Below are 57,399 nucleotides of genomic sequence, written 5' to 3' on the forward strand. Positions count from 1 at the left end.
ACTCTCCATGAATGTTTTCCCCGTAATCGGGACGACACCACGAAAGAGCGGAACAGGTCGGGCCGGAATATGGCCCGCTGTTCTCAGCGTCCTCGCTGTGTTTGCCTGGACTGTCACTAGGACAGCCAGGTCTTTTCAAAGGAACCACCAACCCACCGAAGTGGGCCGGGGTATCAACATATCTGGCGTTGACTTTTGGCACGCTGTTGAGTTCTCAAGGAACGGACGCTTCCTTTGTACTCACCCTCGCGGGCTTTCCTCCGGGCTTTCGTTCGGTATTTCGTGTTTCCGACTCTATCAGACTCTTTCGTGTCCGACTTCCTCGGTGCTTTCCAGTTCTTCGCTTTCGCGTTTCCCTTTCCGGCGGTTCCGACTCTATCAGATCCTTTTCCGTCTCCCTGACCATCGTTCCGCGCACATGCGGAAACTCAGATTAGGGATAGGGTCTAGACCTGTCAGAAGCTACCGAGCCACTGGCCCCACGACGAGGTGGGCCTGGTCTCAAGCAGGACTACGAATATACATCGCTCCGGCAGACGAGGCAAACCATTGCCGGTGCACCCCTAGGTCCGCCAAGCGGCAGCTCTCGTGCGGAACCGGGACTTCTAGTGACTTACCCTTCTGAAAAGTACGCCACTCTCCACCCCCTGGGAGGCCCCCATGACCAGCGTGACGTCCCCTGTTGCTGGACGCGCCATCGGACTGGCCGCAGTCCCCGACCCGGTGTTCTCCGGCGCGATGGTCGGTCCCGGCACCGCTATCGACCCCGTGCGTGAGCCGTCGGAGGCTGTCGCACCCGTTGACGGTGTCATCGTCTCCCTCCACCCGCACGCGTATGTGGTCGTCGACGGCGACGGGCACGGAGTTCTGACGCACCTGGGCATCGACACCGTGCAGCTCAATGGTGAAGGCTTCGAGCTGCTCTTGAACAAGGGGGACACGGTGACGCGCGGCCAGGCGATCGTGCGGTGGAACCCGGCAGCCGTCGAAGAAGCCGGCAAGTCGCCGGTGTGCCCGATCGTGGCGCTCGAGGCCACGGCCGACTCCCTGGCCGGCCTCGTTGAGGACGGCGACATGAAGGCCGGCGACGCGCTCTTCAGCTGGCAGTGACGCCGGCGCCGTAAGGGCGACCGCGGGTACGACATCCATCGCGGGGGGACTGGACAGGGTCTCGCCGCAACTATCGGAGACGGTGAAATGGAGACAACGCTGCGAGGCGTCGGCGTGAGCCACGGTGTGGCGATCGGCGAGGTTCGGCACATGGGCACGGCGGTTCTCGAGCCGCCGGCCAAGCAGATTCCCGCAGAGGAGGCGGAGCGCGAACAGGGGCGTGCCCGCCAGGCCGTGGAAGCTGTGGCAGCCGACCTGATTGCGCGCGGCAACCTGGCCGGCGGCGAGGCACAGCATGTGCTCGAGGCGCAGGCCATGATGGCGCAGGATCCCGAGCTCATGGCGGATGTGGATCGGCGCATTGCCGTCGGCAGCACGGCCGAGCGTGGGGTGTATGACGCTTTTGCCGCGTACCGGGCTCTGCTGGCCAATGCCGGCGAGTACCTGGCCGGTCGTGTCGCGGACCTGGATGACGTGCGGAATCGTATCGTCGCCCGTCTGCTGGGCGTGCCGATGCCGGGTGTGCCGGACAGTGACGAGCCGTATGTACTGATCGCGCGGGATCTCGCTCCCGCCGACACGGCGCTGCTCGACCCCACGCTGGTGCTGGGCTTCGTTACCGAAGAGGGCGGGCCGACCAGCCACAGCGCGATTCTGGCGCGGGCTCTTGGTGTGCCCGCGGTGGTGGCTCTTCCGGGTGCGGGCGAACTGGCCGAGGGCACGGTGATCGCGGTGGACGGCAGTACGGGCGAGATCTTTGTCGAGCCCACCGCGGACAAGCGTGCTGAGCTTGAGGCCGCTGCCGCCGCACGCAGGGCCGCGCTGTCGGCGTCGACAGGTCCCGGTGCGACGTCCGACGGTCACAAGGTGCCGCTGCTCGCCAACATCGGCGGTCCCGCCGATGTGCCGGCCGCGGTCGAGGCCGGTGCTGAGGGTGTCGGTCTGTTCCGTACGGAGTTCCTCTTCCTCGACGACAGCAAGCAGGCGCCGTCGGAGGAGAAGCAGATCGAGGCCTACCGCAAGGTTCTCGAGGCGTTCCCCGAGGGCCGAGTGGTCGTGCGGGTGCTGGACGCGGGTGCGGACAAGCCGCTCGACTTCCTGACGCCGGCCGAGGAGCCGAACCCGGCGCTCGGTGTGCGGGGGCTGCGGTCGCTGCTCGAGCACCCGGATGTGCTGCGTACGCAGCTGACCGCGCTGGCCAAGGCCGTCAAGGGCCTGCCGGTGTACCTCGAGGTCATGGCTCCGATGGTCGCGGACCGTACGGACGCCAAGGCGTTCGCGGACGCGTGCCGTGCGGCCGGGCTGCAGGCGAAGTTCGGCGCGATGGTCGAGATCCCGTCCGCCGCGCTGCGGGCGCGTTCGATTCTGCAGGAGGTCGAGTTCCTTTCGCTGGGGACGAACGACCTGGCTCAGTACACGTTCGCCGCGGACCGGCAGGTCGGTGCGGTGTCGCGGCTCCAGGATCCGTGGCAGCCCGCGCTGCTCGACCTGGTAGCGGCGTCGGCCGACGCCGCCAAGGCCGAGGGCAAGAGCTGTGGCGTGTGTGGTGAGGCCGCGGCCGATCCGCTGCTCGCCTGTGTCCTGACGGGGCTGGGTGTCACCTCCCTGTCGATGGGCGCGAAGGCCATTCCTTATGTCCGCGCGACGCTGGCGAAGCACACGCTCGCCCAGTGCGAGCGCGCTGCCGCGGCGGCGCGTGCCACGGACACCGCCGACGAGGCGCGGGCTGCCGCGCAGGCGGTGCTGTCCGGCGAGTAGTTTCGGACGATTTTCGTGTGGGTTGGAGGGGTCCCCGGCCGTGTGGCCGGGGACCCCTCGGGCGTTCAGTGGTGGATGTCGGGTTCTTCGACGTGGAAGCCCGGGCAGTACTCGACATCGGGCTCCGGGGATACGGGATCGCCGGTGTCCGCGTCCGTGCAGTAGGCGCTGAATACCTCGCCGGCGGTGAGTGCGACCAGGCGGCCCCGGTGGAGCCGCCAGCCGTGGAGCCGGTCCGGGGCTCCGGGCTCGGTGGTCCTCAGTACTACTCCCCCGGTGCTTTCCACGGCGATGCCGGCTGCGAGGACCGTCACGAATTCGGCGCCTTCGGCCTGCGTCAGGCGGACCGGCTCGCTCGCGGTGCGCTCCACGTGGAGCACGGCGAGGAGTTGTTCCTCCTCCGCCGGGACGCTGCAGACGAGGTGATGGCTGCCCGGGCCGGCCTGTTCGAGCAGGCGCGTGACGAGTCGCGACGCCCTGCCGAGAGCCTCACGGCCGATGTCCTCGCCGCACTCGGCGCAGTTGCCGAGCCGGGCCAGCAGCAGCGTCGCGTACTCCCAAGTGGCCTGGCGGACCGCTTCGTTGATCACCATGGGCACGAGGCTGTCGATGGGCTGGCCGGTGTACGGAACGCAGGCGCCGCAGGCCGCGACTTCCGCGGTGAAGCGGGTGCGGCTCTCCGCCGTGTCCGGGTCGATTCCGGTGGTGCGGCAGAACTCCAGGAAGTCCTCGGGGTCGAAGAGCGCGACGGTGGTGTGCACGCCCTGGGCCGCAAGGGCCCGGAGCAGCCCGTCGACCTCCTGCAGGTAGGCCGTGTGGTCGTCGAAGGCGAAGGTGCCGTAGGCCGTCATGGAGGCGAAGTCGTGCTCGTCGGCCAGCAGGCCTACGGTGCTGGGTACTTCGCGGCGGAGCGTACGGCGCATGGCCTTGTTCTTGTGGTGCTTCGTGGACTTGGTGCGCGCCATGATTCCCCCTGAGCGCAGTCGGTCAGTGCTCACTCACCGTAACCGACTGCACTGACAACGCACTCAGCGTGAGTGCCTCAGCGGCGGGTGCGGGCGAGGGACTCGTAGAAGCTCAGGAGGTCGAGGTTGTCCACCGAGCCCGGGTTGACTGCCTTGGTGAGGGGTGTTCCCTGGAGGAGTCGCTTTACGGGCACCTCGATGCGCTTTCCGGTGAGGGTGTGCGGGATGCCGGGGACCTCGATGATCTCGTCGGGGACGTGGCGCGGGGACAGCTCGGTGCGGATGGCCTGCTTGATGCGGGTGCGCAGGGCGTCATCGAGGGTGGCGCCCTCGGCGAGGTGGACGAAGAGCGGCATCCAGTAGCCGCCGTCGGGCTCTTCGAGACCGATGACGAGGGACTCCCTGATCTCGGGGAGGCGCTCGACCACCTCGTAGATGTCGGCCGAGCCCATCCGAACGCCCTGGCGGTTGAGGGTGGAGTCGGATCGGCCATGGATGACCACCGAGCCGTGATCGGTGATGGTGATCCAGTCGCCGTGCCGCCATACGCCGGGGTACGTGTCGAAGTAGCTGTCGTGGTAGCGGCTGCCGTCGGGGTCGTTCCAGAAGTGGACCGGCATGGACGGCATGGGGTTGGTGACCACCAGTTCGCCCACCTCGTTGGTGAGCGGCTTGCCCTGGGGGTCCCACGCCTGGAGGTCGGTGCCGAGGCAGGCGCCCTGGAGCTCTCCGATGTGGACGGGAAGGGTGGGGACCGCGCCGGCGAAGCAGCTGCAGACGTCCGTGCCGCCGCTGACGGATGCGATCCACAGATCGGACGCGACCTCGTCGTGGAGCCACCGGAAGCCGTCGGGGGGAAGCGGGGATCCGGTGGTGGCTACGCATTTGATGCGGGAGAGGTCGTAGTCGCGGGCGGGGTGGACCTCTGCCTTGGCGCATGCCATGACGTACGCGGCCGAGGTGCCGAAGAGGGTGGCCCCGGTGAGTTCGGCGACGCGCCACTGGGCGCCGGTCTCGGGATAGCCGGGGCTTCCGTCGTACAGGACGACCGTGGTGCCTGTGAGGAGGCCGGAGACGAGGAAGTTCCACATCATCCAGCCGGTGGAGGTGTACCAGAAGAAGCGGTCCTGGGGACCGAGGTCGCAGTGCAGGCCGATCTGCTTGAAGTGCTCCAGGAGAATGCCGCCCTGGGACTGCACGATGGCCTTGGGGAGGCCGGTCGTGCCGGAGGAGTACAGGACCCACAGGGGGTGTTCGAAGGGCACCTGCTCGAAGACTGGTTCCGTGTCCGCGGATGTGAGGGCGGACCAGTCGAGGGCGCCTTCGGGGGCCTCGGTACCGAGGAGCGGGATGTGGACCACGGCGCGGAGGGTGGGCAGCTCGCGGCGGAGCTCGGCGACGGTGTCCGTGCGGTTGTGTTCCTTGCCGCCGTAGCGGTAGCCGTCGACGGCGAACAGGACGACGGGCTCGACCTGCTGGAAGCGGTCGAGGACGCTGCGGGCGCCGAAGTCGGGGGCGCAGGAGGTCCAGACTCCGCCGACGGCGGCGGTGGCGAGCAGGGCGATGGTGGCCTGGGGGATGTTGGGGAGGTAGCCGCTGACGCGGTCTCCGGGGCGTACGCCGAGGGCGCGCAGCTCGGCGGCGAGTGAGCCCACCTGGCGGCGCAGGTCCGACCAGCTCACCGGGGTGGGCTGATGGGTCTCGTCGACGTACAGGAGGGCAGGGTCGTCCGCGCGGGACGGGTCCTCGGCCGTTCGCAGGGCGTGTTCGGCGTAGTTGAGGGTGGCTCCCGGGAACCACCGGGCGCCCGGCATGGAACGGTCGGCGAGGACCGTTTCGTACGGCGTGGAGAAGCGCACGTCGAACCAGTCGGCGACGGCCTTCCAGAAGGTGTCGAGCTCGTCGACCGACCAGCGGTGCAGCGCCGCGTAACCGCCCTCGGCGGGTGCTCCGTACCGCTCGGCCGCCCAGCTCTGGAAGCGGGTGACAGTGGCGGCGGCGATGCGGTCCGCGTCCGGCTGCCAGAGGGGCGCGGTGTTCGCTGCTGAGGACATGGGGCGGCTCCCGGGCTGTACGCGGTGGTGTGCGTGTGTCGCGCGCACGTGCGGTGGGTGTGCGCACGAGGCGGCTGACAGGGACGATGCCACGTGATCGTCCCGCGCACCAGGGCGGGCCCCCCACAGTCGGGTATCCGGTCATGTGCGCACACCACGGGTGAACGGAAGTTGAACGGCCCCCGTGCGGGTCCGGCGGGGTGGCAGGGTGAGCCGCATGGACGGTCGTGACCTGGTGCGCTCGGTGAAACTGGTCGGCACGGTGCAGGGACTGCGCTTCGCGCGCTCCGCTTGGCGACGGCGTCGTACGGATGCCGGGGGGCTGCGGCAGCGGGGGGCGGAGCGGGCCAGGGTGCCGGGTGCGGTGACGGGCGCGGAGCCGCAGCCGGGCGGCGGGGTGATGCGCTTCGCCCGTTCCGAGCTGCGGGTGATGGTGGCGGTGGGCGGGGCGGTGTTCTGGGGCTGGGACGGCGCGGATCCGGAGCCTTCGTACGCGCTCGTCGGCGCGTGCCCGGAGCCCGATCCCAGGGCGGAGCTGGAGCCCGACAAGGACGGCGGCTGGCAGGTGGTGTCGGAGCGGCTCACTGTCGCCGTGTCGCGGCACGGCGGTGTCGAGGTCCGTACGCCGGGCGGCGTGGTGCTCCGCCGGGATTTGCCGCCGCGCTGGTGGGAGCCTGTCGCGGGAGGGCGTGCGCGCTGGCTGCAGCGCAGCGAGGTGCCGGCGGACGCGCGGTTCTTCGGTCTGGGCGGGCGGTATTCGGGGTTCCGGCTGCGGAGCGGCACGTACCCCCTGTGGAACAGCGATCCGGGCGGGAGTTTCGCGCCCGGCGACGAGCCGCTCTCCGTCACCATGCCGGTGCAGCTGATCGTGTCGGACGCCGGCGCACATCTCGTCTTCCACGACAACACGTGGGAGGGGCGGGTGACGCTGCGGGAGGGCGAGGAGGGAGCCGGGTCGGGCCATGACCGGCCGGGCACGAGTGAGCTGCGCATGGATGGCGGGCCGCTGCGGTGCTGGGTGGTGGCCGGGACGCCGGCGCGTGTGCTGCGGGGCTGGACCGCGCTCACGGGTGCGCCCGCGCTTCCTCCGTCCTGGGCGCTCGGGCCACAGCACGCACCGCGGGGGCCCGGCGGCGAAGAGGATGTGCGGCAGGTCGTCGCCGGCTATGAGGAGCGGGGGTTGCCTCTGGCCGCGTTGCATCTCGACATGGGAGGCCGCGAGAGGTTTCCGGGGCTTCCCCGGCTTGCCACGGATCTGAGGGAGTCGGGGGTGCGGCTGGTTTCGGTCCTCGGTCCCGCCGTCAGGGCTGAGTCCGGGAACGCGCTGTACGAGAGCGGAACGGCCGTGGGGGCGTTCGTACGGGACGTACGGGGGAACGAGGTGCGCGGAGTTCTCCGGTCCGGGGAGAGCGTGTATCCGGACTTCACCGATCCGGGTGTGCGGGCCTGGTGGGGAGCGCTGTACGAAGAGCGTCTCGCTCAGGGCTTTTCCGGGGTCTGGCACGAAGTGAACGAGTCGGCGGTGTTCGCTCCCTTCGGTGATGCGACGTTGCCGCGCTCCGCACGGCACGACCTGGAGGGCCGGGGTGGCGATCACCGGGAGGCGCGCAATATCTACGGCTTGGGGATGGCGCGTTCCGGTTTCGAGGGACTGCAAAAGGCGCGCTCCCGGGAACGGCCGTTTCTGTTCTCGCGTTCCGGCTGGGCCGGCGTGCAGAGGTACGGCGGCACTTGTTCCGGGGATGTTCCGGCGGGCTGGCCGGGGCTGCGTGCCTCGCTCTCTCTGGTGCTCGGTCTCGGGTTGTGCGGGGTGCCGTACTCGGGAACCGATGTCGCAGGGTTCATCGGCACGCTCTCACCTGAGCTGTATCTGCGCTGGTTTCAACTTGGCGCCCATCTGCCGCTGTTCCGGACGCAGGGAGCTGTCACTGCGGGCCCCAGGGAGCCGTGGGAGTTCGGCCCGCAGGTGCTCGGACACGCGAGGGCCGCTCTCGCCGAGCGTGAACGGCTGCGGCCGTATTTCGTGACGCTGTCCCATCTGGCGCGCCTCACCGGTGCGCCTTATGTGCGTCCCGTGTGGTGGGGTGCGCCTGAGGACCGGGCGCTGCGGGACTGCGAGGACGCTTTCCTGCTCGGAGACTGCCTGTTGGTCGCTCCCGTTCTGGAGCGCGGCGCTGACCGCAGAGCGGTTCGTCTGCCGCGCGGACGGTGGTACGACACGGCGACCGGCGAGGCGTACGAAGGCCCGGGCCAGGTTCTGCTTGAGGCACCCCTGTCGCGGATCCCTGTGCTGGCTCGGGCGGGCTCCGTGATTCCCGTTCGCGGTGACGACGGTGGGCCGGCGCTCGAGGTGTGGGCGCCGGCTGCCGGTCGCAGCGGAGGAGGGCTGGTGGTGAGGGACGCGGGTGACGGCTGGGAGAGGGCGGAGATCGAGCGGTTCACTACGCGGGTGAGCGGTGGCCGGGTGCTCGTGGAGCGGGAGGGCGGCGGGGAGGTCGGGCTCCCGGTGCGTGTGCGGGGTTGTTGAGCGAGTGCGGGGCTGCCCACGCGACGTACCCGGGAACGCTCGTTACGTGTGGCTGTAGCTTCCCGAGAACCATCGGCGTACCACTTCGGTGTGGAGGGGGAAGGCCAGCTCGGCGGGCTCTCGCAGGAGGTGCCAGCCGGTCGTTTCGGTGGTGGGGGCGGACGGCGGGAGGTCGGTGGCGGCGCGTTCGGGGAGCAGTCCGAAGAGAAGAAGGTGACCGGCCGGGGAGCTGAGCGCGTCGGCAAGGCGTACCTGGCCCGCCGCGGCTTCGATGCCCGTCTCCTCGCTCAGTTCGCGTACGACCGCGTGCCGCCAGTCCTCGCCGTGGTCGATGAACCCGCCGGGCAGCGCGCTCTCGCCGAGCCGCGGTTCGATGGCACGGGTGATGACGACGAGTCCGCCGCCCTGTACGTCACGTACGGGCAGCAGGGCCACGGCGACGGGCAGCGGATTTCGATAGGCCGTTGCACCGCAGACGGGGCAGGTGCGGGGCCAGTCTCCGGCGGGCCGGTACGGCGCTCCACAGCTGGAGCAGTGGGAGTCCTTGACGGGCTTCTTCGAGGGTGCGGACACGCGCGGACTGTATCCGATGGCCCTTCCCCCACGGGCCGTTGACCTGATAGACGGAGGACCCATGACACGACTTGCCTCCGCAGTGCGCGCCCTTGCCACCGCCGCCGTCACCCTGCTCGCCGTAACAGCCGCCTCGCCCACGGCGCAGGCGAAGCCAGAGCCGAAGGCCCCGAGGGAGTTCGTGTCCCTGCGGTCCGTCGACCCGACGATCATTCAGGAGATGCGCTATACCACCGCGCACAATTTCGTGGGCGTACCCGTGGACGGCTATCGCCAGCCGCTCTGCATCCTCACCAGGCCTGCGGCGAACGCCCTGCATGAAGCTCAGACGAAGCTGCTGCGGCGCGGATATTCGCTCAAGGTGTACGACTGCTACCGGCCGCAGCGGGCCGTCGACCACTTCGTACGGTGGGCGAAGGATCTCGACGACGAGGCGATGAAGGCGGAGTTCTATCCCGATGTCGACAAGTCGCGGCTGTTCGCGGACGGTTACATCGCGGAGAAGTCCGGGCACAGCAGGGGCAGCACCGTTGACCTGACGATCGTGAAGCTTCCCGCGAAGGCCACGAGACCGTACGTCCCCGGGGAACGGCTCGTACCCTGCTACGCGCCCAAGGATGAGCGGTTCCCTGACAATTCAGTCGACATGGGGACCGGTTATGACTGCTTCGACACGCTGTCCCACACGGAAGACCCGCGCATCCAGGGCGCCCAGCGCGCCAACAGGCAGCTGCTGAAGGGGCTGCTCAGTGAGCTCGGTTTCGTGAATCTCGCCGAGGAGTGGTGGCACTTCACGTACAAGCCGGAGCCCTTCCCGAACACCTACTTCGACTTCCCCGTCGCCCGCCGGTCGGTCGCCGGGCACTGACGCGGCCGTATCCGGTTCTCCGCCGAGCCATTACCGTGCGCGTATGGAGCAGCGGACTTTCGATTCGTACGAAGAATTCTGGCCCTACTACGTCGCCATGCACTCCAGGGCCGCGACCCGGTGGGTGCATCTCACGGGAACTCTCACCGGCCTCGCGGTCAGCGTGTACGGCCTGGCGCGCGGCCGGAAGCGGTACGCCGCCGCGCTGCCGCTCATCGGGTACGGCGCCGCCTGGCCGGCGCATTTCCTGATCGAGAAGAACAACCCGGCCACCTTCGGGCACCCTGCCTGGTCGCTGCGCGGCGACGTACAGATGATCCGGATGATGCTCGCCGGCCGCGACCGGGAACTCGCGGAGACCGCCGCGAAGTGGCTCGCGGAGAACAACGGCTGACCCCGGTTCCTACCGTGGTGCTCCGGCCAGCGGTTGCTGTCCCCGGCCTTGACGCTCCATCACCACCGGTGAACCATGCTCGTCACGTACGCCGGGTGGGGAACTGGGACACCCTGCCTCCGGCTCAGCAGCCATGGGAAACGCACTCTGCACTTCAGAACCGGGGCTCCGGCCCCGGGCGAGGGCCTAGGAGCCGCCATGAGCAACGGGGACATCTTTGTCGGTGAGGTCATCGGCACCGCGATCCTGATTCTCTTCGGCGCCGGTGTGTGCGCCGCAGTCACGCTCAACCACTCGAAGGCGAAGGCCTCGGGGTGGATCGTCATCTCGTTCGGATGGGGCATGGCCGTGCTGGCCGGGGCGTACACCGCCGCCCCGCTGTCGGGCGGGCACCTCAATCCGGCGGTGACCGTGGGCATCGCCGTGGACACCGGCGAGTGGGGCAAGGTCTGGATCTACGTTCTCGGGCAGATGGTTGGTGCGATGCTCGGGGCGGTTCTCGCATATCTCGTCTATTACGCCCAGTTCACGGCCAACAGAGACAAGGAAACGGCGCTGCCGACACTGGGGATCTTCTCCACCATTCCGGAAATCCGCAGCCCTGTCGCCAATCTCCTCACCGAGATCATCGCGACGGTCGGCCTGGTGCTGCCCGTCCTGGCGTTCGGGATGACCAAGGGACTCGGCGAGTCCGGCACCCAGGTGCTGATCGTGGCCCTCCTGGTCGTCGGCATCGGTCTCTCGCTCGGCGGCCCCACGGGGTACGCGATCAATCCGGCCCGCGACCTGGGGCCGCGCATCGTCCACGCCGCCCTGCCGATCCCGAACAAAGGGACGTCCGACTGGGGTTACGCCTGGGTGCCGGTGGCGGGCCCGCTGATCGGCGGGGCCTTGTCGGGCCTGATCTACAACGCAGCCTTCTGAACGCAGACGAGGGGACGTCATGACGGAACAAGCCGAGAAGTACGTAGCCGCCATCGACCAGGGCACCACCTCCAGCCGCTGCATCATCTTCGATCACTCCGGATCGATCGTCGCCGTCGACCAGCGTGAGCACCGCCAGATCTTCCCCAAGCCGGGGTGGGTCGAGCACGACGCGACAGAAATCTGGTCAAAGGTGCAGGCGGTGGTCGCGGGCGCGCTCGCCAAGGCCGGTCTGCGCGCCGGGCAGCTCAGCGCTCTGGGCATCACCAACCAGCGCGAGACGACGGTGCTGTGGGACCGGGCGACGGGCAAGCCGGTGCACAACGCGATCGTCTGGCAGGACACGCGTACCGCCGCCCTGTGCAACGAGCTGGGCGGCGCGGACGGCCAGGACCGGTTCAGGGAAGCGACCGGTCTGCCGCTCGCCAGTTACTTCTCCGGTCCGAAGGTGGCCTGGCTGCTCGACAACGTTCCCGGGCTGCGCACGCGCGCGGAGCGGGGCGAGATCGCTTTCGGGACCATCGACTCGTGGCTGATCTGGAACCTCACCGGCGGCACGGAGGGCGGCGTACACGTCACGGATGTGACGAACGCGGGGCGGACCATGCTGATGGACCTGCGAACGCTCCAGTGGGATCCGGCGATCCTGTCCGCTATGAGTGTCCCCGAGGCCGTACTGCCGGAGATCAGGTCGTCGGCCGAGGTGTACGGGACGGCCGTCGGGCAGCTCTCCGGTGTGCCGGTGGCCTCCGCGCTGGGTGACCAGCAGGCCGCTGTGTTCGGGCAGGCCTGTTACGACGTGGGCACCGCGAAGAACACGTACGGGACGGGCAGTTTCCTGCTGCTCAACACCGGTAGCCGGCCGGTTCCTTCGAAGAACGGGCTGCTGACCACCATGGGCTACAAGATCGGCGGCGAGGCGCCGGTCTACTGCCTGGAGGGGTCGATCGCGATCACCGGGGCGCTGGTCCAGTGGTTCAGGGACCAGCTGGGGATCATCCGTTCCGCGGACGAGATCGAGACGCTCGCGGGAAGCGTCGACGACAACGGCGGGGCGTACATCGTGCCCGCGTTCTCCGGGTTGTACGCGCCTTACTGGCGCGCCGACGCCCGCGGTGTGATCACGGGACTCACCAGGTACGTCACCAAGGCGCATCTGGCGCGAGCGGTCCTGGAGGCGACCAGCTGGCAGACCAGGGAAGTCGTCGACGCGATGTTCCAGGACTCGGGCGTGGCCATCACCACGCTCAAGGTGGACGGTGGCATGACCAAGAACAACCTGCTGATGCAGCACCAGGCCGACGTGCTGGGGGTTCCGGTCATGCGACCGAGGATCTCGGAGACGACCTGTCTGGGCGCGGCGTACGCCGCCGGGCTGGCGACCGGCGTGTGGTCGGACCTGGACGAGCTGAAGTCGCACTGGCAGCGGGACGTCGAATGGACGCCCCGGATGGCGGAGCGGGAGCGCGACCGGGAGTACCACAACTGGCGCAAGGCCGTGGAGCGGAGCTTCGGCTGGGAGGAAGAGGGCGGCAAGGGCTGAGCGAGCCGCGCCGGACCCTACGACCGCGGCCCGTACCCCTGTCGGTGGGGGTACGGGCCGCTCGGCTCGCGTCGTACGGGCCGAAAGGTCAGGTGGCCGCCGTCTGGCGCCGGTCCGCCGAGCGGGCCAGTGCGTGCTCGACGACCGCTATGAGCACTCCCTTGACGGTCTCGCGGTCCCGCGCGTCGCACAGCAACAGCGGAACGCCCTCGTCGAGGTCGAGTGCCGCGCGCACCGTCTCCGGTGGATAACGGTCGGCTCCTTCGAAGCAGTTGACGGCCACGGCGAAGGGGATGCCCCGGCGTTCGAAGTAGTCGATGCCGGCGAAGCAGTCCTCCAGGCGGCGGGTGTCGGCGAGCACGACCGCTCCGAGTGCCCCCTGTGCCAGCTCGTCCCACAGGAACCAGAACCGGTCCTGGCCGGGCGTACCGAAGAGGTAGAGCACCAGGTCCTCGCGGAGCGTGATCCGCCCGAAGTCCATGGCCACGGTGGTGGTGTTCTTGCTCTCGACGCCGTCGGTGTCGTCGACGGGGCGGCCCGCCTCGGTGAGGACCTCCTCGGTGCGCAGCGGTCTGATCTCGCTGACCGCGCCCACCAGGGTGGTCTTGCCCACCCCGAAGCCACCCGCGACGAGGATTTTGAGCGTCACCGGTTCGATCGGTCGCTTCTTGCGGCTAGAGCGCCCGAAGACCATTGATTACCTCGCGAAGGATGCTCTCGTCCGGCAGCTCGGCCGGAGGTACGGGTCGGGTCACGTGTACCAGCTCGTCCTCGACGAGGTCGCCGACGAGCACTCTGACCACCCCTACGGGGAGATCGAGGCCCGCCGCGAGCTCGGCGATCGACTGCGGCGTCTCACTGCAGAGTTCGACGATCTCGACGTGCTCGGGAGCGAGCGTCTGGTCGCGCCCGGGATCGTCTGCGGCGGGTTCGGGGACGACCAGCGCGATCAGGTCGAGCCGGTGCCGGCTCGCGCTGCTCGTACGGCCACGCGTCATCGCGTACGGGCGTACTACGGGGCCCGCGTCGTCGTCGAACCAGTGCGGCGAGCCCTGCTGACCTGCTTCGCTCATGTCAGCCCACTCACCCTCCGGCGGGCAGACCGGAGCGTGGCGCGGTCGTCAGGTGGACGCCGACCCGCTTGACCATCAGCGTCATCTCGTACGCCACCTGTCCAACATCGGAGTCGGAGTCCGACAGCACGGCGAGGCAGCTGCCGTCGCCCGCCGCGGTGACGAACAGGAAGGCGTCGTCCAGCTCTACGACGGTCTGCCGGACGCTGCCCGCGTCGAAGTGGCGGCCGACGCCCTTGGCGAGGCTGTGGAAGCCCGATGCGACGGCGGCGAGGTGTTCGCCGTCCTCGCGCGTCAGGTCCTTGGACGTGCCGGTGGGAAGCCCGTCGCTGGAGAGCACCAGGGCCTTGCGGATGCTGCCGACCCGGTCGACGAGCTCGTCGAGGAGCCAGTTGAGCTCCCCGGAGCCGCGGCCCGTGGTGTCGTGTGCTGTGGCCTTCGGTGCGGTCATCGACCGTCCCTCTCTGATCTGGTTCCTGGTGCTGTTCCGCCGGGGCCTGGCTCGTCCTCGGCTTTCTGCCGGCGGCCGCGTTGCCAGCCGCGTTGGAGCGAAGCCATCCGGCTGCGTACTTCCGCCGCCTCGCGTTCCGCCTCCTGCTCGGTTGCCGGTGCGTCGTTCGCCGGTTCGGTACGGGCGGTTGCGGCCTCGCGCAATTGCGGCGCGAGATTGGCCTGGCGGACGCGGCGGGGCAGTCCGCCCAGCGAGAGGCCGGAAGCCTCGTCCGCCGGTGCGGGTTCCCGTGCGGGTGGTGTGTGGGGTGCGGAGCGTGCCGCTTCGGAGCGTGCTGCGCGTTGTTCGGTGGGGGTGTGCCCGCGGCCGCTGACACGGCGGCCGTTGTCGGCTACCAAGGTCGGTGCAATGCGGCGGGGCAGCGGAAGAGGGGAAACGGGCGCACCGGGGCGCACGCTCTCGCCGTTCCCGGGAACGCGGTCGGACGCCTGCTGGTGTTGCTCACCGGCTGCTTCTCGGGCACGGTAGCGGGAGCGTTCCCGGGAACGTTCGCGGGTCTGGAACAGTCCGCCGCGCTCACTCTCCGTGTCGACGAGGTCGGCGCTGTCCGAGAAGCCGCCGAGCGAGGCCTCCTCCAAGCCCAGTGCGCCCAGTGGGGGTTCGAGTTCGACAGGCCCGTCCAGTACCGCCTGTGCGGCAAGTTCGGCGGGCAGGCGCGAGAGCGTCGTCAGGGACTTGCGGCGTCCGCTCTCCCCCGCCTGCCCGGTGCCTCCCGCGCCGGGGGAATGCTTGCGGTCGAGCCGGAAGCCGGTGCCGTTCGTTTCGGGTGCGTCCGTGAGCAGGGCGGCCGGAATGAAGACGACCGCGGTGGTTCCGCCGTACGGCGACTGCTGGAGTGAGACGCGGACGTTCTGGCGCTGGGCCAGCCGGCTGACCACGAAAAGACCCAGCCGGTCGGTGTCCGACAGCTCGAATTCGGGTGTCTCCGCGAGCCGCAGGTTGGCGTCGAGGAGTGCTTCGGGCGTCATGCCGAGGCCACGGTCGTGGATTTCGAGGGTGAAGCCGTTGGCGACCCGCTCGCCGTGCACCTGAACAGCGGTGTGCGGAGGCGAGAACACCGTGGCGTTCTCCAGGAGTTCGGCGATCAGGTGGGTGACGTCGGCGACCGCCGGGCCGCCGACCCCGATGCGCGCCAGGCGGCGTACCTCGATGCGCTCGTAGTCCTCGACCTCCGCGACGGCTGCCCGTACGACGTCCATGAGCTGGACGGGCTTGCGCCACTGACGGGACGGGGCCGCCCCCGAGAGGATCACGAGGCCCTCCGCGTGGCGGCGCATACGGGTGGTGAGGTGGTCGAGACGGAAGAGGTCCGCCAGTTCGTCGGTGTCCTCGGTACGGCGTTCCATGGTGTCGAGGAGCGTGAGCTGGCGGTGGAGCAGGACCTGATTGCGACGGGCCAGGTTGACGAAGACCTCGGACACGCCGCGGCGCATGTCGGCCTGTTTGACGGCGGATTCGACGGCGGCGCGCTGAAGGGTGTTCAGGGCCTGCCCCACCTGGCCGACCTCGTCCCTGTCGTACTCCAGCCGCGGAGCCTCGGTCTCCACGTCCACCTCCTCGCCGGCGGCGAGCCTGCGCATGACGCTGGGCAGCCGGACGCCGGAGATTTCGTGGGCTTCCTTGCGGAGCCGGGAGAGGTCGCGGATGAGGCTGCGGCCGATGCGTACGGAGAGGAACAGCGACACGATCAAGGCGAGGAAGCCCAGTACGCCGGCGGCGCCCGCCTTGATGAGGACGCCAAAGGCGACAGGCCCGACGCGGTCCTGGTAACGGTCGCCTGCCTCCGTGCCCTCGCGGGCGAGATGGTCGAGCACGCCGGTCGCGGCCTCGTTCCAGCTCTTGGCGGTGACGGCGCGCGGGCGCTGGGTGGCGCCCGCGGTGATGAGACGTTCCTCCGCGGTGCGCAGGGCCTGGGTGGCCGGGCTGTCCCAGTAGGCCGCGAAGGCGTCGCGCTCGGTGGCGGGGAGGATTTCGAGGTTGACATCGTACAGCAGCTCGCGGTTCGCGGCCAGCGCCGAGACCTCGCGCAGCTCGGGCGCGCTGAACTGGCCGGCGACGAGGCCGGACGCGATGAGCGCGTCCTCGCGGGAGAGTGTCTCGCGCGCGCGGGTGATGCCGACCAGGGCGCGCCCCTGCTTGTCCATCTCCACGTCTTCGAGGGCGTGGAGGGTCATGAGGAAGGAGTAGCAGGGGTCGACGAGCCGGTTGTACTGGTCGAGGGCCTGGCGTCGGGTGACGGCGCTGTTCTCGACGGACCGACGCAGGGGTTCGATGCCTTCGAACGCTTCGAGGAGTGAGGCCAGGCGCTTCGCCGCCGAGGGGCGCAGGTCGTCACGTACGCCGGTGTCCTGGGCGCGTGCCTTGATCTTCGCGACGGCGTCGTCGGTGTCCGCGCGCTCGCGACGGAGGGTGGCGAGGGCGTCGGAGGCGCGCGGGTCCGCGAGATAGATCAGCGTCTGCCGGCGCTCCTGCTGGATGTCCTTGACCGTGTCCTCGATGGGATAGCCCATCTGCTCGACGATGTAGGCGACGTCCAGCAGCTGGTTGGCCTCACGGCCGGTGAGCACGGTGGCGAATCCCCACAGCGAGGTGAGGGACACGAGCGGCACCAGCAGCAACGCCACGATCTTCCTGCGGATGGACTTCCCGCGAAAGCGCATGGCCTCCCCCAGCTCGACCTCCGCCGGGCGGAGGTGGTGTTCCGTCAATAAACGGCGTGAGCCTACTACTGTCCCTCGCGCAACCCGAAGACACGTCCGGACGATTTTCAGCCGTACTGCGGTGCGTTGATCATGAGTTGTCATGGAATTCCGGGTGCTGGCGGGCGCCAATGTGGCAAAGGACACCCGTGCGTACGCCCGTTGCCCTTTCGGGGCAGATGGCTGGAATTCTTCGTTCCGCGGGAATCTTCGGGGCCGGCCATTCGTCCTGCTGTACGGGAGCGGATCGGATGAGGCCCTACGCGTCACATTCAGCCCGCGGGGAACGGCGTAAAGGGGCGCAAGGCGGGCACCCACTCGTGAAGCGGAGGTTCCGCGCCCGAGTTGAGGGGCACGCCAGGCGGCGGTGGGGAGTGAAGGTCTGATGGACACGGAAGAGCGCCGTACGGTGTCGTCCGCGGCGCCCGTAGCGTTCGAAATCGCCGAGGAGCCGCGGGAGTTCGAGGCCGGCGGAACTCAGCGGCAGTTGTGGGTCGAGGAGCCGGCGGTACGGCCACGGTTGCCCGATCCGGTCCGTACCGCAGCCGTCCGCGCCATCATCATCACGTCGCTGACGATGATTCAGGCGATGGTGGCCTACCTGTGCACGCTCGCGGGATCCTGGCTGGCCTTCCCGATGGTGCTGAGCAGCGTGGGCAGCACCGTGGTCGCCACCTGGGGCGTGCTGGACGTATGGGTCACCCGCCAGGTGTGGAACCAGCGCCACGGCGTGGTGTCCGTCCCGAGCAGTACGGCGCGCCAACTGCGCCGCGAGCGGCGGAAAGCGCGGCGGGCGGCCCGCAGGTCCGCCCGCATACGGCAACGGGAGGAACAGACCAGGCGCGGTACGGGCCGGCTCTCCCAGGCCTGAGCCTGAAGGCGTTGCGCCGCGGCCCGCTCGCCCCGCGCCCCCGCGCCGGCTCGCGGCTACTCGGCCGACGCCGGCGAGCGCTTGAACATCCGCGTCGCCGTGATCTCGCCGTGCACCGTCTCGCCGTCCGGGTCCTGCTGCGGCAGTCCCGGCCGCAAGTGCTCCTCCACGCTGATGTACTTCAGCCCGGCCCGCAGGTCGGCGTCGTTGCGCAGCCGGATGACCAGTGGGAACTCGGCGAGCGCGGTCGTGTCGAACAGACCGGTCGTGTAGAGCAGCTGCACGCCGAGGGCGTCGGACACCGCCCGCTGGAGCTCCAGCAGGTACGTGGCGTTGGCGCGGCCGATGGGGTTGTCGAGGAAGAGCGTGCCCGCGTGCCGGTGCTTGTCGCGGCCCCGGTCGTTGCTGCGCAGCGCGGCCATCGTGCAGTACAGCGCGATCGCGGCCGTGAGCAGCTGGCCGCCCGAGAAGACATCGCCCATCTGCCCGACCGGCACCCGCTCGGCGCGCAGCACGGCGTCCGGCTTGAGGATCTCGACCGAGATGCCCTTGGGCTGGAGCGCGGCCTGAACACCCCGCAGGAGCAGTGACATTCCGTCCCTGCGCAGGTCGGAGTTCTTCTTTACGGCGGCGCTGGTCGCCTCGTCGATGACCTCGCCGAGCCGCTCGACGAGCGTCGCCTGGTCCGGCTCCTCGAAGCGGATCCGCAGGAATTCCTGACCGGACCACTCTCCGAGGCCTTCCGGCAGCTGGGAGAGCCGCTGGGCCGATCGAAGCGTCGCCAGGGCGGACTCGACGAGGCCACGGAGCCGGTCGACGATGCTGTCGCGATTGCGCTCCAACTGCGCCAGCTCGTCGGTCAGTACGCGCAGCCGGGGCTCGAACGCCGCCGCCCACGCCGCCGCGTGCTCGGGGAGCGAGGCGGCCGGCAGCTCGCGGATCTGCTGGCGCGCGGGGGTGCGTACCTGCTCGTACCGCGTGGAGTTGGCATGCCGTACGAGTACGTCGCTCGCCTCGCGCACCGCGGACTCGGCAGCGGACAGTTCGGCCGCGCACCCGCGCAGCGAGCGGCGGGAGTCGGCCGCCGACTGGCGCGCCTCCTCCAGGCTGCCGGGGTACGGATCGGGCTCTTGCGCGCCCTCGTCCTCCTGGTGGTGGTCCCTGAGCAGGTCTCGCAGCAGCGCCGCCGTCTCGTCGAAGCCACCTGCCGCGTCCTCGGCCGCGCGGTGTGCCCGCAGCAGCTCGGCGTGGGCCGCGCGGGCGGAGTCCAGCGCGTCGGTGCGGGCGGCGAGCTCGGAGGTGGCGGTGCGCAGCAGCGTCTGCGCGTGCTCCGCGTCGGCCGGTACGAATTCCTCGGGCAGTTCGGTGTGCGCTGTGCCGTCCTCGGGGGCGAGGCGCTCGGCCTCGCCGCGGAGCCTGCCGAGCTGCTCGCTCGCGGCGGACGCCCTCGACTCCAGCATCTGTACGAGCGATTCGGCGCGCGCCACCGCGGCCTGGCGGGACGGCCCGTCGGCACCGTCCGTGCCCTCCAGCATCTGGGCGGCCCTGGTACGGACCTTGTTGCTGAGCCGGTTGAGCTCGGTGAGGGCGGCGCTCTCGTCGCTCTCGGCCCTGGCCTGCTCGGCGCGCAGGTCGGCGCCGACGCCGACCTTCTCGTACAGCTGGGACGCGGCGCGGTACGCCTCGCGCAGCGCGGGCAGCGCGACGCGCGGTGCGTCCTCGTCCGCCTCCGGCAACGTCTCCGGCGCGCCGGCGATCTCGGCCCGCTCGGCGCGCAGTGTGCGCGCGGTCCTGTGGGCGTCGTCGGCCGTGCGCTGGGCGGCGCGGCGGTCCTCGTCGGCGGCCTTGGCGCGCTCCAGGAACACCGTGGCCCTGGCCTCCAGCTCTGCGGCTTCCTCGGTCAGTTCGCGCACCTTGACCTGCCAGGCGGCGCGCTCTCGCAGCCGGTGGGCGAGGCCTGCGAGGGCGTCTGCCACACGGCGGGCGCGCTGGGCAGCATCCTGCCGCTCGTCCCTGACTCGGGCCGCTTCGGCCGCGGCCTCATCGGCCTCGGCGCGGACCGTACGGGCCTCGGCGAGCACGGCTTCGGCCGCCTCGGCAGCCTCGCCCGCCGTCCTGGCCGCCTCGGCCAGTTCGGCGAGCATGCCGGGCGGGCAGTCGGCGCGCCAGGAACCGAGGCGGGCGGCGAGCGTACGGTCGCCGGCCAGCCGGGCCGCGAGCCTGCGGATCTCCTCGTCGCGAGCTATGGCCCTGACCCGCAGCGCCTGGCGCTCCTCGTCGGCCGCGTGCTCGTCGTGCATGGCCGGGTTCGGCGGCACAAGGAAGACGTCGGCGCGCTCGGATCCAGCGGCGCCGGGCGCCGGTACGGGTGCCAGGAGTGCGGCGGCGGTGCCGACCGCGACGGCCGAGCGGGGCAGCAGTGCGGCGCCGGCGAGGGCTTCGCGCGCCCTGGTGTGCGCGTCGGGGTCGGTGATGACCACGCCGTCGACCAGCTCGGGCCGGGCGGCGAGCACGCCGGCGTGGTCGGCGGGGGCGACGGCTTGCGCGAGGTAACGCCAGCCCGGCAGGGCCGGGATGCCGTGCTCGCCGAGGAACTCGACGGTGGCCAGGACGTCGGGGCCGGGCGGCAGCAGCCCTCCGTCGCCGAGCGCGCCGAGGATGCGCGAGTCGTCGGCGGCGGCGGTACGCAGCTCGAAGAGCTGCCGTTCGGCGGAGGTGATGCCCTGGTCCAGGAGGACAAGGAGGTCCTCGGCGTTACGGTCCAGCTCCTCGACGGTGAGGGGGCCTTCGGCGCTGCGACGGGGGCTGCGGACGGAGTGCGCGGATGCGGCGGAGCGGCCGAAGGCGTCGGTGCGCGTGGCTGTGCGGGTGGCTGTGCCGTCGGCCGCGTCGTTCTGCTTGGGGATATCGGGGTGGGCGGTGCCCGTGCCCTGTCCCGTACGCACGCCCGTTGCTTCGGCCGCGCTGTCCTGACCGGCCGCATCACGGTCGCCGGCGCCGCTCGCACCGCCGGATTCGTCCATCGGCTGGGCGTCCGACTGGGCGCCGTCGGTCGCGGCCACTGCTCGGCGGGGCTGCGGTACGCCCTTGGAGGCGGGCGGCAAGGGCGACGGCAGGCTGAGCAGTTCCGCCAGGCGGTCCTCCGCTGCCAGCGATTCGGCCGCGCGGCGCTCCGCTTCGTACGCGTGCTCCGCACCCTGCGCGGCGTCCGCCGCGCGTGCGGCCGCCAGCTCCGCGCGGGCCTCGGCGCCGGCGGCCTCCTTCGCCCGGTCGCCCGTCGCACGGGCGGCTTCGCGCGCGGTGTCCCACGCGGCGACCGCCGTTTTCTCCGCGTCGGTCGCGGCCAGCGCCGCCCGCGCCGGGTCGGCGTCCGGGGCCGTGTCGTCGAGCCAGCCGGCGCGTACCGCCTCCGCAGTTTCCTGTTCGACCTCGGAGAGGCGTTGGCGCAGGTGCCCCGCCTCGCTGCGGGCGCGCTGCGCCTGCGTGGCGGCCGTGGTGGCGTCGCGGTGCGCTGCCTCGCCCGCCTCCTGAAGGGCGGCCGAGCGCTCTTCCTCCTCGGCGGCGACCCGCTCGCCGTCCTCGGCCGCCGCGTGCAGGGCCCGTACGAGCTCACCCGCGGCCGTGGCACGGGCGGCCAGTGCCGGGGCGGCGTCCCGCTCGGCCTCGCGGATGGCCACGGCGACGCGCGCGGCGCGGTCGGCGGCGGCGCGGTGGCGCAGTACGACCTCGGCGGCCTGCCAGGCGGCGTGCAGTGTGCGGGCGTCGGCGAGCTCGCGGCGCTGCGCGCCTGCCGCCTTTTCTGCTGCGGTGAGGGCCAGCGAGGCGTGCCGGTAGGCGAGTTCGCTGGCGATCAGGGAGCTGCGGCTGCGGGCCTGCTCGGCCTCGGTGACCGTGTGCGCGGTGGCCGTGACCTGCTGGGCGAACTCGGCGGTGCGGCCGCGCTCCTCGCCGGCTCGCGCCGAGAGCCTGCGGGCGAGCGTACGGGTCCTGCGCTCGGCGGCCGCATGAACGTCGCGGGCTCGCACACGTGTCTCGGCGGCGTCGACGATGCGGCCGAGCAGGTCGACGGAGCCCGCCGTGAAGTCACGCTCGGCGGTGAGCTCTGCCCGGCGGCCGAGCTTGTTGCCGAAGCCGTGGACGAGGTCGGCCAGGCCGTCGGTGTCCCTGGTGTCGGTGACGGCCCGCAGTAGCAGGTCGGTGAAATCCGAGTCCTTCTTGACCGCGAAGAGGCCGGCCGCCTCACCCTCGTCGGCGTTCATCTCTCGCTGATAGCGGAAGAGTTCAGGGTCGAGGCCCAGGTCACCGAGGTGCTCGTTCCAGCGGTCGTGGATCTCTTCCCAGTGGATGTCCAGGTGCGGGTACGCCTTGCCGGCGTCGGTGATCGCGTCGCGGAAGCCCTTCATGGTGCGGCGGCGGCCCTTCGCGCCAGAAACACCCTCGCCGTACGGGCGTACGGCGGTGGACTCGGCGACCGGCAGTGAGTCGAGGCTGAGCCCGGGGCCGGGGCGGAAGGAGTACCAGGCCTCGGCGAACTTCCGCGGATCGGAGGACACCTGCCGCCCGCGCCACTCGCTCACCTTGCCGACGACCACGCATTCGCCGGTGAGCGTGTGCTGCCATTCCAGCGCGACGTGACCGCAGTCGTCGGCGAGCAGGAATTTGCGCAGTACGCCGGAACTCGCGCCGCCGAGCGTATTGCGATGACCCGGCAGCATCACCGAGAAGATCAGCTTGAGCAGGACGGACTTGCCGCCGCCGTTCTCCAGGAAGAGCACGCCTGCGGGCGCGGGCCTGCGCGGCGGGCCGACCGGCTCATCCTCGAAGAACTCCGCCTGGGCGGGGGCAGGGTTGGGCACGGGCTCGCCGACTCCGCGCAGGTCAAGCACGGTGTCGGCGTAGCGCGCACCGGCGGGCCCGATGGAGTAGAGGCGGACCCGGGACAACTCGTACATGGCGGCGGACTCTCGTCGTAAGTCGTGAAGTGAAGCGGCAGGTGTGAGGCAGCTGCTAGGCCGGTCGGCGGGTTGGTCGGCCGGCCGTGGGTCAGGCGTGGAAGGGCAGGCCGGCCTCGGCAGTCAGTTCGAGGTCGTCGTCCTCCGACGGCGGGACGAGCGTGGCGCTGCCATCGGTCACCGGCACCACGCCCAGTTCCAGCAGCTCGGCCATGGCGGCGCTGCCCGCCATGTCGCGGACCTGCAATTGGTAGCGGGCGGTGGTGCGGTACGCCCCTCCCGCGTCGTCACCCGTGCGGTGCAGGAAGCCGGATTCGGTGAGGAAGGCCACGGCCTTGCCGACGATGCCGGTGGTGGAACCGGCCAGCCGCCGCGCGTCCTTGGTGGCGCCGGTCGCGCTGCGGCGTGCGTAGATCCGCCAGGCGGCTTCGAGGCCGGGGGCCTCGGTGGCCGGGTCGGTGTTCTCGCCCTGCTCGTCGGCGCGCTCCTCCAGGCGGCGGCATGCCTGGCGCACGAAGGCGTCGACGCCGTTGACCGTTATGCGGCCGATGTAACCGTCGTCGGCGAGGTCTTCGGGGCGGGGGAAGGCCAGCGCGGCGACGGCGAGGTGCGCGAGGCCGTGCAGGAACCTGTCGGCGGAGTCTGCGGAGGCACGCCGGGCGTAGTCGCCCATGCGTACGGCGAAGACGGAGTCCTCTCCGGCGGAGACCGCCATTCCGGCGCGCGTGGAGACTTCGAGGACGATGAGTCCGAGCCCGGTCGCGACGGCGTCGGCGAGCCGTGCGAAGGCGGGCTCTTCGCGATAGCGGCGAAGGAGGTCGGCGTACTCCATGTCGCGGGCGGGCAGCAGCTTGGGCTGGAGCCCGAAGGACACGAGCCGGGCGGCGTCGGCCGCGTCGGCGGGCGTGACCGCGCCATGCACGGCGGGCGAGGGAGCTGTCGCGGACACCTCGGCGGGCTCGGCGGACTCGGGGCGCTCGGCCGTGGCCGCTGCGGTTGCCTCGTTGACGGCTCGCTCGCTCCACGCGTCGGCGTGCTCTGCGTGGTGGTCGCTCACGGCTGGTGCTCCTCGGTACGGAAGTTCTCGGTTTCAGGTACGGACTCGATGGCGCGCCTCGCGCGTGGAGCGCCCGGAATCCCGGCAAGGGCGGCACGGTCACCACCCGGCGGTTGCGCGTGCGGCGCACGGGAGTGCGGCGGGTGGCCGAGCGGCGGCCGGACGCGTCGCGCATCCAGGGGCACCACGCGGCAACGTCGCCTGTGTCCGTACGCCGAACGACCGCGCGGCGCGTCACCGCCCACGGCGTCACCGCACTGGGCGTCACCACGCAGCGTGCCATCACCACACGGGGTACCGGTCCTGCCTGGGTCGGTGCTGGTGCCGTGTCTCGTGGTCATGCCGCCTCCGTCCGGTCCGCGGCCATCCCGGCGGCGTCCAACAGGGCCATGCCCACTATCAGGTCGGCGCCGCCGAACTCCGGGTCGTCGAGCTCGGTGCCGTCGTCCACCGCGAACAGCAGCCGCTTCTCGCCCTGCCGGTAGGCCGTGCCGACCGGCGGGCTGGCCGCGTGGACCGCGAGCAGCGCGACAAGGTAGGGAAGCTCCGGGTCGCGGCGACGTGCCTCGGCCAGCAGCCCGGACAGCCTGCGCGGCGCGTCGTGCGGCAGGTCGAGCAGCTCCATCGCGCTCGCCAGCTGTCCCTCGCTGAACCGGCTGTCGTCAGGGGTGGCGATCAGGTCGGGCTCCTCCATCTCGGCCCCCAGATGATCCCGCTCCACCGGCGGCGTCAGCAGTATGTCGACCAGGTCCCCGACGCGTACCGACACGGGCGTGCGCAGCCCGGTGCCGCGCGCGAAGAAGGCGTCGGTGACCCGGATCGCCTGCTCGACCGGCAGGGGCAGCAGCGGCGCGACGAGCTGGCCGTACAGGTCGAGTCCCGTCCGCGCCGTGGGCGTGGCGAAGGCCTGGCGGTCCTGCTCCGCACGGAACAGCGGTCCCGCGTCCAGCAGCCGGGACTGGAGCTGCGTGTGCCTGCGGATGCAGTCCTTGACGATGTCGACGAGCTCGGCCGCGCGTCGCTTGTGCTCCGGGTCTTCTGCCTCGTCGCGCGCCTTGCGGATGTTGGTGAGGATCGCGTTCTCGTGCCGGTACCGGTCGGCGACGTGGTCGAGCGCCTCGGCGATCATGTCGGGCACGGAGTTGAGCCAGTCGACGGCGCGCACGTTGCGCCGGGTCGCCTCCAGCGTCCTGCGGAGCGTCTCGGCGTACTGCACGGTCCGGTAGCGGGCCTGCTCGGCGGCGAGCTGGGCGTCGGCGAGCCGTCCCCGGCTGATCAGGACTTCGAGCTTGACCTCGGCGGCGATCTGCGCGCTGGTGACGTCCGTGTCGAGGGCGCCGACGAGGACGTTGACCGCCTCGTCGGTGGTCCGCAGATAGACGCTGCCGCCGTACCCGGGGACCTCCTCGATGAGCTTGAAGTCGTAGTCCCTGCGCACATAAGCACCGTCGGGGCCGAAAGTGCCGTAAACCGCGCGGAAGCCGCGGTCCACGCTTCCAACGTTGATCAGGTTCTCCAGGACCCAGCGGGCGACGCGCTCGTGCTCGGCGAGCGGGCGGCGCGGCGCCTGGGCGGCGACGCGCGGAAGCAGCCTGGCCACTATCTGCTCGTGGTCGGCGCCCGTGTCGAAGTCCATGTTGAGTGTGACGAGGTCGATCGCGGCGAGCGCGACCTCGGCCATCGCGTAGACCGAGTACTCACCCGCGAGATTCGCCTTGCGTACGTCGAGATCGTGCAGCGGCGCCGTGCAGGCGAGCGCGCGGAGCCGCCGCGCGAGCCCCTCGTCGGCGGCCGGGCCCTGTGCGGGCCGCGGCCCCGCGCTGAGCTGGGGCGGAACGAATTCCGTCGATGCAGGCGAAGTCACGAGGCACAGATTAGGTCCTCGCACTGACAACGGTCGAAACGGCGCAGAAGCGACCGCACGCGCCGGACCGGGTCAGCGGGGCCGCCGGCCCCTCATGTCCCCCAGTTCCCGGTCTGGATGTGGCGTGCGTACACCTCGACGAGCTGGGTGCGGGAGTCGTCGAGATAGCCGGCGAGCAACTGTTCGCCGGCCGTATTGCCGCCCGTGCGCAAACATTCCAGAATCTGCCGGTTCCGTACGAGATAAGGCTCGTGCAGCCGACGCGGATCGGCCACCACGTGGAAGGCGAGGCGCAGTTCGGCCAGGACGCTGCGCATCAGCTCGTCGGTGCGCGGGCTGGCGGCGAGGGCGACGAGTTCGCGGTGGAAGTGGATGTTGGCGGTCGATACACCCTTCCAATCCCGTTGAGCCGCGGCCCGCTCGCCGTTGCCGACGGCCTTGTCGAGACCGTCGAGGGGGAAGGGCGGCGCGCCGAGTCCTCGGACGACGGCGCATTCGATCAGTCGCCTGATGCGGTAAATGTCCTCTACGTCCTCTACGGCGAGGACACGGACGAAGACTCCGCGGTTGAGCTGGTGAACGAGCAGCCGCTCGTGGGTCAGCAGCCGGAACGCCTCGCGCAGCGTGTTGCGCGAGACGCCGAGCGCCTTGCCGATGCTGTCCTCCGAAAGGCGCTCCCCCGGCGGGAAGTAGCCCTCGGCGACGCGGGTGCGGAGGATGTCCGCGACTCGCTCCGCCGTGCTGGTGCGGCCGAGCAGCGGGCGGTCGTCGGCCAGCCCGCCGGCCTCGGACTCAGTCGTCCTCACAGCGCCTCTCTCCTTCAGTTCCCCGCGCCGGCCGCCATCGCCGGGCGCGCGGTGTCCATCGTAGAAGCAAGAACGACCCGACATGACTCTTGTCGGATCGTTCAACAATCCCCTACCTTGGCGTCACCGCACGGTGTCCAGCGCACTCCTCCTCCCTCCTCCCTGCTGCGAGGTGCAGATGAGTACCACCCAGGCACAGCCGAAGCAGAACGAACTCCCTGACGAAAGCGGTGCGTTCGCCTGGCTGCGCGCCCTCGGGCCGCGCGGCCGCCGCGCCTTCGGCGGAGCGTTCGGCGGATACGCCCTCGACTCCTACGACTTCTTCACGCTGCCGCTGAGCATGGTCGCGATCTCCGCCTACTTCAGTCTCAGCACCGGGCAGACCGGCCTCCTCACGACCGTCACCCTGGTCGTCTCCGCGATCGGCGGGGCCATCGCGGGCATCGCAGCCGACCGCATAGGCCGGGTGAAGGCGCTGATGATCACGGTGATCACGTACGCGCTGTTCACCGTCCTGTGCGGGTTCGCACCCAACTACGAGACGCTGCTTGTCTTCCGCGCACTCCAGGGGCTCGGCTTCGGCGGCGAGTGGGCCGTCGGCGCGATCCTGGTCGCCGAGTACTCCTCGGCCAAGCACCGCGGCCGTACGCTCGGGGCCATCCAGAGTTCCTGGGCGATCGGCTGGGCGCTCGCGGTCATCGTCTACACGGTGGTCTTCCAGTTCCTGGACCCGGATACGGCCTGGCGCGTGATGTTCTGGACCGGCGCTCTTCCGGCGCTCCTGGTGATCTGGGTACGCCGCAACGTCAGCGACGCACCGGAAGCGACGCAGCGGCGTCTCGCGAGCAGCAACAAGGGCTCCTTCACGGCCATCTTCAAGAAGGACCTGCTGCGCACCACGCTCTTCGGTGTGCTGCTCTCCACCGGTGTGCAGGGCGGCTATTACACGCTCGCCACCTGGGTGCCCACCTACCTCAAGACGGAGCGTGGCCTTACCGTCGTCGGCACGGGCGGCTATCTGACGTTCCTCATCTCGGGTGCCTTCATCGGCTACCTCACGGGCGGCTATCTCACCGACAAACTGGGCCGCAAGAAGAACATCGCGCTCTTCGCGTTCCTTTCGGCCGCCTGCATCGCCGCCTACACCAACATCCCCTCCGGGGCGAACAATGTGGTGCTCGTCCTGGGCTTCCCACTGGGGTTCTGCATGTCGGCCATTTTCAGCGGCTTCGGTTCGTTCCTCAGTGAGCTCTATCCGACGGCGGTTCGCGGGACCGGTCAGGGGTTCACGTACAACACGGGCCGTGCCGTGGGCGCGTTCTTCCCGACGCTCGTCGGCTTCCTGGCGGGCAGCTGGGGGGTGGGCGGCGCGCTGATCTTCGGTGCGGTCGGTTACGGGCTCGCCGTACTGGCGCTGTTCGGGCTTCCCGAGACGCGCGGAAGGGAGCTCCAGTGAACGTCACGACGAAGGACAGGGGAACGACGGGCAAGAGCTCCCGGGAAGCTCGCGAGCTGTTCCGTGCGGGGACCAGGTCGACCACCGCCGGCTGGGCGCCCGGACACGCGCAGGCGAACCTCCTGTCGGTGCCTGTGGACTGGGCGTACGAAGTGCTGCTCTTCTGCCAGCGCAATCCGAAGCCCTGCCCGGTCCTGGACGTGACCGACGCCGGGTCCTGGAGCACGCTGCTGGCACCCGGCGCCGATCTGCGTACCGACCTGCCCGGCTACCGGGTCTGGCAGCACGGTGAACTCGTCGACGAGCCCACGGAGGTGACCGGCCACTGGCGCGGCGATCTGGTGTCCTTCCTCATCGGGTGCAGCTTCACCTTCGAGGCGGCCCTGTCGGAAGCCGGTGTGCCGATGCGCCACATCGAACAGGGGCGCAACGTCTCGATGTACACGACGCGCCGCCCGTGCCGTCCGGCGGGACGGCTGCACGGCCCGATGGTGGTGTCGATGCGCCCTGTTCCCCCGGACCTGCTCTCCGCGGCGATCCGGGAGAGCGCCCTGCTGCCCGATGTACACGGCAGTCCGGTGCACTGCGGTGAGCCGGCCGGCCTCGGCATCGCGGACCTCGGGCGGCCGGACTTCGGCGATCCGGTGGAGGCGGAGCCGGGCGACGTTCCGGTGTTCTGGGCCTGCGGGGTGACACTGCAGGCTGCGGTAATGGCCTCACGGCCGCCCTTCGCGATCACCCACGCACCGGGCCAGATGTTCATCACCGATGCCCGCGACGAACAGTTCCGCGTGGCCTGACAGGAGACGGATCCGTACATGACCTCGGTTTCGATCGATCTCAACGCCGACCTCGGGGAGGGGTTCGGGCGCTGGCAACTGACCGACGACGAACAGCTGCTGTCCGTCGTCACCAGCGCCAACGTCGCCTGCGGCTTCCATGCCGGTGACGCGGCGACCATGCGCCGCGTCTGCGACCTCGCGGCCGAGCGCGGGGTCCGGATCGGTGCCCAGGTGTCGTACCGCGATCTGGCCGGCTTCGGGCGGCGCTCGATGGACGTCCCTTCGGACGAACTCGCCGCCGAAGTCGCCTACCAGATAGGCGCGCTGGAGGTGTTCGCGCGCGCGGCCGGTTCGCACGTCTCGTACGTCAAACCGCACGGCGCGCTCTACAACCGTGTGGTGCACGACGAGGAACAGGCCACCGCTGTCGTCGACGGTGTACTGCTCGCCGGCGGCGAACGGCCGGTCCTCGGACTACCCGGATCGCGCTTCCTGAACGTCGCCGCAAAGGCGGGGCTGCCGGTCGTCACCGAGGCGTTCGCTGATCGCGCGTACACGCCGGAAGGAACGCTCGTTCCGCGCGGACAGGAGAACGCCGTCGTCACGGACCCGGGAACGGTCGTTGAACGCTCCCTCTCCATGGCCCGGTTCGGCGTGGTCACTTCTCACTGCGGCCGCCCGGTGGGCGTGCGTGCCCGCTCGCTGTGCCTGCACGGGGACACCCCGGGCGCCGTCGGCCTGGCTCGGGGCGTACGGGAACGTCTGGAGGCCGCAGGCGTCCGGGTGGAGGCCTTCGTATGAGCACCATGCGGGCACTGCCGGTCGGTGACCACGCCCTCCTGGTGGAACTCGGCAGCAGCGAGGAGGTGGAAGCCCTCCACGCGGAACTGCTGCGGCGCCGGGCGGCGGGCACGCTCCCCGCCGTGCGCGAGATCGTGCCCGCGGCGCGCACCGTGCTGCTCGACGGCCTCGACGATCCCGGGCGCTTCGCGGAGCGCCTGACCGGCTGGGAGATCCCACCGCTGTCGCCCGGTGTCCGGGGCGCGATCGAAATCCCGGTGCGTTACGACGGTCCCGATCTCGCGGCGGTGGCCGGGCTGTGGGGCGTACCGCACGACGAGGTGGGCCGGATCCACTCGGCGACCGAGTTCCGGGTGGCGTTTTGCGGTTTCGCTCCCGGGTTCGGCTATCTGACCGGTCTCCCGGAGCGGTACACCGTGCCGCGCAGGGACACCCCGCGCACAGCGGTGCCGGCGGGCGCCGTCGCACTGGCCGGCGCGTACACCGGGGTGTACCCGCGCTCGTCCCCCGGTGGCTGGCAGCTCATCGGCTCCACGCGGGCCGTGTTGTGGGACCACGCGCGCGTGCCCGCCGCTCTGCTCACGCCGGGCGCGCGGGTGCGCTTCGTACCGGAGGAGCTGTGACGGACCGGGCTTTCGCGGTGGTACGGGCGGGTGCGCTGACGTCCGTACAGGACCAGGGGCGGGCCGGTCATGCTCACCTGGGGGTTCCGCGCTCGGGCGCGCTGGACAGGCCCGCGAGCGATCTCGCGAACCGGCTGGTGGGCAATCATCTGGAGGCGGCCGTCCTGGAGACGACTCTGAACGGCTCTGCGGTACGGCCGCGTTGTGCGGTCACCGTGGCGGTCACCGGTGCGCCGTGCCGGGTCACCGTGGACGGCCGCCCCGCCGCCTGGGGTGCGCCGGTACGCGTGGCGGCGGGAGCGGTGCTGGAGGTGGGGCATGCGGAGGGCGGCGTACGGAGCTATGTCGCGTTCGCCGGAGGGATCGCCTGCGAACCCGTGCTGGGCAGCCGCTCCACCGACCTGCTCTCCGGACTGGGCCCCGCCCCCCTGACCGACGGTGCGGTGCTGCCGCTGGGCGGAGAGTCGGCGCCACCCGTGTACGCCGATGCCGTGCCCTGCCAGGGGCCCCCGCGTGAACTGGTGCTGCGGTTCGGTCCCGGGCCGCGTACGGACTGGTTCACCGAACGGTCGCTGCACACCCTGGCCACGGCGCTCTACCGGGTCTCCTCCGCGAGCAACCGCATCGGGCTGCGCACGGAAGGCCCCCCTCTGGAGCGCGCCGTACACGGGGAACTGCCCAGCGAGGGCATGGTCCTCGGCGCGGTGCAGGTCCCGCCGGACGGGCACCCTGTGGTCTTCCTGGCCGACCACCCCACCACGGGCGGATATCCGGTGATCGCGGTCGTCAGGGAGCGGGATCTCGCCGCGGCGGCGCAGGCGGCGCCCGGTACGCCGATCCGTTTCGTCCCCGCGGGAAGGCGCTGAGAGCCCTAGAACCCCTCAGGAGCCGCCTGGGGCGCCGTATCCGCCTCCGCCGGGCGTCCGGATCACCAGGACGTCCCCCGGCCCGACTTCGGCCGTGTCGCAGCCCTCCAGCGGCATGAGCGTGCCGTCGGCCCGCTCGACAAGGTTGCTGCCGGTCGCTCCGGGCCCGCCGCCCGCCATGCCGTACGGCGGGACGCGGCGGTGGCCGGAGAGCAGCGCCACCGTCATCGGTTCCAGGAACCGGATCCTGCGCACCACCCCGCAGCCGCCCCGCCACCGGCCGTCTCCCCCACTGCCCTCCCGTACGGAGAAGCCGTCCAGGCGCACCGGGTAACGCCACTCCAGCACTTCGGGGTCGGTGAGGCGCGAGTTCGTCATATGGGTCTGCACGGCGTCGGCCCCGTCGAAGCCGTCGCCCGCCCCCGAGCCGCTCGCCACGGTCTCGTAGTACTGCACGCGGTCGTTGCCGAAGGTCACGTTGTTCATGGTTCCCGAGCCCTCGGCCTGGACGCCGAGCGCGGCGTACAGAGCACCGGTCACCGCCTGAGAGGTTTCGACGTTGCCCGCCACGGTCGCCGCCGGATAGGCGGGCGCGAGCATGGAGCCCTCAGGGACCCGCACCTCCAGCGGTTTCAGGCAGCCGCTGTTGAGAGGGATGTCGTCGGCGACGAGTGTCCTGAAGACATACAGAACCGCCGCCATGACCACCGACTTGGGGGCGTTGAAGTTCCCCTCCTGCTGAGGCGCCGTGCCGGTGAAGTCCAGGACCGCGCTGCGTGCCTCCCGGTTCACCCGCAGGGCGACCTGGATGACGGCTCCGCTGTCCGTCTCGTAGCGGTACTCGCCGTCCCGCAGCCCGGCGACGATACGGCGCACGGATTCCTCTGCGTTGTTCTGTACGTGCCGCATGTATGCCTGGACCACATCGAGTCCGAACTGCTCGACCATGCGCCGCAGTTCGGCGATGCCCTTCTCGTTGGCGGCGATCTGCGCGCGCAGGTCGGCCAGGTTGGTGTCAGGGTCGCGCGAGGGATACGCGGCGGTGGTCAGCAGTTCGCGCGTCTCGTCCTCGCGCAGCCTGCCGTCCCTCACGAGAAGCCAGTTGTCGAAAAGGACGCCCTCTTCGTGCACGGTACGGCTGAAGGCGGGCATGGAACCGGGGGTGATGCCGCCGATCTCGGCATGGTGTCCGCGCGAGGCCACCAGGAAGCGCAACGGCCCGCCGTCGGCATCGAATACGGGAGTCACCACGGTGACGTCGGGCAGGTGTGTGCCGCCGTGGTACGGGTCGTTGATGGCGTACACGTCCCCGGGTCGCATGGTCCCCTCATTACGCCGCAGCACCTCCTTGATGGACTCCCCCATCGAACCGAGGTGTACGGGGATGTGCGGGGCGTTCGCGATGAGATTGCCGTCCGCGTCGAAGAGCGCGCAGGAGAAGTCCAGGCGCTCCTTGATGTTGACGGAGTGGGCGGTGTTTTCGAGGCGTACTCCCATCTGCTCGGCAATGGCCATGAAGAGGTTGTTGAACACTTCCAGCATGACGGGGTCCACGTCCGTACCGACCGCCGTTCTGCCAGGACGCGGGCGCAAGCGCGTGAGCAGCAGGTGTCCCTGTTCTCCGGCGGCCGCCTGCCAACCGGGGTCGACGACCGTGGTGGCGTCGTCCTCCGCGATGACGGCGGGTCCTTCGACGGTGTCCGTGGGCCGCAGGTCGTCGCGCCGGTACAGCGGGGTGTCCTGCCGGCGACCCTCGGTGAACATCCGTACCGTCGAACGGGGCCTCAACGTTCCCGTGTGCGTGCGCCCTTGCGTGACGTTCCCGGGAACGCTCGGTCCCCCCACGCCCACGGCCTCGACCGAGACGGCTTCCACAACCAGCGGCTTGTCCATGATGAAGGCGTACCGCGCGCGGTGGTCCGCTTCGAAGGACGCGGTCATGTCCTGGACGCTGCCCAGGACCACCGGGAGGCTCGCGTCCGTACCGGAGTACCGGATCAGCACGCGCGCGTGGGTGCTGATCGCCGTGTCCGCGATGCCGTCGGCGCGCAGTTCCTCGCGCGTACGTCCGGCCAGTCGGTCGCACAGTTCCCGTACGCGCCCGAGCGTCCCCTCGTCGAGCCGCGCCTCGACCGACTGCTCGCGCATGGCGGTCGCGTCGGCCAGCCCGATGCCGTACGCGGAGAGCACCCCGGCCAGCGGAGGCACGATGACCGTGTTGACGCCCAGCGCGTCGGCCACGGCGCACGCGTGCTGTCCTCCCGCGCCGCCGAAGCTGGTGAGGGCGTAACGAGTGATGTCGTGACCACGCTGTACGGAGATCTTCTTGACGGCGTTCGCCATGTTGAGCACGGCGATGTCGAGGAAGCCCGACGCGACCTCCTCGGGGCTGCGCCGTACACCGGTCGCTTCCGCGACGTCGTCGGCGAGCCGCGCGAACCTGCGGTGCACTGTCCCGGCGTCCAGGGGCTGGTCGCCGTGCGGTCCGAAGACGGCGGGGAAGTGGTCCGGCTGGACGCGCCCGAGCATGACATTGGCGTCGGTGACCGTGAGGGGGCCGCCGCGCCGGTAGCAGGCGGGCCCCGGGACGGCGCCCGCCGAGTCGGGCCCGACCCGGTAGCGCTGGCCGTCGAAGTGCAGCACGGAGCCGCCGCCCGCCGCGACGGTGTGGATGTTCATCATCGGAGCGCGCATGCGTACGCCCGCGACCTGCGTGCCGAAGTCCCTTTCGAACGTGCCGGCGTAGTGGGACACATCGGTGGACGTGCCGCCCATGTCGAAACCGATGACGCGCTCGAACCCGGCCTGTTCCGATGTACGGGCCATTCCTACGACGCCACCCGCGGGGCCCGAAAGCACGGCGTCCTTTCCGCGGAAGTGTGCGGCCTCGCGCAGTCCGCCGTTGGACTGCATGAACATCAGGCGCACGCCTCGCAGCTCCTTGGCGACCTCGTCGACGTACCGGCGGAGGATCGGCGAGAGGTACGCGTCCACGACGGTCGTGTCACCGCGCGGCACCAGCTTGATCAGCGGGCTGACCTCATGCGAACAGCTCACCTGGGTGAACCCGAGTTCACGCGCCACGCCGGCGACGGCGGACTCGTGCGCGGGATGACGGTAGCCGTGCATCAGCACGACGGCGGCGCTGCGGAAACCGTCGCTCCGCGCGGAGCGCAGTTTCTCGGTGACGGCCGCGAGGTCCAGCGGCCGTACGGTCGCTCCGTGCGCGTCGATCCGTTCCGGGACCTCCACGACGCGCTCGTACACCGCCTCGGGCAGCACGATGTGGCGGTCGAAGAGGCGGGGGCGGTTCTGGTAGGCGATGCGCAGGGCGTCTCTGAAGCCCTCGGTGATGACCAGTACGGTCGGCTCCCCTCGCCGCTCCAGGAGCGCGTTGGTGGCGACCGTCGTGCCCATCTTCACGGTGTTGATCCGGTCGGCCGGGACCGGCTCGTCGGGTCCGAGCTCCAGCATCAGCCGGATGCCGGCGACGGCCGCGTCCCGGTAGCGCTCCGGGTTGTGCGAGAGCAGTTTGCGGGTGACGAGCCGCCCGTCGGGCCGTCGGCCCACTACGTCGGTGAAGGTGCCGCCACGGTCGATCCAGAATTCCCAGCGCCCGCTCATTCCCCCATTCTGGCAACCGGCGGCGGCGATACGGCGGCGAGCGCGGCCGAGAGCGCCTGCGAGGCGCGCAGATCGAGCCGCGCGCTGGTGCCGCGTGCCGCGTGCCGTACCTCCGCGGCCGCCAGGCCCAGGAGTTGCGGCAGCAGGTCGGTGGAGCGGCGCGCCAGCCACCCGGTGCCTGCCGTCAGGAGCCACAGGAGAGCGGCCGCGCGGGTGGGCGGGGGCTGCTGGGGTTCGTCCGCCGGCGGCGCGCCGGTCGCGAGCCCTTCGGCGGCGAGCAGTGTGTGAAAGCGGCCGGCGATCAGTCGGTGCCCGCGCTCGCCCGGGTGCAGCCGGTCCGCGCTCCACAGGGCTCGGTCGGCCACCCAGGTGGCCTCGGCGACGTGCAGGTGTACGGCGCCGTAGCGCGCGGACAGGGCGTGGACGACGGCGTTGACGGCGCGCTGTCTGCGCGCCAGTGGGCGGGCCAGCGGGGCCGGCAGGCCGAGCATGGTCCCGGGGTCCGGCAGACAGGCCGTCAGCAGTACGGCGCCGCCTGCGGTCAGGGCCGCACAGACGGCGTCGAGCTGGACCGTGAGGTCATGGATGTCGAAGGTGCGGCGAAGGGTGTCGTTGACGCCGACGACCACCGACGCGATGTCGGGGGCGAAGGCGAGGGCGCGGGGTGCCTGGTGTTCGGCTACGTCGCGGGCGAGGGCGCCGCTCGCGGCGTAGTTCTGGAACTCTGCGGGCTGGTCGCCTGCGGTGAGGCCGTCGGCCAGTAGGGCGGCCCAGCCGCGCCATCCGCCGGCGATGGGGTCGCCGACGCCCTCGGTGAGTGAGTCCCCCAGGGCCGCGAACCGCATAGCGCGCTCGGTGCCGGGGGCGGGCCGGGGCCGGCGAGTCTTTTGCCCAACCCGCCCCTTCCCGTAACTGGGGCTCCGCCCCGGACCCCGGTCCTCAAACGCCGGACGGGCTGGGTGGTTTCCGGTGGCCAGGGCGGCCCCGACGCCGGGCTGTGGTGCCCGGCCCGCCGTCGCCTCGGAGTCGGCTCCGAGAGTCATGTCGTCGCCTGTCGTTCCCGCGTCAGCGCCTTCGTGTCGTGCGCCGCCAGGAACGCTTCCACCGCTGCCGGCCACCCGAAGAGTTCCGCTCGTGCCCTCGCCGCCTCGCGGCGTGCCGGTTCGGGGCGGCTGAGCAATCGGCGTACGGCGTCGGCGAACGCCTCGCCTGAATCGGGGGCCGACAGGCCCGCGTCTGCGATGACCTCCGGCAGTGCGGAGGACGCACTCGCGACGACCGGAGTACCGCAGGCCAGCGCCTCCAGTGCGGACAGTCCGAAGGTTTCGGCGGGGCCGGGAGCCAGGCAGATGTCCGCCGCCGCCTGAAGGTCAGCCAGTTCGTCGCGGTCGGCCACGTGTCCGAGGAAGACGGCGGGCAGCCGTTCCGTACGCGCTCTGCGCATCAGGCCGTCCCGCAGGGGGCCGTCCCCCGCGACCACCAGTGCCGCCTTCACGCCGTTCCCGCGAAGCGCCGCAAGGGCGTCAAGGGCCGTTCCCGGGCGCTTCTCCACCGACAGACGCGAGCACAGCAGGAGCAGCACACCGTTCCCCTGTGCGTGCCGTGCGCGCAGCACCGTACTGCGACGCCCAGGACGGCACGCGTCCAGGTCGACGCCCAGGGGAGCGCGCACCACATTGCGCGCCCCTATGCGTACGAACTCACGCTCGGCCCACTCCGTCGTACACACGATCCGCGAGTACGCCCACGCACTGCGCACGTTCAACCGGTCCGCCGCCCGTGCGGCGGCCGCCTCCGGCAGTCGCCAGGTGCGCAGCACCCCGTCGGCCGTTTCGTGCGACACCATCACCGACGGCACCCTGTTGCGCCGCGCCCACTCCCCCGTCCAGCGCAGCGACGTACGGTCGGAGACTTCCAGCCGGTCCGGTGCGAGCGTTTCCAGGAGCCCGCGCAGCTTCCGGCGGCCCGCGAGGACCCGGTAGCCGCCGGTCCCGGGGAGCAGCACGCCCGGCAGGGTGATCACGCGCCCCTGCGAAGTGAGTTCGTCGCTCTCGTGCTCACCCGGCACGACGAGTACCGGCTCGTGGCCGGCAGCCAGATATCCGCGGCCCAGTTCACGCAAGGCGGTGCGCAGCCCGCCCGACGACGGGGTGACGAAGTTGGCCAGCCGTACGATCCGCAGCGGTTCACCGCTACCGTTCATGCCGCCACCGCCGTCCGGTCGCGCAGCACGTCCGCGTAGTGGCCGAGCAGCTGGTCGCCGACGGCGGCCCACGTTCTGCTCTCGACGGCAGCCCGTCCGGCCCGCCCGTAGACCGCGCGCAGTCCCGGGTCGCAGGCGAGTGCCGAAACGGCCGCCTGTACTGCCGTCGCGTCGCGCGGCTCGACGAGCAGTCCGGTGCTCCCGTGACGGACGAGGTCGAGCGGCCCGCCCGCCGCCGGAGCGATCACGGGAACGCCGCTCGCCATGGCCTCCTGCACGGTCTGGCAGAAGGTCTCGTACGGTCCGGTGTGCGCGAAGACGTCCAGGGAGGCGAAGATCCGGGCGAGCTCATCCCCCGTCCTGCGCCCCAGGAAGACGGCGCCGGGCAGCGCGGCCCGCAGCGAGGGCTCGCTCGGCCCGTCCCCTACGACCACAACTCGTATCCCCGGCAGCCCGCACACACCCGCGAGCAGCTCCACCTGCTTCTCGGGTGCCAGCCGCCCGACGTACCCGACGAGCAGCTCACCGCCCGGCGCGAGAGCGCGCCGCAGCGCCGCGTCCCGCAGGGACGGCCTGAAACGCTCCGTGTCGACCCCGCGCGCCCACAGCCGAACCCGCGGCACTCCGTGCTCCTCCAGGTCGCGCAGAGCAGCCGTGGAGGGCGCCAGGGTACGGTCCGCCGCGCTGTGTACGGCCCGTATGCGGCGCCAGGCGGTCCCTTCCCCGGTGCCCATGTACGTACGGGCATAGCCGGCGAGGTCGGTCTGGTAGACGGCGACGGCCGGGATGCCCAGCCGCGCGGCGGCCGCCATTCCCCGCACTCCGAGCACGAAGGGGCTCGCCAGGTGGACGATGTCGGCGCGGTGGGCGGTGAGCGCGGCGGCCACCCTCCGGCTGGGCAGCGCCACCCGGACCTGCGGGTAGCCGGGCAGCGGGAGTGAGGGCACCCGCACCACGGGGTACGGCAGCCCACTGTCGGAGCCGGACCAGGAGCCGGAGTCGGTTGCGGTGGCCGCCCCGGTGGCCGTCCCGGCCGCGGCCGGGGCTATGACGAGCGGATCATGACCGCGGGCGGCAAGGTGCCGGGCGGTCTGCAGGGCGCAGTGGGCCACGCCGTTGACGTCGGGCGGGAAGGACTCGGTGACGATGACGACACGCATACGCATACCCGTGTTGTCGTCGCGCCATGAGTGTCCCGGCCGACTTGGATCTTTCCGGGCGAGGAACGTCCCATGAGCGTTTGGCCCCCGCGCCCGTCACGCCGCCGTCATACGGCCGTCACACCGCCCTGGCGTCCGCTCAGACAGCAGGCGCGTCCGGCCCGATCCTGCTCCGTACGGCGGTCTGGACCTCGGCCTCCTCGGCCGGGTCGGCGGCGAGCCGCCGCAGTCTCTCCGCCACGCGCGCGTCGCCGGTCTCGGCGTGCAGCGCGGCCACTTCCCTGGTGGTTTCCTCGCAGTCCCACAGGCACTCGACAGCGAAGCCGGTGGCGAACGAGGGGTCGGTGGCGGCCAGGGCGCGCGCCGCCCGGCCACGCAGGTGTGAGGACGCCGTCTCCCGGTAGACGTGGCGCAGTACGGGTGCCGCGGCGCAGATGCCGAGCCGTCCCGCCCCGTCCACGAGGTTCCACAGGAGGGGCGCGTCGGGCCCGTCCGCCCGTACGGTCTCCCGCAGCGCACCGAGCACGAGCGGGGCGTCCTGGGCCCCGCCCCGGCAGGCGAGCACGCCGGTCGCCGACGCCCCGAGGGCGTCGGGACGATGCACCCAGCCCCGCGCGCGGTCCACCGCGTCGGCGCCGCACATCCGCTCGAAGGCGGCGACCGCGGCGTCCGCGACGGTACGGGAGGGACTTTGCGCCGCCGCTTCGATGAGGTCGAGCACGACGGGGTCCCGTGATTCGGCGAGGTAGTGCAGTGCGGTGCAGCGCGCGCCGTCCTGGCCGCTGCGGGCCGCCTCGACGATCGCGGGCCGGTCCGCGGGTCCGGCAACGGCGGTCAGACACCTGGCGGCCGGCACATGGAGCGGCGTACCGCGGTCGAGGCCCTGTTGGGCCCAGTCGAACACGGCCTGGACGCTCCAGCCGGGGCGTGGCCCCGTCGGCCGCATCTGCCGCTGCCAGCGGTGGAACGAGCCCTGTTCACCTGCCGCCCGCACGCGGGCACCGATACCTTCGCGCGGGTCCTCGGACCACAGCCGCCAGGGCCGCGGCTCGAAGGCGTCCCGTACGGCGGCGGCCAGCTCGGCCTCGCCCTCCGGGGTGCCGGGGAACCGGGCGAGAACGGCCGCGGCGAGGCCGCGCAGTCCGGCGTCGTCGTCGCGCAGGGCGAGCTCGTCGAGGGCCCACGCCCAGTTGGCGCCGGTCCTGGCGTACCCGCGCAGGAGCAGGAGAGCGTCGTCCCTGCCGTACGAGGCGAGATGGCCCAGCACGGCGAGCGCCAGGCCGGTCCTGCCCTCGTCGTCGTCGACGAGGTCCTCCGGGTCGAAGAGGTGCTGCTCGATCGCTTCGAGCCCGCCGTTGAGATCCAGGTAGAGGCGCGCGTAGTAGAGCGAGCGGTTCTCGACCTGCCAGTCGTGGCGGGGGTCGTCGAGAACGCAGTGGTTGAGAGCCGCGAGCGCTTCGGGGCGGGGCGCGGCGAGCGCGTGCAGCGTGCCGTCGCCGCGGCCCCTCTGCAGGAGGCCGAGCAGCGTGCCGCTCGGCGCTATGACTGGATCGAACATGGAAAAAGCCTCACATCAAGCTGTCGACGCAACCGGGGATACGTGCCGTGTCTAGGCCGCGCGGCAACATGTCCGGGCGTCCGCCGTCGACTCTTGCTCGCTGTAGACCATCTTCCTCTGCCTCTCGTCGGTGGGCCCGGAGTGGGCCCGCTCACATTCCCCGTGATCCGGCAACTTCTGCCCGCATCGCGTGCATGTGAATCCGACGTCATGATGACCCAGCCATTTCACCGACGCGACCACATTTACGGCGCCCCGGTCATCGGGCCCCGAAGAGCTCCAGCAGGTCCTTCTTGTCGAACATGCGAGCGGTGTCCATTGCGGACGGCGTTCCGGCGGCCGGGTCGGCGCCTCCCTCGACCAGTGCGCGGACCACCGCTTCCTCGCCCTTGAACACGGCGCCGGCGAGCGGCGTCTGGCCGCGGTCGTTGGCCCGGTCGGGGTCGGCCCCACGGCTCAACAGAGCCTCCACTGCGGCGGCGTGGCCGTGATAGGCCGCGAGCATCACGAGGGTGTCGCCCCGGTCGTTGGTGAGGTTCGCGGGCACGCCTGCGTCGACGTACGCGGCGAGCGCCTCGGTCTCTCCCTGACGCGCCAGGTCGAAGACCTTGCCGGCCAGTTCGACCACCTCGGGATCCGGGGTTTCGCTCATCGGACGGACCGCCTTCCACTGCCGTTCACTGCTGTGACCTGTACGTACGGCACCAGCGCCGTACGAGTGAATCGTCAGGGTACTGCCCGCTCGCCGACATGACGCGGCCCGGCAGCGGCAAAGATCAGGGCGAGGCGACCCAAGGCGACCCTGAAGCCGAGCCGCATCGGCCACTCCAGTGAAAAAGCTGAAAAGTAACCCATTTGCACCTTTTGCCGTATAGATACATGCTGTGAGCCTGGAAGAACTCATGGTGACTGTCCCCCTCAACCAGGAGAACCTCATGATCCTGTCCATCTCAGGCGTCGTGCTTCTCGGCATCATCGTCTTCCTCTTCTTCCGGAAAGACGGCCTCAAGGCGTCGCACGCCCTCGTCTGCGCACTGTTCGGCTTCTACCTCGCGGGCACAGCCATCGCACCGAGCATCAAGGCCGGAGGCGCGAGCCTCGCCGGCCTTCTGGGCGGGATCAAGTTCTGACCTGCCGTAACCGCTTCAACACCACCAGGAGACCGAAGTGGCCCGGCGACCTCGTCAACTCCCTCGCATTCTGAGCAGCGGCAGTGCCTCGATCACCCGCAGCCGCGAGATCGCGCGCACCGCAGCCGACAGCGCCACCGACGTTCTCCACCCGCTGATCACCATCACCCGTGGTCTGCGGCAGCTGGCCGCCGCCGGCCGGCGCAAATGGACCGATACGCCCAAGGACAGGCGTGGTCCCGCGCTGTTCCTGGCGGCGGCCGTCGTCCTGGTGGTCGCGCTCATCCCGTACGGGCCGCTGCTCGCCCTGATCACGGTGATGGCCGCGGCCGCCTGGAAAGGACGGGAACGCACCCCCGCGCACAGCGGCCCCACCGAGGCCGAGAGCGACCGGCTCCGGGCTCTCTACGAGGCCCTGGTGCCGTACTTCTCGGTGGCCGAGGACCCCAGCCCGCTGTTCACCCACGGCGGTGAATGGGACAAGGCATTCCCCGAGTACGACTTCGACGACGGCCGGCTCGTCCGGCTTCTGGTGCGCTACCCGGCGTACTTCACCGACGGCGACGCCTCGTCCCGGGCTCGCATCGAGCAGCTGCTGCACGCCAAGTCGGGCCGCGGCCGCGAGTACCACTTCGAGTGGGACGAGGAGGGCAACCAGCTCGTCATGACGGTGCTGCCCGCGCTGCCCACGTCCATCGCCGCCCAGCGCTTCGTCACTGCCCCCGGCGAGACGGTGCTGGGCTTCACCGACGCCGACGCGGTCCAGCGGACTGTGCCCGTCACGGAGGGCGACAGGACGTACGACGCCCCTCCGGTGATCTGGCGGACGGGGACGCGTTCCACGGAGCCGCATCTGCTCGCCGTAGGGCAGCCCGGAAGCGGTACGAGCAGTCTGCTGCGCTCGATCGCTCTGCAGGCCCTCCAGCACGGCGACGTGGTGATCGTCGAAGGCAGCGGCACCGGCGAGTACGCGTGCCTCACGGGAAGGGCCGGCGTACTGGCGGTCGAATGCAGCCTCCCGGGAGCGCTCGCCAGCCTGGAATGGGCGGCACACGAGACCGAGCGGCGGCTGATCGCCGCGAACCGTGCCCGCCAGGCCGGGCACCCCACTCCGGAAGACACGAAACGCCCGCTGTGGATCCTGCTGGACCGGCCGAGTGTGTTCGGTCATCTGGCGGCCGCCGACGGGCGCACTGATCCCCAGCAGCTGCTCCAGGTGCCACTGCGGCACGGCAGGGCGGCGAATGTGACGGTGGTGGTGGCCGAGCAGTTCGACGCCATGGAAGCTCTCAGCGAGACCGTACGGTCCCACACACGCGCGCGCGTGGCGCTCGGTCCGGCCGTTCCCGGGCAGGTCGCATCCGTGCTGGGGGAACCGCCGCACACCACACCGACACGCGACACCCCGCCCGGCCGCGGTTACGCACGGCTCGGCACGGGTCCCGTGATGCGGCTCCAGGTTCCGGCGACGCCCGATCCGTACGACGACGCGACGAGCGAGGCGCACCGGCAGGCCGTCATCGAGTTGCTTCCCGAGCTCGTTCTTCCCACGGGCGCGGACACCCTGGCACACCCCCGGATCCAGCCCCCGGCGCAGGAACCGGAGCCGGTGCCGGCCGAGGGCTGACCACAGGAACGCTCAAAAGGGCCGAAGGGTCCAAGGGCCCGAAGACCCGTCAGGCGACAAACGTCCGCGGGGCCTCGGCGCCGTTGTTCACTCCGCTCTCCACCAGCCTCGCGGCCGCCGCCAGCCGCACCGCGGCCTCCTCCGCCACCGGGCCGCCGACAGTGAACGGCAGCCGCACGTACCCCTCGAAGGCCCCGTCGACTCCGAAGCGTGGCCCGGAAGGGACCCGTACACCGACGCGCTCGCCCATCTCGGCGAGCCGCGAACCCGACAGCCCTCCGGTACGGACCCACAGCGTCAGCCCTCCGCGCGGTACGTCGAATTCCCAGTCGGGCAGCTCCCTGCGCACCGCCGTCACCAGCGCGTCGCGGTTCTCGCGTGCCTGTGTGCGGCGGATCTCGACGGCCTGTTCCCAGCCGCCCGTGCTCATCAGCCAGTTGATGGCGAGCTGCTCCAGGACAGGCGTACCGAGGTCCGCGTACGCGCGGGCCGCCACCAGGCTGCGGATCACATCGGGCGCCGCCCGCACCCAGCCGATGCGCATGCCCGCCCAGAAGGCCTTGCTCGCGGAGCCCACCGTCAGGACCGTGCTGCCCGACGGGTCGAAGGCGCAGACCGGCCGCGGCATGTCGACATCCGCGTCCAGATACAGCTCGGTCATGGTCTCGTCCACGACCAGAACGGTCCCGGCCGAGCGCGCCGCGTCGACGAGCCCGCGCCGCTGGTCCTCGTCGGCCAGGGCGCCGGTCGGATTGTGGAAATCGGCGACGACGTACGCGAGTCGCGGCGCGGCGTCGCGCAGGACCTGTCGCCAGCGCGGCAGGTCCCAGCCCGTGAGCCCCTCGGCCATCGCGACCGGCACCAGGCGGGCGCCCGCCTCGCGCATCAGCTGAAGGATGTTGGCGTACGACGGCGACTCGACGGCGATCCGTTCGCCGCGGCCCGCGAAGAGATGGCAGATCGCGTCGATCGCGCCCATCGCACCCGTGGTGACCATGATCTGCTCGGGCATGGTGGGGATGCCGCGAGCCGTGTACCGGTCGGCGAGCATCTGGCGCAGGGCGGGCAGGCCCGCCGGGTAGTCGCCGTGGGTGTGCGCGTACGGCGGCAACTCCTCCAGGGCGCCCTGGACGCCCCTGGTGAGCCACGGCTCGGGCGCGGGCAGCGCGGCGCAGCCGAGGTCGATCACCGAACCGAGGGACTCGGGCGGCAGGGGTTCGAGGCCGCGCGCGGGCAGCGGATTGCCCGCGGGGACGGCGGTCCAGCTGCCGGCGCCCCTGCGCGACTCCAGGAAGCCCTCGGCGCGCAGAGCCTCGTACGCCGCGGCCACGGTCGTACGGCTCACGGCCAGGGCCACCGCCAGCTCGCGCTCGGCGGGAAGCCGCGCGGCGACCGGCACCCGGCCTTCGAGGACCAGCAGCCTTATGCCGTCGGCGAGGGCGCGGTAGGCCGGCGGCTTGCGCGTGCCGGGGCCGGCCGGGCGCGGCTGCTGGGCGTTGAGCTGCCTGGCGAGCTGAGCTGCCCCCACCGCCGAAGTCCACTGCGCCATAATTTCCAGTCCACCTAACTCGAATTGGCCATGGATGGCATCTCCTGCCAAGCCACAGAGTGTCATGCGGCGGTCCAGTAACGCCACCACTTCCAGGCAAGGAGCGCAAGTGCCCAGGCAACTCACCCGTCGGCTGTCGCAGCTGTATATCGGTCTCGTGCTGTACGGAGTGAGTTCGGCGCTGCTGGTGCGCGCCGGGCTGGGGCTCGAACCGTGGGGCGTGCTGCACCAGGGCCTCGCCGGGAAGACCGGGCTGACGATCGGCATGGTCTCGATCATCGTCGGGGCCGTGGTGCTGCTGCTGTGGATCCCGATCAAGCAGCGGCCCGGGCTCGGCACCGTCTCCAATGTCGTGGTGATCGGCATCGCGATGGACGGCACGCTCGCGGTCGTACCCGACGTGCACGGGTGGGCGGTCCAGATCCCGCTGATGATCGTCGGCATCGTGCTGAACGGCGCGGCGACGGGCCTGTACATCGCCGCCCGGTTCGGTCCCGGTCCGCGCGACGGGTTGATGACCGGACTGAACCGCGTCACCGGGCGCTCCATCCGGCTCGTACGCACCACCCTCGAAGTGGCGGTCGTCGCCACCGGGTTCGCGCTGGGCGGCTCGCTCGGTGCGGGCACCGTCGTCTACGCCCTCGCCATCGGACCGCTCGCCCAGTTCTTCCTGCGCGTCTTCGCCGTCCCCGCGCCGGACGCCCGCAGTACGGTCGTCGCCGCCGGTACACCGGAAGCCGCGATAATCGCCCGGTGAATCGCGTACGCCATCCCTATCTCGACCATCCCGCGCCGCTCGCCTTCGCCCATCGCGGCGGGGCGGCCGACGGCCTGGAGAACACCGCGGCGGCGTTCCGGCGCGCCGACGACGCCGGATACCGCTACTTCGAGACCGACGTGCACGCCACGTCGGACGGCCGTCTCGTTGCGTTCCACGACGCGACCCTCGACCGGGTGACGGACGCCCGGGGCCACATTTCGGCGCTTCCCTGGAACGACGTCAGCCGTGCCCGGGTGGCGGGGAAAGAGCCGCTGCCCCTCTTCGAGGAGCTGCTCGAAGAGTTTCCCGACGCGCGCTGGAACGTCGATATCAAGGCCGAGCCGGCTCTCGGGCCGCTGGTCGACCTGATCCGCAGGACCGGCGCGTGGGACCGGGTGTGCGTCGGGTCGTTCAACGAGAGCCGGGTGGCCAGGGCTCAGCGCCTCGCGGGTCCCCGTCTCGCCACTTCCTTCGGTACGACGGGCGTCCTGGGGCTGTGGCTGCGTGCGCGCTCCATACCCGCCGCGATGCGCCGCAGTGCGGTGTGCGCCCAGGTTCCCGAGGTCCAGAACGGCGTCAGGGTCGTCGATCACCGCTTCGTACGCACCGCACACGCGCTCGGCCTGCAGGTCCACGTATGGACGGTCAACGATGCGGGCCGGATGGCAGCGCTTCTCGATCTCGGTGTGGATGGCATCATGACGGATCACATCGAGACGTTGCGCACGGTGCTGACGGAGCGGGGCACTTGGGCCTGACCGGGCCGACCGGCCCGGTCAGGCCTCACACCCGCCCCGTGGCCGCGACGGCACGGGGACGAGCGAGGGGGCGCGCGGTGAGCGCTGGCACCGTGGACCGTACGGACGGTACGGACGAGGGGGGCGGCCCCGACGGGGCGGCGGGCCGCAGGCGCGAGCAACGCGGCTGGTACTTCTACGATTTCGCGTGCTCCGTCTACTCGACGAGCGTGCTCACCGTTTTCCTCGGCCCGTACCTGACCACGGTCGCGAAGGCCGCGGCGGACGCAAACGGCTTCGTCCACCCGCTGGGCATCCCGGTGCGGGCTGGATCGGTGTTCGCGTACGCCGTCTCCGTGTCCGTCGTGGTGGCCGTGCTGGTCATGCCCCTGGTGGGTGCGGTGGCCGACCGTACGGGCCGGAAGAAGCCGCTGCTCGCCGCGGCGGCGTACACCGGAGCGGCCGCGACGGCGGGCATGTTCTTCCTGGACGGGGACCGCTATCTGCTGGGCGCGTTCCTGCTGATCGTCGCCAACGCCGCCCAGTCCGTCTCGATGGTGCTCTACAACGCCTATCTCCCCCAGATCGCGGAGCCGCACGAACGCGACCGGGTGTCCTCGCGCGGCTGGGCGTTCGGCTACACCTCCGGCGCCTTCGTGCTCGTGCTCAACCTCGTCCTGTACTCGGGTCACGAGAGCTTCGGGGTCTCGGAGTCCGCATCCGTACGGATCTGTCTGGCCTCGGCGGGCCTGTGGTGGGGCGCCTTCACGCTCGTACCGCTGCGCCGGCTGCGCGACCGCCGGGTGGCCGCGCGCGGTGAGGACGGCGCGGGCAGGGTCGGCGCGGGCTGGCGGCAGCTGGTCGCCACCGTCAAGGACATGCGCCGCCATCCGCTGACGCTTTCCTTCCTGCTGGCCTATCTGGTCTACAACGACGGCGTCCAGACGGTGATCTCGCAGGCGTCGATCTACGGGTCCGAGGAACTGGGCCTCGACCAGACGACCCTCATCACCGCCATCCTGCTGGTCCAGGTGCTCGCGGTGGCCGGGGCGCTCGGCATGGGCCGGCTGGCCCAGCGGTTCGGCGCCAAGCGCACCATCCTCGGCTCGCTCGCCGCCTGGACACTGACGATCGGCGCGGGCTACTTCCTGCCGGCCGGGGAGCCCGTCTGGTTCTACGCCCTGGCCTCGGCCATCGGCCTGGTTCTCGGCGGCAGCCAAGCCCTGTCCCGCTCCCTCTTCTCGCATCTGGTGCCGCGCGGCAAGGAGGCGGAGTACTTCTCGGTGTACGAGATGAGCGACCGGGGAATGAGCTGGCTGGGGCCGCTGGTTTTCGGCCTCGCGTACCAGCTGACCGGCAGTTATCGGGACGCGATCATCTCGCTCGTGGCCTTCTTCGCACTGGGATTCGCCCTCCTCGTACGGGTGCCCGTACGGCAGGCTGTGGAGGCTGCGGGAAACCCCGTACCGGAGCGGATTTAGACCTTGAAGTGAAAGGCCGGTAGTGTACGCCTTTGGCCTGCCAGGCGGACCGTTACTGCGCGCTCGGATATCGACAACGCTGGGTGACATCTGCTGCCAGAAGTGACAAACCGGGCACTGGTGGGTACCCAACTTTTTGGGAAAAGCAGCGGCACGACGGGCGACGCATGACCCGCAACGGGAATCTTTACCGCCGACCGGACGTTGACCGGATGACGACGACAGCGACACCTGTCCTGTGGGCGACAAGCCCGGGAGGCACGATTCATGAGTGAGCGAGCTCTCCGCGGCACGCGACTCGTGGTTACAAGCTACGAGACCGACCGCGGCATCGATCTGGCCCCGCGCCAGGCGGTGGAGTACGCATGCCCGAACGGACATCGATTTGAGATGCCGTTCTCGGTAGAGGCCGAGATTCCGCCGGAGTGGGAGTGCAAGGCGTGCGGCGCCACTGCTCTCCTGGTGGACGGCGACGGGCCTGAGGAGAAGAAGGGCAAGCCCGCGCGTACGCACTGGGACATGCTCATGGAAAGGCGCACCCGCGAGGAGCTCGAAGAGGTCCTGGCCGAAAGGCTTGCGGTACTGCGATCCGGCGCCATGAACATTGCGGTGCATCCGCGGGACAGCCGCAAGTCCGCGTAACGCTCCGGCGTTGCGCCTGACGGCAGTCAGCACAACAGCAAGAGCCGCGGGGCGGGGACCGGATTCAGGGCGTCAGCGGCGGCCGCGGGCCGTCGTCACGCCGTCCTGCGGGCGGTGCGTCGTCCCTGATGACCTCACCCTGTACGACCTTGCCGTCCGGGCGGTGAATACGAGCCTGCTGGAAGGCGTCGCCCAGACTGCCGGCGCCGGCCGCGCTCATCCTGCGTTCCAGGGAACGCTCGGCGTACCTTCCGAGGAACGACCGTACGGGCGGCACGAGGAGCAGTAGCCCCGCCACGTCCGAGATCATCCCGGGCAGCATCAGCAGCAGGCCGCCGAGCATCAGGAAGCCATTGCCGCTGCTCCCCTGCCGCTGGGCGGACGTCTCGCCCGCCTGCTGCCGCTGAAGCGTCTCGGTGAGGTTCTTGAACGCCCGCCGGCCCGCCCGCTTGATGACCACGGCGCCGAGCACGAAGCCCGCGACGAGCAGCAGGAAGACCGTGAAGCCGCCGGCGGCGCCGGCCACGACGGTCAGCAGCCAGATCTCGAGCACCAGCCAGGCGGCGATGCCAAGAGGTACGAAGGTGCGCGCGCGTGATCGCCTGGGACGCTGGGGAACGGTCGGGGGCGGGGGCGGTGAGCCGGTCGTCATGCCCCCAGTGTGCCTGTACGGGCGCCTGGACGGCGTAAAGGGCCTGTGTCCGAGCCCGGGTCCGGATCAAGCCCGCGGCTCGGGCACAGGCCCCGGGGTGAGATCAGGAGGGCTTGCGCCCCAGCAGCTTGTTTGCCCGGGAGCCGACGCCCCAGGCCGTCACACGCCACAGCGCCTCGACGACGATGTCACGGCTCATCTTGCTGTCGCCCAGCTCCCGCTCGACGAAGGTGATGGGCACTTCGACGACGTTGTAGCCCGCTTCGACCGCGCGGCGGGCGAGGTCGACCTGGAAGCAGTACCCCTGGGAGGCGACCTCTTCGAGACAGAGGCCTTCCAGGGTCTGCGCGCGGAAGGCCCGGAAGCCGCCCGTGACGTCGCGGATGGGTACGCCGAGCAGCACCCGCGAGTAGGTGCTGCCGCCGCGGGAGAGCATCTCCCGGTGCTTGGGCCAGTTGACGACGCGTCCGCCCGCCACCCAGCGCGAGCCGAGGACCAGGTCGGCGCCCTTGAGGGCGGTCAGCAGGCGGGGAAGCTCCTCGGGCTGGTGCGATCCGTCCGCGTCCATTTCCACGAGTACGCCGTAGTCGTGCTCGATGCCCCAGCGGAAGCCCGCCAGGTAGGCCGCGCCGAGCCCTTCCTTGCCCTTGCGGTGCAGGACGTGGACCTGGTCGTCGACGGCCGCGATCTCGTCGGCGATCTTGCCGGTGCCGTCGGGGCTGTTGTCGTCGGCGACCAGGACGTGCGCGTCGGGCACCGCGGCACGCACCCGGGAGACGATCGGCTTGATGTTCTCGGCCTCGTTGTAGGTCGGAATGATCACCAAGGTTCTGCCGAGCGGGCCGTAACGCCTCTGACCGCCGTCGTTCACTACTTCCCCTTAATGTCCGTACACAGTTGCCCCACCATAGCGAGCGTGGTCGGCGAGCCTGCACGGATGTCTCCGGAGGAAGCGACAAGTCGTTTCTGCGGATCGGGGCCCGGTGTCCTTCGGGCCGGCCCCGGGCCCGCCGGCTGCGGGTCGGCCGAGAGCCGTTGTCTACTGAACGTCCGGGCCCCACCCGGGTCCCACCTGCCGCTCGGCTGAAACCTTCCCTCGCCCCCGAGGCGCGGGCGCTGAACCTGGCTCCGAGTGCTGGTGCGCCGGTGCGGCACACCACCCCATGACCCAGCGGCGTTCGGCGACTGCGTGGAGGTTTGCCGGTCGGACGTCCTGCGGTGGACTCGGCCGAACCTACCCGCCGGTGGCCGCTTTCTGTCAATAGCCCTTTGACCTGGAGAGTTTACTCAAATCACCAGGTCAGTGCCGAAGGTACGCAGGTGGCACGAGGCCTCTCGCGAACACCGATCGGCCGTACGCGGCCCGCGCACATCACTCGTTCGGCCTCATGTAAACAGTTTGTCCGAAGACTACCGTCCGCAGGCAGACCGGGAGTTCGGCGCCGGGCGTGAGATTCGGCAGCCCCGGCGTGCCCGAGCGTGGGTCGGTCGACCAGCGGGCGACCCGGTCGTCGGGCGCCTGCACGACGAGCTCGTCGGCGCGCCAGAGCGCGTAGTCGGCGGGGGCGCCCGGTACGAGCGTGCCCGCGTCGTCGCGGCCGACGGCACGCCAGCCGCCGCGGGTATGGGCGGTGAAGGCGGCGCGTACGGAGATCCGGTGCTCGGGCGTGCGGTGGAAGGCCGCCGCGCGGACCGTCCCCCACGGGTCGAGCGGGGTGACCGGGCTGTCGGAGCCGAAAGCCAGCGGCACACCGGCGCGCAGCAGGGCGGCGTACGGGTTGAGCGTACGGGCCCGCTCGGCGCCCAGGCGCTGTGCGTACATCCCGCCCTCGCCGCCCCAGGCCGCGTCGAAGGCCGGCTGTACGGACGCGGTCAGGCCGAATTCGGCGAAGGCCGCGATGGTGGCGGGCGTCAGCATCTCGGCGTGCTCGACGCGGTGGCGGGCGGCGCGGATCCGGGCGAGGCCGACCTTCTCGGCGGCGGCGCGCACGCCATCGACGACCGAGGTGACGGCGGCGTCTCCGATGGCGTGGAAGCCCGCTTGGAGCCCGGCCTCGGTGCAGGCGATGACATGGGCGGCGACGGCCGCCGTGTCGAGGTAGGCCGTGCCGGTGTGGGAAGCGTCGGCGTACGGGGCGTGCAGGCAGGCGGTGTGCGAGCCGAGCGATCCGTCGACGAAGAGGTCGCCCGCAGCACCTGCCGCGCCCAGTTCGCGAATACGTTCGGCGTCCTTCGCACTCCCGACCTGCTCGGCCCAGTAGCCGAAGACGCGGGGTCCGGGCCGCTCCGCCGCCAGCTTCAGCAGGCCGGTGAAGTCGTCCTCGTCGCAGATACCGGGTCCCGCGCACTCGTGGACCGTACCGATACCGAGTGAGGCGGCGTGCGCGAGGGCCGCCCGCTGCGCTTCGGCGCGCTGCGCCGGGGTGACGGCGCCGTGCGCCGCGCCCCGGACGGCGTGGTGGGCGGCTGCGGTGAGCGGGGCGTCCGGGTGGTAGCCCGCCAGGCCGGTGATGCCGGGGACGAGGTCCAGGAGGGCGGTGGTGACGACGGCCGAGTGGACGTCGATCCGGGGCAGGTACAGCGGCCGGCCGCCGGCCGCCTCGTCGAGTTCGGCGCGGGACGGTGGCCGCTGTTCGGGCCAGCGCGTGGCGTCCCAGCCGTGCCCGAGGAGGATCCGGCCCGCCGGTGCCGCGGCGGCGTGCGCCCGTACGAGCTCCAGCGCACCGGCGAGGCTCCGCGCGCCGGAGAGGTCGAGGCCGGTGAGTGCGAGGCCGGTGGAGGTGGTGTGCACGTGTGCGTCCGTGAACGCGGGGGTGACCAGGGCCCCTTCGAGGTCGATCACCTCGTCGACGCCGGACGCGAAGGCGTCGGCCGCCCCTTCGGAGCCCACCCAGGCGACATGTCCGCGTTCGACGACCATCGCGGTGGCGAAGGGGTCGGCGGGGCTGTGGACCTCTCCGCCGCGCAGCAGCACGGTGCGGTGTTCGGCGGCCTGAGGGGTGGGGGCGTTGTGCTCGGTCATGGTGAACAGTCTCGCCCCTCGCGCGCGACGTTCCGTGCGCGGGGGCCGGGCGGGCGGTCCGGCGGGTGGGGTCAGACCTGCGGCGGGCGGGCCTCGTACGGCGTGGACAGGACCACGGTCGTACGCGTGGACACGCCGGCCAGGGAACGGATCCGGGTCAGCAGGTGCTCCAGTTCGAGCGGGGTGGCGACGCGCACCTTGAGGATGTAGTTCTCGTCGCCGGCCACGCTGTGGCACGCCTCGATCTCGGGAACGCCCGCGAGCCGTTCCGAGATGTCGTCGGGGGCGCTGGGATCGAAGGGTTTCACCGAGATGAAAGCGGTGAGCGGCAGCCCGACTGCCTCGGGGTCGACCACCGCGGCGTAGCCCCGGATGACACCCCGCTGCTCCAGCCTGCGCACGCGCTGGTGCACGGCCGATGTGGACAGGCCAGTGGCCTTGCCCAGGTCGGTGTAGCTCATCCGCCCGTCCTTGACGAGCAAATCCACGATCTGACGATCCAGCTCCTCCATAGCGGATCAACCTATTGCCCCGGAGGGCCTCAGGCACAGCCGCGGGCCCCTCTGAGGGGCATCTGCGGGCGGCATGTGACGAACGCCACAGGCTTACGACCGTGTCCGTCGGGCAGGCGCGATTACCGCGCGTGCGTGACGGGAAGTGCTTGCTGTGGTCGAGGCCGCAGCGCCTTGTCGGCCCACCCGAGGGGGAGTGTCTCCATGCAGAACCTGAAGCGCACCGGACGCAGTGAACCGGATCCTGTTGAACCCGCGTCCGTCGACGAGGACCATCTCGACGATCTCGACGCGTACGACACCTTTGAGATGTTTCGAGTGATCTGCCCGGACTGCGTCCAGCCGATCGCGCTGCTGGCGGACGAGACCGTCCTGCCCGAGCACGCCAAGTGCCCCACTCCGTGGAATCCGTTCGGGCTCACGGCGTGCGCGGGCACCGGACGCCCGGCGGCGGACGCCAAGCCCGCCGACGACACCCTGGAGGTCCAGGAGCAGGAAACCGCCCTGCTGTTGACGCTCCCCCAGGGACTCGACTGGCGGACGCAGCCGTTCTCGCACGTCGGCGGTCCGGGCTCGCGCCCGCTCAAGGCCTCGCAGCTGCGGCGCGCGGCGTAGGGGGCCGCGTAGGGGGCCGACGGAGCTTTGGCCCGGGGCAGCGCCCCGGCTCAAGCATCAGCCCAGTACGTCCCGCGCACCATCGCCTCCAGTGACGCCCGGTGCAGGATCATCGCGTCCGGGTTCTCAGGGACCCGGACCTCACCGAAGTGCACCTGCCGGTAGGCGATGCGCAGCATCACGATGGCGTGCCGCAGGGCGGCGTACAGCGTGTGGAACTCCATGTCCCGCGGTGTGTGGCCGGTGAGTTCGGCGTAACGCCGCTCGACGTCCTCGCGTCGCAGGAAGTCCGGCAGGCCGCTCTGACCGAAGCTCACTGTCAGGTCCTGGAAGAAGCGGTGGAGGTACACCGCCCAGCCCAGGTCGAGTTCGCGCGGTCCGTAGGACGCCATTTCCCAGTCGAGTACGGCGGCGGGCTCGAAGGCGTCGTAAATGATGTTGCCGATACGGGCGTCGCCCCAGCTCAGCACGGCCGGTCCGGTGTCGTCGGGCCAGTGTGCGTCGAGCCAGTCGAAGGCGGTCTCGATGAGCGGTGACGGGGCGACGCCCTCCACCACCCAGTCGTAATACGCCCGTTGGGCGGCGACGTGGCGGCGCAGCGGGCTGCCCGTGCCCTGCGTCATCAGGAACTCCGCTTCCTTCGCGGGGAACTGGTCGTGCAGGCGCGCGAGCACGGTGAGCGTCGCGTCCTGGAGGCGGGCGCGTTCGGCGTCCGTGGCGGAGTGGAGCCAATTTCCCTCGTACGTATAGGGCATGACGTCGGGCGGTACGCGGCCGTCGGCGCGCTCCATGATGAAGAAGGGCGCCCCGAGCGGTCCCGGGTCCTCCTCCAGCCACAGCACACGCGGCACAGGGACGCTCGTGTGCTCGGCGACGAGGCTCATGACGCGGTACTGGCGGGCCATGTCGTAGACGGGAAAGACGCTGTACGCGGCGGGGTCGGCGGCCAGTCGCAGGGCGCAGGCGGACACGGGGGCGGCCGGGTGGGCCAGGTCGAAGAGCAGCGTCTCGCTCGACATGCCGTTGGAGGCGGGCGCGTTGACGCCGCTGACGCGCGCGCCGGGCAGCCGTGCGCCCAGCCAGGCTGCCAGGCGCCGGCCGAGTTCTTCGGGGTCGCGGGTGGTGGTGCGGGGGCGGGGTGCGGTTGCCATGCCGTACTCCTGTCAGGAGGGTGACGTTCAGGGGGCGACCGATTCGTAGCCGGTGAAGCCACTCGGGTCGTGGCGGCCGAAGGTGCCGTGTTCGAAGATGCCGTGGCCGGTCCGCCCGTCGAGGGTGAAGCGGGCGGCGTGGTCGGTGACGCCGTACGCGGCCATGGGGTGCGCGGTGGGGTCGGAGAGGTCGTACGTACGCCGGTCCGTCCAGCCGCGCCCCTGCCAGCTGCCGTGCTGCCAGTCCGTCGCGGGCGGGTAGCCGGCGCCGACGGCCAGCGGCGAGGAGTTCAGGATCTCGACGCCGAGCTCCAGCGGCTTGCGGTCGGGGCCTGTGAGGTGGACGACGGCTCGCTCGGGGTGGCGGGTGCCGGGGCGGTACGTGATGTCGGTGTGCGGCCAGCCGAGCTGGACGTCGCGCTCGCCCTCGCGCACGAGCATCGCCTCGTTGAGGGCCCGGTGCCCGTCGGCGTCCTCCTGGGCGATCACCATCAGGAAGCGGTCGTCGAAACGGGCCGGGATCCAGAGCCAGTGGAAGCCCTCGGGGCGGTACTCCTCGGCGGCCCGGCCGCCGTCCTCGCCCGGGATGGGCCGTACGCCCCAGCTGCGGTCGCGGGTGCCGGTCCACTCCCCCGCGGTCAGCGGTATCTCCTCTCCCCCGGCGCGGATCACGCCCGTACAACCGCCTGCCTGGACGAAGCGGCGGCCTTCGAGCATCAGGCGGTCGCCGCGCCGCTGGACGTGGTGCGGCTCCCAGACGGCGGGGAAGTCCGCGGTCCAGGTGACGTCGTACGAGAGGGAGTCCGGGTTGGCGGGGTCGGCGTCGCAGTGCAGGGTGAAGCGGCGCAGCGGCTCGTCGACGGTGATCCGCAGAGGGCCTACGGAGAGGTTCATGCGGTCGTCGGTGAGGGCGTCGGAGGCGCGCACGGCGTGCAGGTGGTCTCCGATGCGCAGGGTGGCGTAGGCGTCGATCACACCGGTGTTGGGGTAGACGCCGAGCCCGGCGATGAGCAGAGCGCGGCCGGTGTGGTCCACGAGGTGGAAGATGCACCGGTCATAGGCGTTGCGGTCGCCCGTGGCGACGTGCTTCATCGACAGCGGGGCCTGGTGGATCGGGTATTCATCGAGCGCGATGGGGCGGTACTCGGCCACGGCGGTCCTCCTGGGCGTGGACGGAGCGGTGCGGTCCCCGGCGGGGACTTGACGGTACGTCAGAAACCGTGCCCAGGGCCATACGCGCGTCACACCACGGGCCGGCCCGGTTCACCGCGCGAACGGACGCCCGAATGAGGTCGGCGATAACCCCCGCGGCCTTGCGGCTGTTGGCCCGATATGACCCTGCAGTACACCCCGGTCGGCGACGGACGCCGACGTCTCCTTCACCCGCCCTCTGCTCCGGCAGAATCGGTTCCGCATCCCTCGGATCCGCCCCTGTACCGCGCCCTTCTGCGCCAGTGGCACAGCCACGGCCGCACGCTGCCGGGACGCCGCGACCCGGAATGGGTCCGGCTCGTGGCGTCCCCGGCCTGGCCGGACGGACGGCTCAGCGGGTCTCGGGACCCACGAGATGGCGGGCGATGACCATGCGCTGAATCTGGTTCGTACCCTCGACGATCTGGAGCACCTTCGCCTCGCGCATGAAGCGCTCGACGGGGAAGTCCAGCGTGTAGCCGTAGCCGCCGAGCACCTGGACGGCGTCGGTCGTCACGCGCATCGCCGCGTCCGTGCAGAACAGCTTCGCCATCGCGGCCTCCCGCGAGAAAGGCCGCCCGGCGTCCCGCAGGCGCGCCGCCGCCAGGTACAGCGACCGGCCCGCCTCGATCTGGGTGGCCATGTCGGCGAGCATGAAGCGCAGGCCCTGGAAGTCGGCGATCGGCCGGCCGAACTGCTGCCTTCCGGTCGCGTACGAGACGGCCTCATCCAGGGCCGCCTGGGCGACGCCGACCGCGCAGGCCGCGATGCCGAGGCGGCCGGAGTCGAGCGCGGAGAGCGCTATCGCGAAGCCCTGGCCCTCCTCGCCGATGCGGCGCGAGTCCGGGACCCGTACGCCGTCGAAGTTGAGCTGGGCGGTGGGCGAGCCCTTCATGCCCATCTTCTTCTCGGGCGCGGCGGCATTCAGCCCCTCGGCGTCGCCGGGGACCAGGAAGGCCGTGATGCCCCGGGCGCCCTCACCACCCGTACGGGCGAGGACGGTGTAGAAGTCGGCGATTCCCCCGTGGGTGATCCAGGCCTTCGTACCGGTGATGACCCAGTCGTCGCCGTCGCGCACGGCCTTGGTGCGCAGCGAGGCCGCGTCGGATCCGGAGGCGGGCTCCGAGAGGCAGTAGGCGCCGAGCAGGCCGCCGCCGAGCATGGCGGGCAGGTGCGTGGCCTGCTGCTCCTTGGTGCCGTAGCCCGCCAGGGCGTGGCAGGCGAGGCTGTGGACGCTGACGCCGAGGCCGACCGTGAGGCGGGCGGCGGCGAGCTCTTCGAGTACCTGGAGATATACCTCGTACGGCTGGTCTCCGCCGCCGTACTCGGCGTCGTACGGCAGAGCGAGCAGACCGGATTCGGAGAGCAGCGCGAAGATCTCGCGCGGGAAGTGCCCGGCGTCCTCCTCGGCGGCGGCCGTGGGCGCGATCTCCCTCTGGATCATGTCGCGCACGAGCGCGAGCAGGTCCCGGGACTCCTCGGTGGGCAGCTGACGTTCCACCGGCTGCGGGGCGCGGTCGGACATTGCGGCGCTCTCCTCCCTGTCGGGCGCTGCGGCGGTCGCGCGCGCAGGGTGTGGCGGCGCCGCCGGTCTCACTGCCTGGCCGCCGGCGCTCCTCCCGGATCACGGAAGTCGCTGGCCAGCGGCTGTGGCGGGATGAGTATGCCCGATGGAATGCCTTCCGTCACGGGGTTGTGGGTGGCGCCGGGCAGCTCGGCTCCAGTTCCTCGATCGTACGGAGCGTGGCGCGCAGCAGCCCGGTGAGCAGGGCGCGGACGGCGTCGCGGTCGAGCTCCTGGTGGCTCAGCCAGTCCAGCGTGACTCCCTCGACCCCGGTCATCCAGCCGATCAGGGCCAACCGGGCGACGACGGGGATGTCGCGGCGGCCGTACGCGCCCTCCGCGATGGTGGCGATCAGCTCCTCGCGCACCGCGTCCCGGATGGCCTGCACCTCGGTGTCGAAGCCGACGCCGCCGGTGACGATCGTGCGGTACGCCGCCTGGTGGTGCTGGGCGTAGCGCAGATAGCCGTCGATGGTGCGCTGGACTCGTTCGGCGGTCGGGAGGTCCGGCTCGCTGCCGGCCCGTGCGACGAGTTCGGCGACCGACTCCTCGACGATGGCGAGGTAGTAGCCGCGCTTGTTCTTGAAGTAGTAGTAGATCAAGCCCTTGGCGACGCCCGCGTGCCGGGCAATGTCGTCCATCGACAGGGCATCGTACGACGTGTCGGCGAACAACTTCCGTCCGGTCGCGATGAGTTCAGCGCGGCGCACCTGCGATCGCTCGGTGGAACCGCGCTGTTGACTAATATTCAATACCGGCCCTAGTCTCCAACTGTCACAGGATCTCCGCAGTATGGCAGACCTGCGCCAACTCCCTTCCTGCGTCGTCCTGTAGATGATCGGCCACGCACTCCCCCTGCGCACCGCAACGACGTACGGGAGGAACAAGTGAGCGCAGCCAAGCAGCAGCAGCCGCCGCCTGCCGAGGGCAGAACGGCATGGAAGAAGACAGCGGTCGTCGCGATGCCGGCGGTCCTCGCGGTCGCGGTGATGGCGTCGATGATGGGCCAGGGCGCGCTGGCCGCGTCGTTCGCCGTATCGGGGACGAGCTTCCAGGTGGCGTCGGGGAAACTGACGAGCCAGGGCCTGTCCAGTTACGTACAGACGGACCGGTCGGCGGACGGCAAGGGGCATCCCGTCGCCCTG

At 70.9% G+C, this 57,399-nt stretch carries 47 protein-coding genes (1 of these 47 only partly in view); 21 read left to right on the forward strand and 26 right to left on the reverse strand.

From position 1 onward, the window contains the following. Window positions 1-660 precede the first annotated feature (660 nt). Window positions 661-1,110, forward strand: coding sequence for a PTS glucose transporter subunit IIA (locus tag J7E89_RS08995; protein ID WP_214970776.1), 450 nt, complete (start codon window positions 661-663; stop codon window positions 1,108-1,110). An 87-nt stretch (window positions 1,111-1,197) separates the two neighbouring features. Continuing rightward, complete coding sequence (gene ptsP / locus J7E89_RS09000; protein ID WP_214970779.1) at window positions 1,198-2,868, forward strand: phosphoenolpyruvate--protein phosphotransferase; 1,671 nt, start codon at window positions 1,198-1,200, stop codon at window positions 2,866-2,868. 65 nt (window positions 2,869-2,933) lie between these two features. On the opposite strand, the gene J7E89_RS09005 is transcribed toward ptsP, so the two are convergent. Beyond that, on the reverse strand, window positions 2,934-3,833 hold the full coding sequence (locus J7E89_RS09005) for a hypothetical protein (RefSeq protein ID WP_214970782.1): 900 nt from the start codon (window positions 3,831-3,833) through the stop codon (window positions 2,934-2,936). Window positions 3,834-3,910: 77 nt separating this feature from the next. Next, window positions 3,911-5,887 carry an acetoacetate--CoA ligase gene (locus J7E89_RS09010; RefSeq protein ID WP_214970785.1) on the reverse strand — a complete coding sequence of 659 codons (1,977 nt, stop codon included), beginning with the start codon at window positions 5,885-5,887 and terminating at the stop codon, window positions 3,911-3,913. 217 nt (window positions 5,888-6,104) lie between these two features. Here J7E89_RS09010 and J7E89_RS09015 point away from each other — a divergent pair, with 217 nt between their 5' ends. Beyond that, on the forward strand, window positions 6,105-8,414 hold the full coding sequence (locus J7E89_RS09015; RefSeq protein ID WP_214970788.1) for a glycoside hydrolase family 31 protein: 2,310 nt from the start codon (window positions 6,105-6,107) through the stop codon (window positions 8,412-8,414). 42 nt (window positions 8,415-8,456) lie between these two features. Here the strand turns inward: J7E89_RS09015 and J7E89_RS09020 are convergent, their stop codons facing one another. Beyond that, entirely contained in the window at window positions 8,457-8,987 is a 531-nt protein-coding gene (locus J7E89_RS09020) for an NUDIX domain-containing protein (protein WP_308315403.1), read from the reverse strand. 61 nt (window positions 8,988-9,048) lie between these two features. Between J7E89_RS09020 and J7E89_RS09025 the strand changes: the two genes are divergently transcribed. The 4 genes from J7E89_RS09025 to glpK all read left to right on the forward strand — a co-directional run bounded on the left by J7E89_RS09025 (window position 9,049) and on the right by glpK (window position 12,716). Next, on the forward strand, window positions 9,049-9,855 hold the full coding sequence (locus J7E89_RS09025; protein ID WP_214970796.1) for a M15 family metallopeptidase: 807 nt from the start codon (window positions 9,049-9,051) through the stop codon (window positions 9,853-9,855). A 43-nt stretch (window positions 9,856-9,898) separates the two neighbouring features. Then, a complete protein-coding gene (locus J7E89_RS09030; protein WP_214970799.1) occupies window positions 9,899-10,249 on the forward strand; it encodes a DUF962 domain-containing protein in 351 nt (116 codons plus the stop codon). 198 nt (window positions 10,250-10,447) lie between these two features. Next, on the forward strand, window positions 10,448-11,173 hold the full coding sequence (locus J7E89_RS09035) for an MIP/aquaporin family protein (RefSeq protein ID WP_214970801.1): 726 nt from the start codon (window positions 10,448-10,450) through the stop codon (window positions 11,171-11,173). Between the two features lie 19 nt (window positions 11,174-11,192). Further along, a complete protein-coding gene (gene glpK / locus J7E89_RS09040) occupies window positions 11,193-12,716 on the forward strand; it encodes a glycerol kinase GlpK (RefSeq protein ID WP_214970803.1) in 1,524 nt (507 codons plus the stop codon). A gap of 88 nt (window positions 12,717-12,804) precedes the next feature. On the opposite strand, the gene J7E89_RS09045 is transcribed toward glpK, so the two are convergent. From J7E89_RS09045 to J7E89_RS09060, 4 genes are read right to left on the reverse strand one after another with little or no spacing between them, the layout of a single operon-like run. Next, a complete protein-coding gene (locus J7E89_RS09045) occupies window positions 12,805-13,410 on the reverse strand; it encodes an ATP/GTP-binding protein (RefSeq protein ID WP_214970805.1) in 606 nt (201 codons plus the stop codon). Further along, window positions 13,391-13,789, reverse strand: a complete 399-nt coding sequence (locus tag J7E89_RS09050) for a DUF742 domain-containing protein (protein ID WP_093801939.1) — start codon at window positions 13,787-13,789, stop codon at window positions 13,391-13,393. The genes J7E89_RS09045 and J7E89_RS09050 overlap by 20 nt, the downstream gene beginning before the upstream one ends. Window positions 13,790-13,799: 10 nt before the next feature. Beyond that, window positions 13,800-14,240 (reverse strand): roadblock/LC7 domain-containing protein, encoded by a 441-nt coding sequence (locus J7E89_RS09055; protein WP_214970807.1) that lies wholly within the window; start codon window positions 14,238-14,240, stop codon window positions 13,800-13,802. Beyond that, window positions 14,237-16,960 (reverse strand): nitrate- and nitrite sensing domain-containing protein, encoded by a 2,724-nt coding sequence (locus tag J7E89_RS09060; protein ID WP_214970809.1) that lies wholly within the window; start codon window positions 16,958-16,960, stop codon window positions 14,237-14,239. The genes J7E89_RS09055 and J7E89_RS09060 overlap by 4 nt, the downstream gene beginning before the upstream one ends. A 424-nt stretch (window positions 16,961-17,384) precedes the next feature. On the opposite strand from J7E89_RS09060, the gene J7E89_RS09065 reads away from it, so the two are divergent. Further along, window positions 17,385-17,870, forward strand: coding sequence for a hypothetical protein (locus tag J7E89_RS09065; protein WP_214970812.1), 486 nt, complete (start codon window positions 17,385-17,387; stop codon window positions 17,868-17,870). 56 nt (window positions 17,871-17,926) lie between these two features. Here the strand turns inward: J7E89_RS09065 and J7E89_RS09070 are convergent, their stop codons facing one another. The 4 genes from J7E89_RS09070 to J7E89_RS09085 all read right to left on the reverse strand — a co-directional run bounded on the left by J7E89_RS09070 (window position 17,927) and on the right by J7E89_RS09085 (window position 26,549). Continuing rightward, window positions 17,927-22,822, reverse strand: a complete 4,896-nt coding sequence (locus tag J7E89_RS09070; protein ID WP_214970815.1) for a hypothetical protein — start codon at window positions 22,820-22,822, stop codon at window positions 17,927-17,929. 91 nt (window positions 22,823-22,913) lie between these two features. Then, window positions 22,914-23,879, reverse strand: a complete 966-nt coding sequence (locus J7E89_RS09075; protein ID WP_214970818.1) for a hypothetical protein — start codon at window positions 23,877-23,879, stop codon at window positions 22,914-22,916. Between the two features lie 337 nt (window positions 23,880-24,216). Beyond that, window positions 24,217-25,743 (reverse strand): hypothetical protein, encoded by a 1,527-nt coding sequence (locus J7E89_RS09080; protein WP_214970821.1) that lies wholly within the window; start codon window positions 25,741-25,743, stop codon window positions 24,217-24,219. Between the two features lie 92 nt (window positions 25,744-25,835). Further along, a complete protein-coding gene (locus J7E89_RS09085; RefSeq protein ID WP_308315404.1) occupies window positions 25,836-26,549 on the reverse strand; it encodes a GntR family transcriptional regulator in 714 nt (237 codons plus the stop codon). Window positions 26,550-26,727: 178 nt separating this feature from the next. Between J7E89_RS09085 and J7E89_RS09090 the strand changes: the two genes are divergently transcribed. Genes J7E89_RS09090 through J7E89_RS09110 form a run of 5 tightly spaced genes read left to right on the forward strand, consistent with a single transcriptional unit; the run spans window position 26,728 to window position 31,077 of the window. Next, window positions 26,728-28,005, forward strand: a complete 1,278-nt coding sequence (locus J7E89_RS09090; RefSeq protein WP_214970825.1) for an MFS transporter — start codon at window positions 26,728-26,730, stop codon at window positions 28,003-28,005. Continuing rightward, entirely contained in the window at window positions 28,002-28,805 is an 804-nt protein-coding gene (locus J7E89_RS09095) for a putative hydro-lyase (RefSeq protein WP_214970828.1), read from the forward strand. Before J7E89_RS09090 ends, J7E89_RS09095 begins: the two co-directional genes overlap by 4 nt. 18 nt (window positions 28,806-28,823) lie before the next feature. Then, window positions 28,824-29,588 carry a LamB/YcsF family protein gene (locus J7E89_RS09100; protein WP_214970831.1) on the forward strand — a complete coding sequence of 255 codons (765 nt, stop codon included), beginning with the start codon at window positions 28,824-28,826 and terminating at the stop codon, window positions 29,586-29,588. A 5-nt stretch (window positions 29,589-29,593) separates the two neighbouring features. Continuing rightward, window positions 29,594-30,211 (forward strand): allophanate hydrolase subunit 1, encoded by a 618-nt coding sequence (locus J7E89_RS09105; protein WP_214970926.1) that lies wholly within the window; start codon window positions 29,594-29,596, stop codon window positions 30,209-30,211. Further along, window positions 30,208-31,077 (forward strand): biotin-dependent carboxyltransferase family protein, encoded by an 870-nt coding sequence (locus tag J7E89_RS09110; protein WP_214970834.1) that lies wholly within the window; start codon window positions 30,208-30,210, stop codon window positions 31,075-31,077. The genes J7E89_RS09105 and J7E89_RS09110 overlap by 4 nt, the downstream gene beginning before the upstream one ends. A gap of 15 nt (window positions 31,078-31,092) precedes the next feature. Here the strand turns inward: J7E89_RS09110 and J7E89_RS09115 are convergent, their stop codons facing one another. The 6 genes from J7E89_RS09115 to J7E89_RS09140 form a co-directional block, all read right to left on the reverse strand. Then, on the reverse strand, window positions 31,093-34,701 hold the full coding sequence (locus tag J7E89_RS09115) for a hydantoinase B/oxoprolinase family protein (protein ID WP_214970836.1): 3,609 nt from the start codon (window positions 34,699-34,701) through the stop codon (window positions 31,093-31,095). After that, on the reverse strand, window positions 34,698-35,546 hold the full coding sequence (locus J7E89_RS09120) for an SGNH/GDSL hydrolase family protein (RefSeq protein WP_214970839.1): 849 nt from the start codon (window positions 35,544-35,546) through the stop codon (window positions 34,698-34,700). Before J7E89_RS09120 ends, J7E89_RS09115 begins: the two co-directional genes overlap by 4 nt. Window positions 35,547-35,740: 194 nt before the next feature. Beyond that, entirely contained in the window at window positions 35,741-36,904 is a 1,164-nt protein-coding gene (locus J7E89_RS09125) for a glycosyltransferase (RefSeq protein ID WP_214970841.1), read from the reverse strand. After that, window positions 36,901-38,064, reverse strand: coding sequence for a glycosyltransferase family 1 protein (locus tag J7E89_RS09130; protein ID WP_214970928.1), 1,164 nt, complete (start codon window positions 38,062-38,064; stop codon window positions 36,901-36,903). Before J7E89_RS09130 ends, J7E89_RS09125 begins: the two co-directional genes overlap by 4 nt. 139 nt (window positions 38,065-38,203) lie before the next feature. Continuing rightward, window positions 38,204-39,622, reverse strand: coding sequence for a HEAT repeat domain-containing protein (locus tag J7E89_RS09135; protein ID WP_214970844.1), 1,419 nt, complete (start codon window positions 39,620-39,622; stop codon window positions 38,204-38,206). 259 nt (window positions 39,623-39,881) lie between these two features. Continuing rightward, on the reverse strand, window positions 39,882-40,274 hold the full coding sequence (locus J7E89_RS09140; protein ID WP_214970847.1) for an ankyrin repeat domain-containing protein: 393 nt from the start codon (window positions 40,272-40,274) through the stop codon (window positions 39,882-39,884). A gap of 283 nt (window positions 40,275-40,557) precedes the next feature. Here J7E89_RS09140 and J7E89_RS09145 point away from each other — a divergent pair, with 283 nt between their 5' ends. Next, the gene (locus J7E89_RS09145; RefSeq protein ID WP_028814016.1) at window positions 40,558-40,752 is read left to right on the forward strand and encodes a hypothetical protein; all 195 of its coding nucleotides are present in this window, start codon (window positions 40,558-40,560) and stop codon (window positions 40,750-40,752) included. Between the two features lie 37 nt (window positions 40,753-40,789). Beyond that, entirely contained in the window at window positions 40,790-42,379 is a 1,590-nt protein-coding gene (locus J7E89_RS09150) for a hypothetical protein (RefSeq protein WP_214970850.1), read from the forward strand. 49 nt (window positions 42,380-42,428) lie between these two features. On the opposite strand, the gene J7E89_RS09155 is transcribed toward J7E89_RS09150, so the two are convergent. Then, window positions 42,429-43,928, reverse strand: a complete 1,500-nt coding sequence (locus J7E89_RS09155) for a PLP-dependent aminotransferase family protein (protein WP_214970853.1) — start codon at window positions 43,926-43,928, stop codon at window positions 42,429-42,431. 64 nt (window positions 43,929-43,992) lie between these two features. Between J7E89_RS09155 and J7E89_RS09160 the strand changes: the two genes are divergently transcribed. The 4 genes from J7E89_RS09160 (at window position 43,993) to J7E89_RS09175 (ending at window position 47,548) form a co-directional block, all read left to right on the forward strand. After that, window positions 43,993-44,685 carry a YitT family protein gene (locus J7E89_RS09160; RefSeq protein WP_214970856.1) on the forward strand — a complete coding sequence of 231 codons (693 nt, stop codon included), beginning with the start codon at window positions 43,993-43,995 and terminating at the stop codon, window positions 44,683-44,685. After that, the gene (locus J7E89_RS09165) at window positions 44,682-45,446 is read left to right on the forward strand and encodes a glycerophosphodiester phosphodiesterase family protein (RefSeq protein ID WP_214970859.1); all 765 of its coding nucleotides are present in this window, start codon (window positions 44,682-44,684) and stop codon (window positions 45,444-45,446) included. The genes J7E89_RS09160 and J7E89_RS09165 overlap by 4 nt, the downstream gene beginning before the upstream one ends. Window positions 45,447-45,523: 77 nt before the next feature. Continuing rightward, a complete protein-coding gene (locus J7E89_RS09170) occupies window positions 45,524-46,906 on the forward strand; it encodes an MFS transporter (protein ID WP_214970862.1) in 1,383 nt (460 codons plus the stop codon). Between the two features lie 267 nt (window positions 46,907-47,173). Next, window positions 47,174-47,548: an RNA polymerase-binding protein RbpA gene (locus J7E89_RS09175; RefSeq protein ID WP_014044757.1), complete on the forward strand. Its 375-nt coding sequence runs from the start codon at window positions 47,174-47,176 to the stop codon at window positions 47,546-47,548. A 64-nt stretch (window positions 47,549-47,612) separates the two neighbouring features. Here J7E89_RS09175 and fxsA read toward each other — a convergent pair whose 3' ends face one another. From fxsA to J7E89_RS09195, 4 genes are all read right to left on the reverse strand, one after another. Next, entirely contained in the window at window positions 47,613-48,200 is a 588-nt protein-coding gene (fxsA, locus tag J7E89_RS09180; RefSeq protein WP_214970865.1) for an FxsA family membrane protein, read from the reverse strand. Window positions 48,201-48,303: 103 nt separating this feature from the next. Further along, the gene (locus tag J7E89_RS09185) at window positions 48,304-49,071 is read right to left on the reverse strand and encodes a polyprenol monophosphomannose synthase (RefSeq protein ID WP_214970879.1); all 768 of its coding nucleotides are present in this window, start codon (window positions 49,069-49,071) and stop codon (window positions 48,304-48,306) included. 501 nt (window positions 49,072-49,572) lie between these two features. Continuing rightward, on the reverse strand, window positions 49,573-51,222 hold the full coding sequence (locus J7E89_RS09190; protein ID WP_214970882.1) for an amidohydrolase: 1,650 nt from the start codon (window positions 51,220-51,222) through the stop codon (window positions 49,573-49,575). Window positions 51,223-51,293: 71 nt separating this feature from the next. Next, on the reverse strand, window positions 51,294-51,734 hold the full coding sequence (locus tag J7E89_RS09195) for an Lrp/AsnC family transcriptional regulator (protein ID WP_214970885.1): 441 nt from the start codon (window positions 51,732-51,734) through the stop codon (window positions 51,294-51,296). Between the two features lie 204 nt (window positions 51,735-51,938). On the opposite strand from J7E89_RS09195, the gene J7E89_RS09200 reads away from it, so the two are divergent. Then, entirely contained in the window at window positions 51,939-52,349 is a 411-nt protein-coding gene (locus J7E89_RS09200) for a hypothetical protein (protein ID WP_214970887.1), read from the forward strand. A gap of 50 nt (window positions 52,350-52,399) precedes the next feature. Here J7E89_RS09200 and J7E89_RS09205 read toward each other — a convergent pair whose 3' ends face one another. The 4 genes from J7E89_RS09205 to J7E89_RS09220 all read right to left on the reverse strand — a co-directional run bounded on the left by J7E89_RS09205 (window position 52,400) and on the right by J7E89_RS09220 (window position 57,006). Then, window positions 52,400-53,500, reverse strand: a complete 1,101-nt coding sequence (locus J7E89_RS09205) for a phosphotransferase family protein (protein ID WP_214970890.1) — start codon at window positions 53,498-53,500, stop codon at window positions 52,400-52,402. Between the two features lie 27 nt (window positions 53,501-53,527). Continuing rightward, on the reverse strand, window positions 53,528-54,592 hold the full coding sequence (locus J7E89_RS09210) for a hypothetical protein (RefSeq protein ID WP_251060317.1): 1,065 nt from the start codon (window positions 54,590-54,592) through the stop codon (window positions 53,528-53,530). 451 nt (window positions 54,593-55,043) lie between these two features. Continuing rightward, complete coding sequence (locus J7E89_RS09215; RefSeq protein ID WP_214970896.1) at window positions 55,044-56,216, reverse strand: acyl-CoA dehydrogenase; 1,173 nt, start codon at window positions 56,214-56,216, stop codon at window positions 55,044-55,046. A gap of 160 nt (window positions 56,217-56,376) precedes the next feature. Beyond that, window positions 56,377-57,006, reverse strand: a complete 630-nt coding sequence (locus J7E89_RS09220) for a TetR/AcrR family transcriptional regulator (protein ID WP_214970899.1) — start codon at window positions 57,004-57,006, stop codon at window positions 56,377-56,379. Window positions 57,007-57,216: 210 nt separating this feature from the next. Between J7E89_RS09220 and J7E89_RS09225 the strand changes: the two genes are divergently transcribed. Continuing rightward, window positions 57,217-57,399, forward strand: partial view of a DUF6230 family protein gene (locus tag J7E89_RS09225; protein WP_251060318.1) — the start only. It continues 366 nt past the right edge of the window; 183 of the gene's 549 nt are visible here — the first part of the coding sequence; the start codon lies at window positions 57,217-57,219; the stop codon falls past the right edge of the window.

It is taken from the genome of Streptomyces sp. ISL-100, assembly GCF_018614615.1.
Lineage (GTDB): Bacteria > Actinomycetota > Actinomycetes > Streptomycetales > Streptomycetaceae > Streptomyces.

Bases quoted from the DNA above. Each gene is read 5' to 3' on its own strand.
- J7E89_RS09025 (WP_214970796.1), top strand. From the start codon at position 9,049: ATGACACGACTTGCCTCCGCAGTGCGCGCCCTTGCCACCGCCGCCGTC.
- J7E89_RS09060 (WP_214970809.1), bottom strand. From the start codon at position 16,960: ATGCGCTTTCGCGGGAAGTCCATCCGCAGGAAGATCGTGGCGTTGCTG.
- J7E89_RS09120 (WP_214970839.1), bottom strand. From the start codon at position 35,546: ATGCGGTTCGCGGCCCTGGGGGACTCACTCACCGAGGGCGTCGGCGAC.
- J7E89_RS09155 (WP_214970853.1), bottom strand. From the start codon at position 43,928: ATGGCGCAGTGGACTTCGGCGGTGGGGGCAGCTCAGCTCGCCAGGCAG.
- J7E89_RS09065 (WP_214970812.1), top strand. From the start codon at position 17,385: ATGGACACGGAAGAGCGCCGTACGGTGTCGTCCGCGGCGCCCGTAGCG.
- J7E89_RS08995 (WP_214970776.1), top strand. From the start codon at position 661: ATGACCAGCGTGACGTCCCCTGTTGCTGGACGCGCCATCGGACTGGCC.
- J7E89_RS09215 (WP_214970896.1), bottom strand. From the start codon at position 56,216: ATGTCCGACCGCGCCCCGCAGCCGGTGGAACGTCAGCTGCCCACCGAG.
- J7E89_RS09070 (WP_214970815.1), bottom strand. From the start codon at position 22,822: ATGTACGAGTTGTCCCGGGTCCGCCTCTACTCCATCGGGCCCGCCGGT.
- J7E89_RS09090 (WP_214970825.1), top strand. From the start codon at position 26,728: ATGAGTACCACCCAGGCACAGCCGAAGCAGAACGAACTCCCTGACGAA.
- fxsA (WP_214970865.1), bottom strand. From the start codon at position 48,200: ATGACGACCGGCTCACCGCCCCCGCCCCCGACCGTTCCCCAGCGTCCC.
- J7E89_RS09160 (WP_214970856.1), top strand. From the start codon at position 43,993: ATGCGGCGGTCCAGTAACGCCACCACTTCCAGGCAAGGAGCGCAAGTG.
- J7E89_RS09200 (WP_214970887.1), top strand. From the start codon at position 51,939: ATGCAGAACCTGAAGCGCACCGGACGCAGTGAACCGGATCCTGTTGAA.
- J7E89_RS09210 (WP_251060317.1), bottom strand. From the start codon at position 54,592: ATGAAGCACGTCGCCACGGGCGACCGCAACGCCTATGACCGGTGCATC.
- J7E89_RS09115 (WP_214970836.1), bottom strand. From the start codon at position 34,701: ATGAGCGGGCGCTGGGAATTCTGGATCGACCGTGGCGGCACCTTCACC.
- J7E89_RS09050 (WP_093801939.1), bottom strand. From the start codon at position 13,789: ATGAGCGAAGCAGGTCAGCAGGGCTCGCCGCACTGGTTCGACGACGAC.
- J7E89_RS09100 (WP_214970831.1), top strand. From the start codon at position 28,824: ATGACCTCGGTTTCGATCGATCTCAACGCCGACCTCGGGGAGGGGTTC.
- J7E89_RS09130 (WP_214970928.1), bottom strand. From the start codon at position 38,064: ATGCGTGTCGTCATCGTCACCGAGTCCTTCCCGCCCGACGTCAACGGC.
- J7E89_RS09055 (WP_214970807.1), bottom strand. From the start codon at position 14,240: ATGACCGCACCGAAGGCCACAGCACACGACACCACGGGCCGCGGCTCC.
- J7E89_RS09190 (WP_214970882.1), bottom strand. From the start codon at position 51,222: ATGACCGAGCACAACGCCCCCACCCCTCAGGCCGCCGAACACCGCACC.
- J7E89_RS09030 (WP_214970799.1), top strand. From the start codon at position 9,899: ATGGAGCAGCGGACTTTCGATTCGTACGAAGAATTCTGGCCCTACTAC.
- J7E89_RS09205 (WP_214970890.1), bottom strand. From the start codon at position 53,500: ATGGCAACCGCACCCCGCCCCCGCACCACCACCCGCGACCCCGAAGAA.
- J7E89_RS09125 (WP_214970841.1), bottom strand. From the start codon at position 36,904: ATGAACGGTAGCGGTGAACCGCTGCGGATCGTACGGCTGGCCAACTTC.
- J7E89_RS09140 (WP_214970847.1), bottom strand. From the start codon at position 40,274: ATGAGCGAAACCCCGGATCCCGAGGTGGTCGAACTGGCCGGCAAGGTC.
- J7E89_RS09045 (WP_214970805.1), bottom strand. From the start codon at position 13,410: ATGGTCTTCGGGCGCTCTAGCCGCAAGAAGCGACCGATCGAACCGGTG.
- J7E89_RS09005 (WP_214970782.1), bottom strand. From the start codon at position 3,833: ATGGCGCGCACCAAGTCCACGAAGCACCACAAGAACAAGGCCATGCGC.
- J7E89_RS09195 (WP_214970885.1), bottom strand. From the start codon at position 51,734: ATGGAGGAGCTGGATCGTCAGATCGTGGATTTGCTCGTCAAGGACGGG.
- J7E89_RS09015 (WP_214970788.1), top strand. From the start codon at position 6,105: ATGGACGGTCGTGACCTGGTGCGCTCGGTGAAACTGGTCGGCACGGTG.
- ptsP (WP_214970779.1), top strand. From the start codon at position 1,198: ATGGAGACAACGCTGCGAGGCGTCGGCGTGAGCCACGGTGTGGCGATC.
- J7E89_RS09035 (WP_214970801.1), top strand. From the start codon at position 10,448: ATGAGCAACGGGGACATCTTTGTCGGTGAGGTCATCGGCACCGCGATC.
- J7E89_RS09175 (WP_014044757.1), top strand. From the start codon at position 47,174: ATGAGTGAGCGAGCTCTCCGCGGCACGCGACTCGTGGTTACAAGCTAC.
- J7E89_RS09135 (WP_214970844.1), bottom strand. From the start codon at position 39,622: ATGTTCGATCCAGTCATAGCGCCGAGCGGCACGCTGCTCGGCCTCCTG.
- J7E89_RS09105 (WP_214970926.1), top strand. From the start codon at position 29,594: ATGCGGGCACTGCCGGTCGGTGACCACGCCCTCCTGGTGGAACTCGGC.
- J7E89_RS09145 (WP_028814016.1), top strand. From the start codon at position 40,558: ATGATCCTGTCCATCTCAGGCGTCGTGCTTCTCGGCATCATCGTCTTC.
- J7E89_RS09010 (WP_214970785.1), bottom strand. From the start codon at position 5,887: ATGTCCTCAGCAGCGAACACCGCGCCCCTCTGGCAGCCGGACGCGGAC.
- glpK (WP_214970803.1), top strand. From the start codon at position 11,193: ATGACGGAACAAGCCGAGAAGTACGTAGCCGCCATCGACCAGGGCACC.